Source organism: Halomonas sp. HNIBRBA4712 (assembly GCF_043558675.1).
Lineage (GTDB): Bacteria > Pseudomonadota > Gammaproteobacteria > Pseudomonadales > Halomonadaceae > Vreelandella.
Genome location: NZ_JBIFXR010000002.1, coordinates 227,119 through 282,955, shown reverse-complemented (window position 1 = coordinate 282,955; position 55,837 = coordinate 227,119). Strand labels below are relative to the sequence as shown.

52 protein-coding genes, 2 tRNA genes and 1 pseudogene (1 of these 55 cut by a window edge) are annotated in these 55,837 nt (G+C 61.8%); 9 read left to right on the top strand and 46 right to left on the bottom strand.

The window, feature by feature from the left end; genetic code table 11:
- Positions 1 to 534, bottom strand: partial view of a gamma-glutamylcyclotransferase family protein gene (locus tag ACGK9R_RS05700; RefSeq protein ID WP_394579106.1) — the 5' portion only. 51 nt of this gene lie to the left of the window's left edge; the window shows 534 of its 585 coding nt (coding positions 1-534); it begins with the start codon at positions 532 to 534; its stop codon lies beyond the left edge, outside the window.
- Between the two features lie 117 nt (positions 535 to 651).
- On the opposite strand from ACGK9R_RS05700, the gene smrA reads away from it, so the two are divergent.
- Positions 652 to 1,266: a DNA endonuclease SmrA gene (gene smrA, locus ACGK9R_RS05695; RefSeq protein WP_394579103.1), complete on the top strand. Its 615-nt coding sequence runs from the start codon at positions 652 to 654 to the stop codon at positions 1,264 to 1,266.
- 80 nt (positions 1,267 to 1,346) lie between these two features.
- Here smrA and ACGK9R_RS05690 read toward each other — a convergent pair whose 3' ends face one another.
- Entirely contained in the window at positions 1,347 to 1,883 is a 537-nt protein-coding gene (locus ACGK9R_RS05690; RefSeq protein ID WP_394579101.1) for a DUF934 domain-containing protein, read from the bottom strand.
- The gene (locus tag ACGK9R_RS05685) at positions 1,873 to 3,528 is read right to left on the bottom strand and encodes a nitrite/sulfite reductase (protein ID WP_394579098.1); all 1,656 of its coding nucleotides are present in this window, start codon (positions 3,526 to 3,528) and stop codon (positions 1,873 to 1,875) included. The genes ACGK9R_RS05690 and ACGK9R_RS05685 overlap by 11 nt, the downstream gene beginning before the upstream one ends.
- Before the next feature lie 400 nt (positions 3,529 to 3,928).
- Here ACGK9R_RS05685 and nfuA point away from each other — a divergent pair, with 400 nt between their 5' ends.
- Together nfuA and ACGK9R_RS05675 are read left to right on the top strand one after the other, a co-directional pair.
- On the top strand, positions 3,929 to 4,534 hold the full coding sequence (nfuA, locus tag ACGK9R_RS05680; protein ID WP_394579095.1) for a Fe-S biogenesis protein NfuA: 606 nt from the start codon (positions 3,929 to 3,931) through the stop codon (positions 4,532 to 4,534).
- Between the two features lie 281 nt (positions 4,535 to 4,815).
- Entirely contained in the window at positions 4,816 to 6,456 is a 1,641-nt protein-coding gene (locus ACGK9R_RS05675; RefSeq protein WP_394579092.1) for a BCCT family transporter, read from the top strand.
- A 35-nt stretch (positions 6,457 to 6,491) separates the two neighbouring features.
- Here the strand turns inward: ACGK9R_RS05675 and ACGK9R_RS05670 are convergent, their stop codons facing one another.
- The gene (locus ACGK9R_RS05670; RefSeq protein ID WP_394579090.1) at positions 6,492 to 7,553 is read right to left on the bottom strand and encodes a DNA-binding protein; all 1,062 of its coding nucleotides are present in this window, start codon (positions 7,551 to 7,553) and stop codon (positions 6,492 to 6,494) included.
- A gap of 217 nt (positions 7,554 to 7,770) precedes the next feature.
- On the opposite strand from ACGK9R_RS05670, the gene ACGK9R_RS05665 reads away from it, so the two are divergent.
- Both ACGK9R_RS05665 and ACGK9R_RS05660 read left to right on the top strand, forming a co-directional pair.
- The gene (locus tag ACGK9R_RS05665; RefSeq protein ID WP_394579088.1) at positions 7,771 to 8,931 is read left to right on the top strand and encodes a tyrosine-type recombinase/integrase; all 1,161 of its coding nucleotides are present in this window, start codon (positions 7,771 to 7,773) and stop codon (positions 8,929 to 8,931) included.
- Between the two features lie 45 nt (positions 8,932 to 8,976).
- Entirely contained in the window at positions 8,977 to 9,393 is a 417-nt protein-coding gene (locus ACGK9R_RS05660) for a SufE family protein (RefSeq protein ID WP_394579086.1), read from the top strand.
- Here the strand turns inward: ACGK9R_RS05660 and yidD are convergent.
- From yidD to ACGK9R_RS05585, 15 genes are all read right to left on the bottom strand, one after another.
- A complete protein-coding gene (gene yidD / locus ACGK9R_RS05655; RefSeq protein ID WP_394579084.1) occupies positions 9,390 to 9,734 on the bottom strand; it encodes a membrane protein insertion efficiency factor YidD in 345 nt (114 codons plus the stop codon). The two genes, ACGK9R_RS05660 and yidD, sit on opposite strands and share 4 nt — an antisense overlap.
- On the bottom strand, positions 9,735 to 10,202 hold the full coding sequence (gene hisI / locus ACGK9R_RS05650) for a phosphoribosyl-AMP cyclohydrolase (protein WP_394579082.1): 468 nt from the start codon (positions 10,200 to 10,202) through the stop codon (positions 9,735 to 9,737).
- A 74-nt stretch (positions 10,203 to 10,276) separates the two neighbouring features.
- Entirely contained in the window at positions 10,277 to 10,747 is a 471-nt protein-coding gene (locus tag ACGK9R_RS05645) for a transcriptional repressor (RefSeq protein ID WP_394579080.1), read from the bottom strand.
- A gap of 33 nt (positions 10,748 to 10,780) precedes the next feature.
- A complete protein-coding gene (locus tag ACGK9R_RS05640) occupies positions 10,781 to 11,779 on the bottom strand; it encodes an alpha-L-glutamate ligase-like protein (protein WP_394579077.1) in 999 nt (332 codons plus the stop codon).
- The gene (locus tag ACGK9R_RS05635) at positions 11,776 to 13,296 is read right to left on the bottom strand and encodes an inactive transglutaminase family protein (RefSeq protein ID WP_394579075.1); all 1,521 of its coding nucleotides are present in this window, start codon (positions 13,294 to 13,296) and stop codon (positions 11,776 to 11,778) included. The genes ACGK9R_RS05640 and ACGK9R_RS05635 overlap by 4 nt, the downstream gene beginning before the upstream one ends.
- A gap of 42 nt (positions 13,297 to 13,338) precedes the next feature.
- Positions 13,339 to 14,175 (bottom strand): ATP-dependent zinc protease, encoded by an 837-nt coding sequence (locus tag ACGK9R_RS05630; RefSeq protein WP_394579073.1) that lies wholly within the window; start codon positions 14,173 to 14,175, stop codon positions 13,339 to 13,341.
- A gap of 236 nt (positions 14,176 to 14,411) precedes the next feature.
- Entirely contained in the window at positions 14,412 to 14,807 is a 396-nt protein-coding gene (locus ACGK9R_RS05625; RefSeq protein WP_394579071.1) for an ectoine synthase, read from the bottom strand.
- Positions 14,808 to 14,881: 74 nt separating this feature from the next.
- Positions 14,882 to 16,153, bottom strand: a complete 1,272-nt coding sequence (gene ectB / locus ACGK9R_RS05620) for a diaminobutyrate--2-oxoglutarate transaminase (RefSeq protein WP_394579069.1) — start codon at positions 16,151 to 16,153, stop codon at positions 14,882 to 14,884.
- A 115-nt stretch (positions 16,154 to 16,268) separates the two neighbouring features.
- Positions 16,269 to 16,850 carry a diaminobutyrate acetyltransferase gene (gene ectA, locus ACGK9R_RS05615; protein ID WP_394579067.1) on the bottom strand — a complete coding sequence of 194 codons (582 nt, stop codon included), beginning with the start codon at positions 16,848 to 16,850 and terminating at the stop codon, positions 16,269 to 16,271.
- A gap of 259 nt (positions 16,851 to 17,109) precedes the next feature.
- Positions 17,110 to 18,492, bottom strand: a complete 1,383-nt coding sequence (gorA, locus tag ACGK9R_RS05610) for a glutathione-disulfide reductase (protein WP_394579065.1) — start codon at positions 18,490 to 18,492, stop codon at positions 17,110 to 17,112.
- A gap of 140 nt (positions 18,493 to 18,632) precedes the next feature.
- Positions 18,633 to 19,253: a peptide-methionine (S)-S-oxide reductase MsrA gene (gene msrA, locus ACGK9R_RS05605; protein WP_394579063.1), complete on the bottom strand. Its 621-nt coding sequence runs from the start codon at positions 19,251 to 19,253 to the stop codon at positions 18,633 to 18,635.
- Between the two features lie 9 nt (positions 19,254 to 19,262).
- The gene (locus ACGK9R_RS05600; protein ID WP_394579060.1) at positions 19,263 to 23,693 is read right to left on the bottom strand and encodes a translocation/assembly module TamB domain-containing protein; all 4,431 of its coding nucleotides are present in this window, start codon (positions 23,691 to 23,693) and stop codon (positions 19,263 to 19,265) included.
- 9 nt (positions 23,694 to 23,702) lie between these two features.
- A complete protein-coding gene (locus tag ACGK9R_RS05595) occupies positions 23,703 to 25,553 on the bottom strand; it encodes an autotransporter assembly complex family protein (protein WP_394579058.1) in 1,851 nt (616 codons plus the stop codon).
- Positions 25,554 to 25,610: 57 nt separating this feature from the next.
- Positions 25,611 to 26,432 (bottom strand): hypothetical protein, encoded by an 822-nt coding sequence (locus ACGK9R_RS05590; protein WP_394579056.1) that lies wholly within the window; start codon positions 26,430 to 26,432, stop codon positions 25,611 to 25,613.
- A gap of 9 nt (positions 26,433 to 26,441) precedes the next feature.
- Positions 26,442 to 27,731 (bottom strand): nucleotide sugar dehydrogenase, encoded by a 1,290-nt coding sequence (locus ACGK9R_RS05585; RefSeq protein WP_394579054.1) that lies wholly within the window; start codon positions 27,729 to 27,731, stop codon positions 26,442 to 26,444.
- 222 nt (positions 27,732 to 27,953) lie between these two features.
- Here ACGK9R_RS05585 and ubiG point away from each other — a divergent pair, with 222 nt between their 5' ends.
- Together ubiG and ACGK9R_RS05575 are read left to right on the top strand one after the other, a co-directional pair.
- Positions 27,954 to 28,697, top strand: coding sequence for a bifunctional 2-polyprenyl-6-hydroxyphenol methylase/3-demethylubiquinol 3-O-methyltransferase UbiG (gene ubiG, locus ACGK9R_RS05580; protein ID WP_394579052.1), 744 nt, complete (start codon positions 27,954 to 27,956; stop codon positions 28,695 to 28,697).
- A complete protein-coding gene (locus ACGK9R_RS05575) occupies positions 28,698 to 29,384 on the top strand; it encodes an HAD-IA family hydrolase (RefSeq protein ID WP_394579050.1) in 687 nt (228 codons plus the stop codon).
- Positions 29,385 to 29,414: 30 nt separating this feature from the next.
- On the opposite strand, the gene ACGK9R_RS05570 is transcribed toward ACGK9R_RS05575, so the two are convergent.
- The 13 genes from ACGK9R_RS05570 to ACGK9R_RS05510 all read right to left on the bottom strand — a co-directional run bounded on the left by ACGK9R_RS05570 (position 29,415) and on the right by ACGK9R_RS05510 (position 40,475).
- A complete protein-coding gene (locus tag ACGK9R_RS05570) occupies positions 29,415 to 30,176 on the bottom strand; it encodes a YciK family oxidoreductase (RefSeq protein ID WP_394579048.1) in 762 nt (253 codons plus the stop codon).
- Positions 30,177 to 30,197: 21 nt separating this feature from the next.
- Entirely contained in the window at positions 30,198 to 31,022 is an 825-nt protein-coding gene (ybgF, locus tag ACGK9R_RS05565; RefSeq protein WP_394579046.1) for a tol-pal system protein YbgF, read from the bottom strand.
- Between the two features lie 85 nt (positions 31,023 to 31,107).
- A complete protein-coding gene (gene pal / locus ACGK9R_RS05560) occupies positions 31,108 to 31,656 on the bottom strand; it encodes a peptidoglycan-associated lipoprotein Pal (RefSeq protein ID WP_394579043.1) in 549 nt (182 codons plus the stop codon).
- A gap of 63 nt (positions 31,657 to 31,719) precedes the next feature.
- Positions 31,720 to 33,006, bottom strand: coding sequence for a Tol-Pal system beta propeller repeat protein TolB (gene tolB, locus ACGK9R_RS05555; protein ID WP_394579041.1), 1,287 nt, complete (start codon positions 33,004 to 33,006; stop codon positions 31,720 to 31,722).
- On the bottom strand, positions 33,006 to 34,196 hold the full coding sequence (gene tolA / locus ACGK9R_RS05550) for a cell envelope integrity protein TolA (RefSeq protein WP_394579039.1): 1,191 nt from the start codon (positions 34,194 to 34,196) through the stop codon (positions 33,006 to 33,008). The genes tolB and tolA overlap by 1 nt, the downstream gene beginning before the upstream one ends.
- Before the next feature lie 6 nt (positions 34,197 to 34,202).
- Positions 34,203 to 34,646 (bottom strand): protein TolR, encoded by a 444-nt coding sequence (gene tolR, locus ACGK9R_RS05545; RefSeq protein ID WP_394579037.1) that lies wholly within the window; start codon positions 34,644 to 34,646, stop codon positions 34,203 to 34,205.
- A 12-nt stretch (positions 34,647 to 34,658) separates the two neighbouring features.
- Positions 34,659 to 35,339, bottom strand: a complete 681-nt coding sequence (tolQ, locus tag ACGK9R_RS05540) for a protein TolQ (protein ID WP_394579034.1) — start codon at positions 35,337 to 35,339, stop codon at positions 34,659 to 34,661.
- Between the two features lie 98 nt (positions 35,340 to 35,437).
- A complete protein-coding gene (gene ybgC, locus ACGK9R_RS05535; protein ID WP_394579032.1) occupies positions 35,438 to 35,848 on the bottom strand; it encodes a tol-pal system-associated acyl-CoA thioesterase in 411 nt (136 codons plus the stop codon).
- Positions 35,845 to 36,882, bottom strand: a complete 1,038-nt coding sequence (ruvB, locus tag ACGK9R_RS05530) for a Holliday junction branch migration DNA helicase RuvB (RefSeq protein WP_394579029.1) — start codon at positions 36,880 to 36,882, stop codon at positions 35,845 to 35,847. The genes ybgC and ruvB overlap by 4 nt, the downstream gene beginning before the upstream one ends.
- 44 nt (positions 36,883 to 36,926) lie before the next feature.
- Positions 36,927 to 37,535 (bottom strand): Holliday junction branch migration protein RuvA, encoded by a 609-nt coding sequence (ruvA, locus tag ACGK9R_RS05525; RefSeq protein WP_394579027.1) that lies wholly within the window; start codon positions 37,533 to 37,535, stop codon positions 36,927 to 36,929.
- A 129-nt stretch (positions 37,536 to 37,664) separates the two neighbouring features.
- Positions 37,665 to 38,216 (bottom strand): crossover junction endodeoxyribonuclease RuvC, encoded by a 552-nt coding sequence (ruvC, locus tag ACGK9R_RS05520; RefSeq protein WP_394579025.1) that lies wholly within the window; start codon positions 38,214 to 38,216, stop codon positions 37,665 to 37,667.
- A 72-nt stretch (positions 38,217 to 38,288) separates the two neighbouring features.
- Positions 38,289 to 40,067 (bottom strand): aspartate--tRNA ligase, encoded by a 1,779-nt coding sequence (gene aspS, locus ACGK9R_RS05515; RefSeq protein ID WP_394579023.1) that lies wholly within the window; start codon positions 40,065 to 40,067, stop codon positions 38,289 to 38,291.
- 63 nt (positions 40,068 to 40,130) lie between these two features.
- On the bottom strand, positions 40,131 to 40,475 hold the full coding sequence (locus tag ACGK9R_RS05510; RefSeq protein WP_394579021.1) for an FmdB family zinc ribbon protein: 345 nt from the start codon (positions 40,473 to 40,475) through the stop codon (positions 40,131 to 40,133).
- A 200-nt stretch (positions 40,476 to 40,675) separates the two neighbouring features.
- Here ACGK9R_RS05510 and ACGK9R_RS05505 point away from each other — a divergent pair, with 200 nt between their 5' ends.
- Positions 40,676 to 41,623: a D-2-hydroxyacid dehydrogenase gene (locus tag ACGK9R_RS05505; RefSeq protein WP_394579019.1), complete on the top strand. Its 948-nt coding sequence runs from the start codon at positions 40,676 to 40,678 to the stop codon at positions 41,621 to 41,623.
- Positions 41,624 to 41,655: 32 nt separating this feature from the next.
- Here ACGK9R_RS05505 and ACGK9R_RS05500 read toward each other — a convergent pair whose 3' ends face one another.
- The 9 genes and pseudogenes from ACGK9R_RS05500 to ACGK9R_RS05460 all read right to left on the bottom strand — a co-directional run bounded on the left by ACGK9R_RS05500 (position 41,656) and on the right by ACGK9R_RS05460 (position 50,640).
- Entirely contained in the window at positions 41,656 to 41,892 is a 237-nt protein-coding gene (locus tag ACGK9R_RS05500) for an acylphosphatase (RefSeq protein ID WP_394579732.1), read from the bottom strand.
- Between the two features lie 60 nt (positions 41,893 to 41,952).
- Positions 41,953 to 42,849, bottom strand: a pseudogene (locus ACGK9R_RS05495) (YihY/virulence factor BrkB family protein); the annotation flags it as partial.
- Positions 42,850 to 42,981: 132 nt separating this feature from the next.
- Positions 42,982 to 43,899, bottom strand: coding sequence for a LysR substrate-binding domain-containing protein (locus tag ACGK9R_RS05490; protein ID WP_394579017.1), 918 nt, complete (start codon positions 43,897 to 43,899; stop codon positions 42,982 to 42,984).
- Between the two features lie 32 nt (positions 43,900 to 43,931).
- Positions 43,932 to 45,350, bottom strand: a complete 1,419-nt coding sequence (cls, locus tag ACGK9R_RS05485) for a cardiolipin synthase (RefSeq protein WP_394579015.1) — start codon at positions 45,348 to 45,350, stop codon at positions 43,932 to 43,934.
- 102 nt (positions 45,351 to 45,452) lie between these two features.
- Complete coding sequence (locus ACGK9R_RS05480) at positions 45,453 to 46,958, bottom strand: fumarate hydratase (RefSeq protein WP_394579013.1); 1,506 nt, start codon at positions 46,956 to 46,958, stop codon at positions 45,453 to 45,455.
- 187 nt (positions 46,959 to 47,145) lie between these two features.
- On the bottom strand, positions 47,146 to 47,970 hold the full coding sequence (gene nei / locus ACGK9R_RS05475; protein WP_394579011.1) for an endonuclease VIII: 825 nt from the start codon (positions 47,968 to 47,970) through the stop codon (positions 47,146 to 47,148).
- A gap of 4 nt (positions 47,971 to 47,974) precedes the next feature.
- A complete protein-coding gene (gene uvrB, locus ACGK9R_RS05470; protein ID WP_394579009.1) occupies positions 47,975 to 49,999 on the bottom strand; it encodes an excinuclease ABC subunit UvrB in 2,025 nt (674 codons plus the stop codon).
- A 21-nt stretch (positions 50,000 to 50,020) separates the two neighbouring features.
- A complete protein-coding gene (locus ACGK9R_RS05465) occupies positions 50,021 to 50,443 on the bottom strand; it encodes an OsmC family protein (RefSeq protein ID WP_394579007.1) in 423 nt (140 codons plus the stop codon).
- Entirely contained in the window at positions 50,443 to 50,640 is a 198-nt protein-coding gene (locus ACGK9R_RS05460; protein WP_394579005.1) for a hypothetical protein, read from the bottom strand. The genes ACGK9R_RS05465 and ACGK9R_RS05460 overlap by 1 nt, the downstream gene beginning before the upstream one ends.
- A gap of 178 nt (positions 50,641 to 50,818) precedes the next feature.
- On the opposite strand from ACGK9R_RS05460, the gene ACGK9R_RS05455 reads away from it, so the two are divergent.
- Entirely contained in the window at positions 50,819 to 51,790 is a 972-nt protein-coding gene (locus ACGK9R_RS05455; protein WP_394579003.1) for a YgfZ/GcvT domain-containing protein, read from the top strand.
- 50 nt (positions 51,791 to 51,840) lie between these two features.
- Here the strand turns inward: ACGK9R_RS05455 and ACGK9R_RS05450 are convergent, their stop codons facing one another.
- The 5 genes from ACGK9R_RS05450 to ACGK9R_RS05430 form a co-directional block, all read right to left on the bottom strand.
- Positions 51,841 to 53,430 (bottom strand): peptide chain release factor 3, encoded by a 1,590-nt coding sequence (locus ACGK9R_RS05450; protein WP_394579000.1) that lies wholly within the window; start codon positions 53,428 to 53,430, stop codon positions 51,841 to 51,843.
- Between the two features lie 227 nt (positions 53,431 to 53,657).
- On the bottom strand, positions 53,658 to 53,867 hold the full coding sequence (locus ACGK9R_RS05445) for a putative motility protein (RefSeq protein ID WP_394578998.1): 210 nt from the start codon (positions 53,865 to 53,867) through the stop codon (positions 53,658 to 53,660).
- 72 nt (positions 53,868 to 53,939) lie between these two features.
- Positions 53,940 to 55,196: an NAD(P)/FAD-dependent oxidoreductase gene (locus ACGK9R_RS05440; RefSeq protein ID WP_394578996.1), complete on the bottom strand. Its 1,257-nt coding sequence runs from the start codon at positions 55,194 to 55,196 to the stop codon at positions 53,940 to 53,942.
- Between the two features lie 386 nt (positions 55,197 to 55,582).
- Positions 55,583 to 55,657: transfer RNA gene (locus ACGK9R_RS05435), tRNA-His, on the bottom strand.
- A 55-nt stretch (positions 55,658 to 55,712) separates the two neighbouring features.
- Positions 55,713 to 55,787: transfer RNA gene (locus ACGK9R_RS05430), tRNA-His, on the bottom strand.
- Positions 55,788 to 55,837: the final 50 nt, after the last annotated feature.

Sequence of the window (55,837 nt, the reverse complement as noted above, 5' to 3'; positions counted from 1 at the left end):
GTTGGCGGCCAGTCGATCAATGTCAGGCTGGGCTCGGGTGATCGATGTCGTCCGTGCCGTTTTTTCATATCCTATCAGAGCAGGCGCACCTGGCGTAGCCGTGCGTTGGCCTTCGCTTTCGGCAAGCCTTCGATACACCCAGGCACGTTCGCCGCTTTCGAGTACCTGCTCCTCGCGGCGGTAGCGAACGCCCAGGCGCTCGTAGCGATCGAGCTTTGAAAGCTCGTGCGGGGTAACGGTGAGTAAAAGCCCCGGCACCGTTTGCGCCGGGGCCGGTGAAAGATCCAGCCCATCGCGATGGAATCCCGCCAGAGTGTCGGCCCGAGGCTCGCCGTTTGAACCCATCACTACCCAGCGCACTGGGGCCAGGCGCAGCGTACCGTAGACGAAGACCTGGTGCGGGCGCTGTTCGATCGGCGCCAGGTGCGCCGGGCGTTCGTAGAACCAGGGGCTCAGCATGGTCAGCCAGAGCCACAGCGCCATACCCAGTAGCAGCGCCAGGAAAGCGATCGCTCCCCGTTTGATCCAGATCATGTTCTATCCTTGTAGTGAACGTCGTCCTGACGTCGGGGTAGGCCTTAAGCCCGGCGCCGCTTTGTGTCAGGATATAGGCGTCAGGACACCGGTTGCACCCACTCCGAGGAGCCCGCCATGAACCAGCCACTTCGTGATGACTTTCGTGAAGACTCGCGTGAGGAGATGGATTTTCGCGCTTTTGTCGGCGATGTTAAACCGCTGGCGAAGGGAAACAGGGCGGATGTCGGGAGCCAGCGCTCGCACCCCACCCAAGCGCAGCTTGCCCGGCGGGAAGGCGCCGAGGCCGCCATCGAGCAGAGCAACTTTCTGTCGGACGATTTCGTCGATTTATTGCCGCCCTTCGACCCGATCGAGTACCGCCGCGAGGGGATCCAGCAGGGCGTCGTCGATAAACTTCGCCACGGCGGCTATCCGGTGCAGGCGCAGCTTCACCTTTTGCGCCGCCCGCTCGCCGAGTGCCGCCGCCTGGTGTTTCCCTTCGTCCAGGACGCCTACGCCCACGACCTGCGCTCGATCATGATCGTCCACGGGCGCGGCCGCGAGCTTGAAAGCCCGGCCAACGTGCTGCGTTCCTATCTCGCCAAGTGGCTCGCCCAGTTCGACGAAGTGCAGGCGTTTGTGTCGGCGCAGCCCTCCGACGGCGGGCTGGGCGCCACCTGGGTGATGCTGCGCAAGAGCGAGCGCGCCAAGGCCAACAACCGCGAGCGCCAGCAAAAGCGCCGCGGCTAGATCGCACGTTTTTTTAAAGTGCAAATGAACGAAAGGGCAGCCCGCGGGCTGCCCTTTTCGATGCTCAGAAAGAGACCAAGCTACTCAGTGGTGGCCAGACGGCGCTCGAACAGCGCCGAGCGAACGTCGACATCGCTCTGGTAGCGGACGCTGAAGGCCTTGAGTGCGCGCAGGGCGACCTCCGGCTCCTGGTCGTCGCGCAGCGCCATGGCGTTGAAGCCGCAGCGCTCCATGTAGTTGAGCTGGTCGACCAGCACGTCACCCACCGCGCGTAGCTCGCCGGTAAAGCCATAGCGCTCGCGCAGTAGTCGCGCCAGGCTGTAGCCGCGCCCGTCGGTGAAGGCGGGAAAGTCGATCGCCACCGCCGGCACACTCAAAAGTTCCTGACCCAGCGCCGGGGTGAGCTCGGTATCGCTGAGCAACAGCGGTGCAAGCTCGGCGTCGTTCGAGTGCTCGCGCCACAGCGCCAGCGGCACGAACGCCGGGCGCTGCTCGGGAAGCGTCTCACTATCGTAGCTAACGCACCAGGCGTTCTGCTCGGCCAGCGCCCCTTCGAAAATCAGGTGGTCGACGTGGACCAGCGCCGGGGCTGCGTTGTCGGTATCGTTAGTGGGCATAGACGCGCTCCTTGAAGGGTTTCAGGCCGATGCGGCGATAGGTATCGAGAAAGCGCTCGTCCTCGTGGCGCTCGGCGACGTAGACTTCCAGCACTTTCTCGACCACGCCCGGCACGTCCTCGCGGAAAAACGACGGGCCCAGAATCTTGCCAAGCGAAGCGTCGTCGGTGGAGTTGCCGCCAATCGAGACCTGGTAATACTCTTCGCCCTTTTTATCGACGCCAAGAATACCGATGTGGCCGACGTGGTGGTGGCCGCAGGCGTTCATGCAGCCGGAAATGTTGAGATCGATCGGCCCCAGGTCATACAGGAAGTCGAGGTCCTCGAAGCGCTCCTGCAACGCCTGGGCGATCGGGATCGACACCGCGTTGGCCAGGCTGCAGTAGTCGCCGCCGGGGCAGCAGATGATGTCGTTGAGCGTGCCCACAGTGGGGTTGGCCATGCCGAGCGCTTCGAGCTCCTGCCAGAGTACTTCGATCTCGTCGACGGGCACGTCAGAAAGCACCAGGTTCTGCTCGTGGGTGACGCGGATTTCACCGAACCCGAAGCGGTCGGCGAGATCCGCTACCGCTTCCATCTGATCGGCGGTGACGTCGCCCGGGGCGTGCTCGCGGCGCTTGAGCGACAGCGTCACCGCCTTGTAGCCCGGCACCTTGTGGTCGGTGACGTTATTGGTGACAAAGCGCGCGAACGCTCGGTTCTCTTGGCGCAGCGCTTCGAACGCCTCGATCGCACCGCCAGCGACCGGGCGGCGCTCGGGCTCGGGGAAGTGACGCTTGGCGTCATCCACCGCGGCCTGGTTCAGCGTCTGCGGGCCATCCTTGAGGTGCGCCCACTCCTCTTCGACGCGGCGGCGATACTCCTCGACGCCCAGCGCCTTGACCAGAATCTTGATGCGCGCCTTGAACTTGTTGTCACGGCGGCCGAACTGGTTATAGACCCGAACGCAGGCCTCCAGGTAGGTCAGCAGGTGCTGCCAGGGCAGGTCCTCACGCACTGTTTCAGCGACCATCGGCGTGCGGCCAAGGCCACCGCCGGCGAGCACCTTGATGCGCAGCTCGCCTTCGTCGTTGCGCCACAGGCGCAGGCCGATATCGTGAACCTGGATCGCCGCGCGGTCCTGGCTTGCGCCGCTCACCGCGATCTTGAACTTGCGCGGCAGGTAGGCGAATTCCGGGTGCAGGGTGGACCACTGGCGGATCAGCTCGCACCACGGGCGCGGGTCTTCCACTTCGTCGTTCGCGATACCGGCGAACTGGTCGCTGGTGGTGTTACGAATACAGTTGCCGCTGGTCTGGATAGCGTGCATCTGCACCTTGGCAAGTTCGGCGAGGATGTCCGGCACGTCCTCGAGCGCCGGCCAGTTGAGCTGCAGGTTCTGGCGCGTGGTGAAGTGGCCATAGCCGCGGTCGTAGCGGCGTGTGATCTCTGCCAGCGCCCTGAGCTGATGACCGGCCAGCATGCCGTAAGGAATGGCGATGCGCAGCATCGGCGCATGGCGTTGAATATACAAGCCGTTTTGCAGGCGCAGCGGGCGAAACTCTTCTTCACCCAGTTTGCCGGCCTGGTAACGCCCCATCTGATCGCGGAACTGAGCGACCCGCTCATCGACGAGCGTTTGGTCGTGAATATCATAACGGTACATGTGCACGGTCCTGCATAGCGAAATGGTCACGTCGAGACGGACGGTAATTTACCGTCACCTTAACGCACATCGGCATATTCTATGAAAGAATATATAATTATCTTTTTATCGTTAAAAGCTATTTGATGGCCCCGGGCGTTTACCCAGCCGCCAGGAAATATCGGCGCGAAAACGCGCGTGCAAGGGCGGCTTACTATAGCAAACGCGCTACACCCCGACATCATCGGCAAGGCGGGAGTGTTGCAGTGACGTGGCGCGCCATTTGCTGCGTGCTCGGCGGCCGGGAACGAATAGTCTACTAAAATGGTCGGGATTGTGTCGGCGGACGGTTTTGCTTACCATAAGCCTCAAATGACATGTGAAGCGGCCGCGCCGCTACCACAGAAGGAGTAGACCGCTCATGACCACGACTATCGAAGCGCCCGGCATCGACATCACCGATAGCGCCCAGGGCTACCTCGCGGAGCTGCTGGAGAAGCAGAACGTAGAAGGTATCGCAGTGCGTATCTTCATCACCCAGCCCGGCACTCCCTACGCCGAGACGTGCCTTGCCTACTGCCGCCCAGGCGAGGAAGAGCCTACGGACGTGCTGCTCGAGCTCGATAAGATCAATGTTTATCTGGACAAGAACAGCCTGGCGTTTCTCGAAGAAGCGGTAGTCGATTTCAACGCCGACCGCATGGGTGGCCAGCTCACCATCAAGGCACCCAATGCCAAGATGCCCAAGGTCAATGCGGATAGTCCGCTTGAAGACCGCATCAACTATGTGCTCTACAGTGAGATCAACCCGGGCCTGGCCGCTCACGGTGGCGAGATCAAACTGATCGAATTGACCGAGCAGAAGGTCGCGGTTCTCGCCTTCGGCGGCGGCTGTCAGGGCTGCTCGGCGGTGGATCTCACGCTTAAGGACGGCGTCGAGAAAACGCTGATCGAGCGCATCCCTGAGCTTGTCGGCATTCGAGACGTGACCGATCACACCGATACTACTAACGCCTACTACCGTTAAGTATCGCTCTTGAAACACGGGTTTGTCCCTAAAAGCGCTCCGCCTCGGCGGGGCGCTTTTTTTTATACCCGTGAGCGGCGTTGTTTCTGTATCGCTCGTGAATTTATAGCGCCAGCGTCTTTATACAAGCAGGGGCTTAAACTCCGGATCAACGCGCGCTAGCCGTATAACATTTGTAAAGTGCATGTATATGGTCTATTTCATAAGGCTTGCGCTTATCCGCGCATCGTCATCATGGTGTCATATCAAAAAAGGGAGCAGCGGCTATCAAAACACCCTCCATGTTTTCCAATATTCATAAGCCGATCTTTTTCGGCTCTCTGGGGCTTTTGTTACTCGTTACATTGCCCTTGATTCTTTTCCCCGAAGTGGGTCGGATATGGGTCATGGCGGCCCAGGCGTTCGTCACCGACAATTTCGGCATGCTTTATCTGGGCATGGGCGTGGCCTCGCTTGGCTTCATGATTTATATCGTGTTCAGCGATATTGGCCAGATCAAGCTGGGCGATGTGGATGCCGAACCGGAGTTCTCGCTGTTCTCCTGGGGTGCGATGCTGTTTGCCGCCGGTATCGGTGGGGCGGTCGTATTCTGGGGCATGGTCGAATGGATGTACTACCTGCAGAGTCCGCCGTTTCATCTGGAGCCATTCTCCGAGGAGGCGACCGCCTGGGCAACCGCTTATGGCATGTTTCACTGGGGGCCGATCGCCTGGTCGATCTATCTCGTGCCGGCGCTGCCCATGGCCTACTTTCTCCACGTGCGCAAACACAAGGTGCTGCGCATCAGCGAAGCGATTCGCCCGGTACTGGGAGAAAAGCTGGCCCGCAGCTGGCTTGGCAATTTGATCAATATACTGTTCATCTTCGGCATGCTGGGCGGTGGCGCAACGTCGCTGGGTATACTGGTTCCCTTGATCAACGAAGGCTTGAGTAACCTGTTTAATTTCACGCCCAACGCGGCCAGTCAGATCGCTGTGCTGATCGGTACCACGGCACTGTTTGCGATCAGCGCCTGGCGGGGGCTCAAGGGCGGAATCGAGCTTCTTTCAGACATCAACATGTGGCTGGGGCTCGCTGTGCTCATGTTCGTGCTGATCATGGGGCCGACCGCCTTCATTCTGGATACCGGACTCAATGCCATCGGCCTGATGCTGAGCAATCTTTTGCGTATGGCAACCTGGACGGAGCCATTTGGCAACCTGGGTGGGTTCGAGGACAGCGGCTTCCCCGGCGCCTGGACGATCTTCTACTGGGCCTGGTGGCTGGTGTTCGCCCCCACGGTCGGGCTTTTCATCGCCCGCATTTCCAAGGGCCGCCGGATCAAGACCATGGTGGCCGGCTCGATGTTTTTCGGCACCCTGGGCTGCGCGCTGTTTTTCATCATCCTGGGTAACTACGGGCTTTACCTGCAGCTCAGCGGTACGCTGGACGTTATCGCGATCATGAACGAAACCTCCGCCAACGCGGCTTTCTACGCGGTATTGAGCCAGCTTCCCCTGACCTGGCTGGTGACCCTTGCCGTGGTGATTCTGCTCTCCATATTTACCGCGACCACCTTCGACTCCATCGCCTACATTCTCTCCTCGGCGGCGGAGAAGAATCTTGAAGAGGAGCCGGGCCGCTTTCACCGGCTTTTCTGGGCGTTCACGCTGTCGCTTCTGCCCATGTCTCTACTGTTTCTGGGCGGACTTGAAACGCTGCAGACCGCGAGTATCGTCAGCGGCGTGCCGCTTTTGCTGATTGCGGTGCTCTTGATGATGTCGATGGTGCGCGCAGCCAAATACGATCTGCGCTTTCAGCCGGACTACTCGGAGCCTGAAATCAATATCGAGGAGTTCCCGGAGAACGACCCCTGGACCGAGCAAGGGTCCTGGGAATTGCCCGACGATACCGAGGGCGAGGGGCCAAAGCCTCAAACCTGAGGGTTCGAGTCGAGGTAAGACACGAAGCCATCCCGCTAGCGGGATGGCTTTTTAGTGGATTCTTTATAACGCGCGGCTTCGAGCGTTTGAGGAAGCTCCTCGAGCTGGCGGTGAAGTGCCAAAACTTGCTCATTGAGCGACTGCTGCCAGGCGCTGGCCTCGTCAGCCTCTGTACGAGTTTCAACAAGACGCTGTTCGGCTTTCTCTCGCTCGCGCATCAGCGTTGCGTTTAGCGCCTCCAGCGATTGATTCTGCTTTTCAAGGTGGCTTATCTGCTGTTCGAGATGGCTAAACCGCTCCCGGGCGCTCTGCTCGTCCCGGTTTTTTTGCTGCAGCGCCTGAGTCTGGCTCGCCAGCGACTCCTCGAGCGTGCGCTGCTTCTGCTCCATCTGGTTCACGCGCTTCTGATGAGCCTTGTCCTCCTGAGCTCGCTCTTGCCTGAGCGTATCCAGCAGTGTCATGAGTTTGCCTTCAGCGGCTTCGTTGCGCTCCTCTTCCTGGCTTAGCCGCTGCTCCCAGCCGGATTGAAGCGCCTGACGCTCCTGCTGGCCGTTCTCTTCAAGCGCGTAATAACGCGTTTCCAGCGCTTCGAAGGCGCGCTGGGCACGCTCGGTTTGCTGCTCGGCGCGGGTGGCTTGTTCGACCAACTGCGCCTGGTTCGATTCGAGCGTGGCAAGCTCTCGACTCAGCGCTTCCAGCCGCGCTTCGGTGTGGCGCAAATGCTCCGCCAGCGCTTTTTCGCGCTGCTCGGCGTCGAGTGCGTTCTGGTCGGCACTTTCAGCGGCTTCCCTCGCCTCGAGCACCTGACGGTTGGCATCTTCTCGATAGTGGGCCAGCGCTTCGTTGGCGGCCTCCTGGGCTTGGGCCCAAAGCGAGCTGGCGGCGCTCACCACTACCTCCGGTACCCCCTTGGGCGGCGGCACGTCGCGGTTTTGCTCGCGCTCGCTACGCCACTGGCGAAAGTGTTCGCTGATGGTAGTGAAACTGCCGGTGCCCAGCACCTCGCGGATGCGCTGAACGCTGGGGGTGTCGCCCTGACTCAGCAGCGTGTCGATCGCCTGCTGAACGTCGCCATACTGAATGCCGCTACGCGCCATGGTGCCAATTCCAGTGCTAAAGAAAGCGCCATTCTGCGCGAATGGTAAGGCAAATACAATAATTACGTAAAACGTAATATGTAATTTTATTTATGAATAAATGTATAAATTCAAGATTACACGTATTATCTTGAGTTTTAATGGGTGTAGCGGCAAACTCTTCGTGAATCGTGAATCGTGAATCGTGAATCGTGAATCGTGAGTCGTGGGGCGTGTAATGGTCGATAGTTCGATTGATATTGTTCTAGTAGATGAAATATCGAGGGTTTTTGAGAGCGCCGATGTTTCGAGGGGCGGGGTGCGTATCGCTGCTGAAAGCGATGTCGAGGCGGTGGCGCAGTGGCTTTCCGAGTATCGGGCGAGCCCGCAGACCTTCAAGGCGTATCGGCGTGAAGGAGAGCGGCTGCTGTTGTGGCTTGCCAGTGTTGGCGGTCGCCTGGACGAGCTCGACCGTGAGGCGCTGCGCGCGTTCGAGGCGTTTCTCGAAGACCCGCAGCCGCCGGCGCGCTGGGTGGGGCCAAGCGCTCCACGTACGAGTCCCGACTGGCGGCCGTTTCGGGCGGGGCTTTCGCCGTCGAGCCGGCGTCAGAGCCTGGTGATTCTACAGGGGCTTTATGGTTGGCTGGTCGAGGCGGGGTGGGTCGCCCATAACCCGTTTCGACTGATGCGCGACAAGTCACGTCGGCTCAATAACCAGAGCGTCGGCATCGAGCGTTACCTGGAGGTCGATCTTTGGCAGTGGCTCTGGGGGTGGCTGAATCGCGAGGTGGAGGAGGGCGCAAACGCCCGGCAGCGCTTCGAATGGGCGCGGCGGCGATTCATTTTCAGCTTTGCCTATTTGCTGGCCCCGCGTATCAGTGAAATGGCCGGGGCCGTCATGGGCGATTTCGTTCGCCGGGAAGGGCGCTGGTGGTGGGAGGTTACTGGTAAGGGTGACAAACGGGCGCGCATCCCGCTGCCCGAGGACATGCGCCAAGCGCTCATGGAGTGGCGCCAGGCATTGGGGCTTTCGCCGTCGCCGGAGTTTGACGAGACGGCGCCGGTTCTTCGCGCTCTCGGCGGCGTGCGCGGTATCAGCGACAACCAGCTCTACCGGTTGATCAAGAAGACGTTCTCTGAGGCCGCCAACGCGCTGGAGGCGCAGCACGGCGATCCCGGTTATGTCGAGGCCTTGAGGCGCGCGACCCCGCACTGGCTGCGCCACACATCGATCACTCACCAGGCGCAGTCGGGGATTGGTTTGAGTTATCTCGCCGAGAGCGCGCGCCACGCGCGGCTCGAAACCACCAGCCGCTACCTGCACACCGAGCAGAACGAGTGGCACGCCGAGCAGCAGCGCCACCGTCTTGGCGGTTTACCCACAAAAGCGCGCGATTGAACGTTATAATGGCGACCAATTTCGCCATTGATTCAAGGAGAGACCATGAGCACGCCCGGCCCCGAGCTTGCCCAGCAGGAACTGATCGACGAGTTCGAGATGTTCGATAACTGGATGGACCGCTACCAGTACATCATCGATCTTGGCAAACAGCTTCCCGCGTTTCCCGCCGAGTGGCAGACCGAGGAGTACAAGATTCAGGGGTGTCAGTCCAACGTCTGGATGAACCATGAAATGAAGGGTGACAAACTGGTCTTCAAGGCGACCTCGGACGCGGCGATCGTTTCCGGGTTGATCGGTGTCCTGCTACGGATCTACAGCGAGCGCACCCCGGCCGAGATCAGCGCCACGGAGCCGCACTTCTTGCAGGATCTGGGTCTCGATAAGCACCTGTCGCCCACGCGCAGTAACGGCTTACACGCGATGCTCGAACGGATCTATCAGGTCGCTAGAGCCTCCTAGTGTGAGTCGCGCTCGGCCTTGTGATCACCGCAGTCGCAGGAGCGCGCTTCGCGTTGCTGATCCTCTAGAAGCAGCTGCTCGCTGCGTCCGCCAGGTACCGGGTCCATGCCGCCGCTGCTTCCCGGGTGGCACTTGAGTATGCGCTTGAACGCCATCCAGCCGCCTCTTAGCGGGCCGTGGACCTGGATGGCCTCGACGGCATAGCTCGAGCAGCTGGGCCAGAAACGACAGCGCGGGCCGAGCAGGGGGCTCACGGTATACTGGTACACCTTGACCAACGCGATCAGCACGGCGCCCAGCGCTTTTCCAAGCAGCCCGCTAGCGGTGCCTGGAGGCTTCATTCAGCCCTTCTTATACAGCGTAGCCGGGTCGATCAGCGGCTCGCTGTTCATGGCGGCTTGTTCGCCGTCGAGGGTGATGTAAAAGCAGCTGCGGCGCCCGGTATGGCAGGCGGGGCCGGTCTGGTCGACTTTCACCAGCACCGTGTCACCGTCGCAGTCGAGCGCGGCGCTTACCAGCGCCTGCTGCTGGCCGGAGGTTTCCCCCTTGCGCCAGAGCTTGCCCCGCGAGCGCGAGTAGTAGCAAACGCGCCGGGTCGACAGCGTCTCTTCCAGAGCCTCGCGGCTCATCCACGCCATCATCAGCACTTCGCCGCTATCGTACTGCTGAGCGATCGCCGGAATCAGGCCGTCGGCGTTGAATTTGGCCGCGTCCAGAAGGGTAGAGGTAGAGGGCAGCGCCTCGTCGCATCCGGCGGTTTCGATCGCCTTGAAAAGTGTGCTGGAAGATTGCTGGTCGAAACGGGACATGACGTAACTCGTTTGATGAAAGCGTTATGTTGAAAGCGTGGTCGTTGGCTTGAAGCCTACAAAGGCAGATCGGTTCAATGATGCGCTGTCTGAGCGCTCTCTTGATCGGCGGAGGGTCTACACGAAGCGCAGGTGCCCAAAAGCTCGATGGTTTGTCGCTCGACGCGAAACCCTTTTTGCTGAGCGAGATCGGCCAGTTCGTTGCTGACCGCATCCAGATGCAGCTCCTCGACGTGGCCGCAGTTGCGGCAGATCAGAAGCTGAAAGCCGTGGCTATGTTCGGGGCAGGCGCAGGCGATATAAGCGTTTTGCGACTCGATCCGGTGAACGAAGCCTTCGGTGATCAGAAATTCCAGTGCGCGATAGACCGTGGGTGGCCGCGCGGCGGCGTGTTCGCTGGAAAGCTGGTCGAGCAGGTCGTAGGCCTTGAGGCCGCCGCCGTTATCGGCAATCATTTCGAGCACGCGTTTGCGAATGGGCGTGAAACGCACTCCGCGCGTGAGGCACTGGGTTTCCGCTTGCTGTAGTAGCGTACTGGTTTTCATAAAAAACGCCCCGATCAACGTGATACGAGTAGTTTACGCGCTCGACGCTTCCGTGTCAGGGGAAGTGACGAGCTCGCTCTGACGCGCGAAGTGGTGCTGGGCAAAGGCAACGCGCTCCTTGGCGCCGACCCCTTCGGGCTGGCGTTCGATCAGATCCAGCCGCCGGCGTAGCCCTTCGCCATTGGTCATTTGAATGGCAAGCCCCGGCCGGGCGTTGAGCTCCAGAAGCATCGGGCCGTGTACGCGGTCAAGGACCATGTCGGTACCCAGATATCCGAGTCCGGTCATTTCAAAGCAGCCCGCCGCCAGGTTCAACAGCGTATCCCACTGCGGCACGACCAGGCTCGCCAGGTCGTGGCCGGTGTCCGGGTGGCTGTAGCAGGGGCGGTCGAACTGAACGCCTCTGAGCGCCGCTCCGGTGGCAATATTGAGCCCCACGCCGACCGCGCCCTGATGCAGGTTGGCCTTGCCATCAGAGGCGGCGGTGGAGAGGCGCATCATCGCCATCACCGGATAACCCTTGAAGACAATAACGCGTATGTCCGGCACCCCTTCGTAGGTGTAGGCCATTAGGCTCTCGTCGAAGTTGATCAGCGTCTCGATCACCGCCACGTCCGGTGAGCCACCCAATGAGTAGAGTCCGGAGAGAATGTTCGAGACGTGGCGTTCGATATCGACAAGCGTGAGGTGGGCGCCGCTGGGTTTGACGAAGACGTTATCCTCGACCTTCTCGATGACGAGAATCCCCTTGCCGCCGCTGCCCTTGGCCGGTTTGATCACGAAACCGCCGTGGCCGGTGAGCATCGCGCCGATGTGCTTGACCCCGAACTGAGTGCTCACCGTACCAATCAGCGCAGGGCTCGTGATGCCGTAGCGTTGGGCCAATAGCTTGGTCTTGAGCTTGTCATCCACCAGCGGATAGAGCTTTCGCGAGTTGTAGCGGCCGATATAGCGAATGTTGCGCCGGTTCATGCCGATGATGCCCTTGTCGCTTAGCCTGGAAGGCCAGGTCCAATCCTTGAACCAGCTCATGAGGGTTTCTCGTCTTCGGTAATCGGCTTGAAGCGGCGTAGCTCGAGCAGGCGGTAGCCGGTGTAGTTACCCAGCAGCAGGATAAAGGCCATCAGAATCAGCTGCACGCCGAGGAAGTTGAAGGTGATGTGGCGAATCCAGGGGTTATCCATGGCCAGGTACGCCAGCACCGCGGTAACCAGACTGCCGCCGCCTTGAACCAGCACCTCCTTCGGGCCTTCCTCTTCCCACAGAATCGACATCCGCTCGATGGTCCAGGCCAGAATGATCATCGGGAAGAAGGTCACGGTGAGCCCGGCGGAGAGCCCCATGCGATAGGCGAGCACGGTAAACGCCGCGATAATCGCAATCACCGTGATGATCACCGCCGACACCCTGGCCACCAGCAGCAAGTTCAAATGTGAAAGATAGTTACGAATCACCAGGCCCATCGCCACGATCAGCAGAAAGCCGATCAAACCGGTCAGCAGCGTGGTCTGGATGAAGGCCAGCGCGATCAGTACCGGCATGAAGGTGCCCGAGGTTTTCACCCCGATGAACACGCGCAGCAGCACCACGATGAGCGCGCCGATGGGAATCAGCAGGATGGTCTGGAACAGCGCCTGCTCCTCGAGCGGCAGACTGTGAATCGAGAAGTTCAGCAGCGTGCTGTCCGAACGGTGATTGCGCACCGCCGCCGAGGCCGGCTGGTTATGAGTGAGCATCGAGAAGCTCACCTGGGAATTGGTGCCGCCCTGGACCTCGAGTACCGCGCGACCGCCGGTTTCCCATAGCATCAGGTTGTCCGGGCGGCCGCGCTCGCCAGTGGTCGGGTTGAAAATCGCCCACTGCTCGCCCGGCTCGTCGAAGACCTGAATCCAGCTGGTCAACGATTGGCGACGGCGCGCGTCCTCGAGCATCAGCCCGCTGATCTCCCGCGCCTGGACGCCGGCCTGGTTCAAAAGCCGCACCACCAACGCCGATGGCTCCTCCTGGGTCAACAGCAGACGTGCGTTCTCGGCCTGGCGCTCACCGTTGATATCCAGAATAAGCTCGCGGGCGAAAGTGGCATTATCAGCGCTACGGGCCCAGGCACGTTCGATGAGCTGCTCGGCGGCAGTGTCGTAAGGTGCTTCCCAGGAGCTGGTCGAGAGCCCGGGTGGGGTTTGCGCCGGCGCGCGGGCATCCGGCGATACCAGCATCTGCACCGAGTAGTAGAGCTGTTGGCTGCCGGCGGCGTCGCGAATGGTCCACTGCGCCTGGCGCCCGAGCTCGTCGGCGCTGTAGGCAAGCCCGTAGCCGGACGAGGCGGTATTTTCGGTCAATACCCGGTAGCCCGCCTGATCCGATGGCAGCGCCAGATCGACCTGAACCGGGCCGTTCTGGGCGTTGAAGGTGATGACCGCTTCGATCTCCCAGACCTGGCGCTGCTCGCCGGGAGTCCAGGGGATTTCGAACTGGACGTGGCGGTGAACGCTCGCGGCAATGCCCGCGAGCAGCAAAAAGCCGACAATCAAATAAAACGCCAAGCGTGACATGAAGGTTGATTCCTTTCAGCGTAAAGCGATAGGGCAGAGCGGTTACTCTTCCGTCTCGTCCTGATCTTCAGCGACTTCATCGTCAGCGGCCTGGTCGGCAGGCTCGCCCCCGGGGAATTCGGGTCGATCGTGAATATAGGTTTGGGCCACGTCGATCGTGGCGATATCCATCATGAAACGCCGGCCCAAAAGTACCGGGAAATCGAGATGGGTACGGTCGTTGAGCGTAAAGTCGACGTTTTCACGAATCGGACCAAGGGTCATCAGAAGCGTAATCACCGGCCGCGTCTCTTCGCCGGAGGCCTGGACGATGCGCACGCGGCGCTGAACCGGCGCTTCGATCCACTCATCGCGCACGTTCTCGACTACGACGTCCTCATCGTTGAGCGCCAGCTTGAAGCGCACCCAGTTTTCACCGTCACGCTCGAAGCGCGTGATATCCGAGGCGGAAAGCGACGACGTGCTCGCGCCGGAGTCGATACGCGCCTTGAGGTACGTACCGATCGCCGGAAAGCCGACCCATTCACTGCGCCCCAACAGCGTCTTGTCGCTTTGCGGCTCTGAAACCTCGCACTCTTCGCGCAGGATGATCGGCTCTTCGCCGCGCGCCTCGATATCCGCCACGTCGCGCTGAAGCACGCGCAGCAGGCTGCCGACTTCGTGCATGTTCGACAAAAGCGTCTGGTGTTGACTCTGCTGACGACTTTCGAGCGCGCGGAAATCACACTGCTGGGTCAGCGAAGCCTCGAGCTCTTGAATGCGCGTGTCGAACTCGGCCTGGCCAAGCGGCTCAGGGGCGTTCGAAGGTGGCGGGTTTGCGGCGCAGCCCGCCAATAGCAGGGGTAAACCCGCCACCAGCCAGGGTATGGATGAGCGCATAAAAGGAAAAGCTCCTGGTCGATCGAGAGGTGGGATAATATGAATAAGTGAACCCGATTGTCCAATGCGCACGCGAGATTCCAGCCGTTTCTGCCGTCGCAATTTATGCAATTTAACATAATATATATTATGCGAACTATTGATATGAGTATTGGCGGCCGCCACACATAAACACACATAAAAAAGGCAGCCCGCCCTGGGCTGCCTTTTATTGAGCATCGCTTTCGCGCTTGCGCTTACTCGTCCGCCGGCGCGTAAGAGCCGTCTTCACGGTGTACTTCGTTGCCGGTCAAGGCCGGTGTAAAGACACAGGCGACGGTCATGCCTTTCTCCTTGCCGCGCAGCAGATGCTCATCGTGCTGGTCGAGCATGTAGATGTCACCCGCCTTGATCGGCCAGATCTTGCCGTCGGCGATGGTTTCCACTTCGCCTTCGCCTTCGTAGCAGAACACGGCTTCGTAGTGGTTCTTGTAGTGAATGTGGGTCTCGGTGCCCGGAAAGATACGAGTGATGTGAAACGAGAAACCGGCCTTGTCGCTGGCCAGCACCAAGCGTGTGCTGTCCCAGTTGCCGTTTTCGGCTTTGACCAGGCGGTCAGTCTTGCGCGCTTCTTCCAGATTACGAACGATCATCGGTGTGCTCCTGATTCTTTACAGGCGGCCCATCCGGGCCGCCAAGGGGTGATTATCGTGGGTTACGTCGCGTATTAGCGGCCGCTAATCACAGCGTCGACGCTTTTTTCCAGAATATCCAGGCCTTCGATCAAATCTTCGTCGGAAATCGTCAGGGGGCACAGGCATTTGACGACTTCGCCGGCCTGGCCGCTGGTCTCGATGATCAGGCCGTGTTCGAACGCCTTGCCGGTGATCGCATCGGCAATGTCGCCATCGACCACATCGATGCCGCGCATCAGGCCCCGGCCGCGCTCGGTGGCGGGCATGCCGTTATCCGAAAGCCGCTTGGCCAGCGTCTGGAAGCGCTCCTCGACGATACGTGCCTTGCGCTGCACATCGCGCTCGAAGGTGTCGTTGGACCAGTACTTTTTGAGTGCCGCAGTGGCGGTCACCATGGCCAGGTTGAAACCGCGGAAGGTGCCGTTGTATTGACCCGGCTTCCACTGGTCGAGCTCCGGGCGCATCAGCACGTGGGCAAACGGCAAACCAAAGCCCGACAGCGACTTGGAATTGGTCACCATGTCCGGCTTGATACCGGCGTGCTCGAAGCTGAAGAACTTGCCGGTACGCCCGCAGCCTGCCTGGATGTCGTCGATGATCAAGAGCAGATCGTGCTCGCGGCAGATGCTTTCCAGACGCTTGAGCCACTCGATGCTTGCAACGTTGATGCCGCCCTCGCCCTGTACGGTTTCGACGATGACCGCGGCGGGAATGTCGAGACCGCCGGACTTGTCGCCGAGCAGCTTCTCGAAGTAATCCAGCGTATCGGCGTGTTCGCCCATGTAGCCGTCATAGGGCAAGAAGCTCGCGCCCTGGGTCGGGATGCCGCCGGTGGCTTCGCGGAATTTGCGGTTACCGGTAGTGGCCAGCGCGCCCATGGTGACGCCGTGAAAACCGTTGGTGAAGGTAACGATGTTGTGGCGACCCTTGGCCACCCGTGCCAGACGAATCGCTGCCTCGACGGCGTTGGTGCCGGTCGGGCCCGGCAGGTGCACCTTGTAGTCGAGCCCGCGCGGTTTGAAGATCAGCTCGTTGAGCGTATCGAAGTAGTCGCGCTTTGCCTTGGTCCACATGTCGAGACCGTGCACCACGCCGTCAGAGGCGAGGTAGTCGATCATCGCTTCTTTCAGATGGGCGTTGTTGTGGCCGTAATTGAGCGTGCCGGCGCCGGCGAGAAAATCGATGTACTCGCGCCCTTCTTCATCGGTCAGGCGCGCGTTCTGCGCCTTGGTGAATACCACGGGGAACGAACGCGAATAGGTACGAACGTTGGATTCCATGCGTTCAAAGGTTTGGGTCTGCATCGTGATCTCCCTTTCGAAAATATCCTGCTAAAAAAAGCGTGACTCACGACCTTGAGACGAAACGTTGACTTTTCAAGGCATGAATTCTGGAGCTGGTGCGATCAGGGCTACGCGATCAGCCGATATGATCGGTTTGAAACGGGCCAATACGCACTAGGTTTTCCGGGTCGTGCTCGCCGCCGAGCTGCTCGGTGGAGAAGTACTCGCGGCTATTGAGCGGCGCCTGCCAGCGCGCCGCCAGCCGGCGAAACAGCCCCCAGGAGGCCAGGTTATCCGGCGTGATGGTGGTTTCCATGTGATGAACAGAGGCCAGCTCTTCTCGCGACATGATCGCCTCGATCAACCGCCGGGCAAGGCCGGTGCCGCGCGCTTTTTCGCCCACCGCCACCTGCCATAGAAAAAACGTGTCCGGGGCGTTGTCTTTCACGTAGCCCGAGACGAAACCGACGATTTCGCCCTCTTCATTGGTAGCAACTGCGCAGGTATCGCGAAACTGGGTCGCCAATAACAGATAGGCGTAGGCGGAATTGACGTCGAGCGGCGGGCAGGCTTTCACCAGTTCGAAAATGCCCCAGCCGTCGTCGGCGTTGGGCTTTCTGATGTAAAGCGGAGTTTGCTCATTACCCACGACGGCGTCGGCGACGGTGGGCCTTGCAAGGTCGAACGAAGGAGTAAAAGGTGTTAACGGCATACTCATGGTTGTACTTCGCTGTAGCGAATTCGTAAAAGATCATAACAGCTGACGCGAGCTTTCTCAAATTCCATATTATATTCAACTCACTTTTTGATAATTTTTGATTATAAGCAGCGAGCAGGTACGCCTCGGAGTGCCACTCGCCACCCCGACCGCTAAAAGTTTAGTAGAGCTTTGGCGAATGTGTAGAGCTTTGGTGACGTGGTACAAAAAAGGCGAGCTTTCGCTCGCCTTGAACAGTCACCGCCTGGGCGGCAACGAGTCAATTGCGCGTGGGTTGGCGCATGGTGACAAGCTCTTCGGAGCCGGTGGGATGAACGCCCAGGGTACGGTCGAAATCTGCCTTGGTGAGCCCGGCGCGTACGGCGATACCGACGTTCTGAATCAACTCGCCCGCCTCTTCACCGACGATGTGGGCGCCGACCACCACGTCGGTGGCGTCGTCCACCACCAGCTTCATCAGCATGCGTTCGTCGCTGCCGGAAAGCGTATGCTTCATGGGTTTGAAGTCGGTGCGGTAAACGCGAATTTTCTCCAGCCGTTCGCGAGCGGCTTCTTCGGTCATGCCCACGGTGCCGATACTCGGATGGCAGAACACCGCGGTAGGTACGCGCTCGTAATCCAGCGGCTCCGGCGTGGTGTCGCCAAAGTGATGCTCGACGATCTGCATCGCCTCGGCGATCGCCGCCGGGGTCAGCTCGGGGCTGTCGATCAGATCCCCCAGCGCGAGAATCGAGGGCACACTGGTTTCGAAGCGCTCGTTGACGTCGATCTTGCCCTGGTCGTTGAGCGTGAGGCCGACATTGTCGAGCCCCAAACCCTCGACGTTGGCCTGGCGCCCGGTCGCCACCAGCACGGTATCGACGGTCAGCGTCTCGCCGGTGGTCAGCGTCACCGCCAGGCCGTCTTCGCTTTTATCGATACGCTCGATATTGGCCTCGAAATGCAGCTGAACGCCCTTCTTGCCCATTTCGTCGCGGGTGAACGCGCGCACCTCGTCATCGAAGCCGCGCAAGAACAGCTCCTTGCGGTAAATCAGGTGGGTTTCACTGCCCAGGCCGTTGAAGATACTGGCGAACTCGACGGCGATATAGCCGCCGCCGAGCACCAGAAAACGCTTGGGAAAGACGTCCAGATCGAACACCTCGTTGGAGGTGACCGCCAGATCACTGCCGGGAAAATCCGGCACCCAGGGCCAGCCGCCGGTGGCGAGCAGGATCTTTTGCGCGCTCAATTGCGTGTCGCCCTTGGCCGAGGTCAGCGACACCGTATGGGCATCCACCACTCTGGCGCGGGCGTTATACAGCGTAACGCCGGCATTTTCGAGCAGGCGCTGGTAAATACCGTTGAGACGCTTGATCTCGCCGGACTTGTTATCCCGCAGGGTCGGCCAGTCGAAGGTCGGCGTTTCGGGCAGGTGCCAGCCGTAGCCCACGGCGTCGTCGAAGCTGTCGCGAAAATGGGAGGCGTAGGCATAGAGTTTCTTGGGCACGCAGCCCACGTTGACGCAGGTACCGCCCAGGTAGCGGTCTTCGGCGATCGCAACCCGAGCGCCCTGAGCGGCGGCCATGCGCGCCGCGCGTACGCCGCCGGAGCCGGCACCGATGACCAACAGGTCGTAATCAAAATCAGCATGCGCCGACATAAACACTCCTTGCAGCTTGAAGTCGTTTCATAAAACGTAAACCGCTCGCTCGAGTGCGGCTCGAGCGAGCGGGTAGACAGATCAGTCAGTCAGCGCAGATTCGCGTAAAACGCGGGTGGCTGCGCGTGAATCAATAAAGCTTAGCCAATCGCGCAGGTCACGCCAGTCCCTTTCAACCCGCAGTAGCCGCCCGGGTTCTTGTCCAGGTACTGCTGATGGTAACCCTCGGCGTAATAGAAAGTGTCCAGCGGGCCGATTTCGGTCGTAATACGCCCCTTGTCCTTTTCTTTAAGCGCGCGCTGGAACGCTTCGGCGCTCCGCTCTGCCTCCTCGAGCTGGGCCTCTGTAGTGGTAAAGATCGCCGAGCGGTACTGACTGCCGATATCGTTGCCCTGGCGGTTGCCCTGGGTCGGGTCGTGCTCTTCCCAGAAAATGCGCAAAAGCTTGGCAAACGGGACCTGGTCGGGATCAAAAATCACACGCACCACCTCAGTGTGACCGGTGCGCCCGGTGCAGGTTTCGTCATAGGTCGGGTTGGGCGTTTCGCCGCCGGCGTAGCCCGCCGCGGTCATATGAACGCCCGGTACTTGCCAGAAAAGCCGCTCGACCCCCCAAAAGCAGCCCATACCGAAGACGACCTCTTCCATACCGTCCGGGAACGGCCCCTTGAGCGAGCGGCCGTTGACGGTGTGCGTTTCACTCGTTTCGATCGGCTTATCGCGGCCTGGCAGCGAGCCCGATGTCTTGGAAAATAGTGTCATGGCCACCTCTTACTGTTGTTGCCGTGGAAGTATCGTCGTTGAACCCGGACGCGAGAAGGTGTAGATCAGATCCACCGCCTGGCTTGTGCCGGTCACCACCTGGACGAATAAATTACGCCAAAGCGTGTAGCGTAAGGTTAGTTCCGCTATCGGCGAGAAAATTCCCACGCCGTAGCTGATGCGCAAATCATCGGTGAGCTGGCCGGTCAGCGCGACCTGGCTTTCGTCACCGGCACCGGTGGTGTCCAGGGTCAGGTCGCTGATGCCGAAGGCCTCACCGATCGAGCCGACCGCCCCGCCGGTGCGCCCGAGCGACATGCCGATCAATGCCGTGGTCAAGGCGCTATCGAGCCCGCCGGAGCCCTCCGGGCCGCGCCCGCGCAGTAGATACGAAAGCGCGCTGTTTTCCGGCATCGCCGGCTCCGAGAAGATCGCCACGTTAGGCTCTTCGGCGGTGCCGGTGACCCGCAGGCCGGCGATCACATCGTCCTGGGTGATGTCCGGGTTGCGGATGGCTTCGAAATCGAGCACCGGCTGGCCCGGCGGGCCGCTGAACAGCAGCTGGCCGCGGCGAATCAGCAGATCCTGACCAAAGGCCTGGAAACGCCCATCGACCAGGTTCACCTCGCCAAAGAGCTGCAGCACCCCGCTCTCCTGACGTACCTCGAGGTCCCCCGCCAGGTTCGACTCGAGCCCGTAGGCGGAAAGCTTCATATCGTCACCAAGGCTCACGGTGATGAAGAGATCGATCGCCATGCCGCCGGCGGCGAGCTCGTCGGCAGCGCTCGGGCCTTCACCGTTGGCCGCGCGCAGCTGCGCCTGGCGTTCGGCTTCGCGGTCCTCGCGCTCGGTGATGATGATCTCGTCGCCGCTTGGGGTAATTGCCGAAGGCGGCAGCTGGCCGATCTCGAGCCGCGCCCAGGGCACGTCGACATTGCCGCGAATCTGCAGAAGCTCCGGGTTGATGCGGATGCGGATATCCGGAGCCGCTTCCAGCCGGCCGAACTGGGGCAGTACCACCAGCAGCGGCTCCTGCACCGCGTTGAGATCGATACCCACGCGCCAGGGCTCGTTTTCGGGCCAGTAGGCGTCGCCGGTGATATTGAGCCGGCCGCGCTCGGCGGCGAGAAAGCCGTCGATGCTGCCCTGGCCGCCGTCGAAGCGCAGTGCCAGTTCGCCATCCTGCACGTCGATTGGAATATCCGGGCCGCGGGCGCGCACGCCGCGAAGCGCAAGCGTGCCTTGCAGGTCCGGCTGGGCGGTGGTGCCGCCGATCGACACCGTGCCGTTGAGCGCGCCTTCGAGCTGGTCGAGCTGGGCCACCATCGGCAGGTAAGGCTCGAGTTCGATATTGCTGGCGCGCAGCTCGCCGTTCAAGAGCCCCTGGCCGATCGGGTCGTTGACGGTCAAGTCGAGCGACATCTGCCCCGCTTCGGAAAGCGACAGCACGACGTTGGCGTTGGCGCTCGCCTGGTTGGCGTCGACCTGAGCGTCCAGGTCGATCACCGGCAGGCGTACCGGCTGGCCGTACTCGTTGATCGCGGTGATCGCAAGCTGGCTCAGGAGCTGGACGTCGGCCTGCCAGCGGGCGCCGCCCTGACTCCAGGCAAGACCGAGATCCGCGGTGGTGTCGCCGTTGAAGCTCCACTCCTCGGGCAGAAACGGCTCGAGCATCTCCATGGGCACTTCGCGCAGGGTCAGCGTCGCGCTGCCCTGCTCCGCCGAGGCGTTGACGGTGTCCGTCGAGCAGACCACGCCGCCTTCGATCCGGCGCAGGCAGAACGGCGACAGCCGCGCCTGACCGTTGGCCAGGTTGTAGCGCAGATCCAGCGGGCTCTCCAAACGAATATTGCCGGCTTCCGAGTCGACCTCAAGCGGCGTGACGTTGGCCTGGTAGAGCTGGTTGGGTTGATCGAAGCGCCCGCTCAGCGCAAGCGCGGCGCGCTGGATTTGGTTTCCATCACCGCCCTGCACGTCGAGTGACAGCGTATGTTGGGAAAGCCGCCCATCGAGGGTCAGATCCAGACTCTCCAGGCTCTGCCCGCCGGCGACGATGCGCGCCAGGCCCAGGTCGACGTCCAGGCGCGGGTCGTCGATGCCGGCGATATCGGCGCTGAGCGTCAGTCGCTCGACGGCGTTGTCGGCAAAGCGCAGCTCGCGGCCTTCGAGCGCGGCGTTGATTTGCGGCTGCTCGATGCTGCCCCGGGCGCGTATGTCGCCGGTCAGGCGTCCGGCGAGCTCGGGGTGAATCGTCTGCAGCTGTTCAAGCGCAATGTCGGCATCCAGCGACAGCGCCTGCTGGCTTGCCCGGCCCTGAGCAGTCAGGCGGTTGTTGCCCTGGGCAAAGCGCAGCCGATCGATATCGACTTCCAAATCGGTGTTGGCACGAAGCGCAGCCTCGAGCGTCAGCGGGTAGTCGCGCAGCTCGCCGTCGATCGAAAGCGCGGGCAGATCGATCAGCCAGCGCTCGCCCTGCTGCAGCACGCCGAGCTCGATATCACCGTTGAGCGAGCCGTCCAGATCCTGGACGAAGTGGGAAGGGTCGAAGGTGTCAAGCCGAATACGGGTGTTCAAGGCAATGCCATCGGCCCAGCTGACCTGCCCCTGACTCGAGAGACGGCTTTCGTTGAGGGTGAGCGCAAGTGAGGACCAGCGAAACGCGCCGGTATCGCCGCTGCCTTCGACGTCGAGGGCGATCTGCGGCACCTCGGGGCCTTCGGCGTCGACGCTCAAATCGAGCGTGTAAGCCGTGGTATCGCCGCTGGCGCGAAGGTCCAGATTCTCGACCACCCAGGGGGGCGTTTCGGCGTTTTCCGGGCTAATCAGCGGCCACTGGAGCCGCTCGCTTTGCAGTCGCGCGGTGAACGGAGTGTTCGGCTCGTCGATATCGGCGCGAGCCTCGAGGCGAGTGTTCTCCACGCCGTCGGCGTCGAGCACCACGGTGAACGCTTCGAGGCTGCCGTTGGCGCGCAGGTCCAGGTTCTGAACCACGAAGGGCTCGGCCTCGGCCTGGGCTTCTTCGGGTACGTTGAGCGGCCATTGGAAGCGCTCGCTCTGTAGCCGGATATCGAAGGGGTAGCTCGGATCATCGAGCTCGACCTGGCCATCCAGGCGCGTATTCTCGACGCCTTCGGCATTGAGCACCACCGAAAACGCCTCGAGGCTGCCGCTGGCGCGCAGGTCCAGATCCTCGACCGTGATCGGGTCGCTTTCGCTTCCTTCGGGAGGCGTCAGCGGCCACTGGAGCTGATCGGTCTGAAGGCGCACGTCGAACGGGAATAGCGGGTCGAGTACGTCGACCTGGGCGTCGAGCATGACGTCCACCAGCCCATCGGTTTCGAGCTCACCGCTAAGCTCGGCAAGCGAGCCGGACAGCGCAAGCGTGAGCGTATTGCCGGAAAGCTCGGGAAAACGCTCCGGCAGGTAGAGCGTGGTATCGAGGCGAAGGTCGAGCGGGTAGCTGTCGGCGAGGCGTACGCTTCCGGCAAGCTCGACCTCGGCGTCCGGGGTGAGCACGTAGAAGGTGTCGATCTCGATGTCGCTTTCGATCGCCGAGCCCGCCAGCGTCAAGCGCTCGACCTGGTAATCGAAGGCGCCCTCTAAAGCGAAGTCGTTGACCTCGAACTCGTCGACGATCACGTCGATGGGCAGGCGAATCTCGGGAAGCTCGGTGCGGCCCTGTTCGGTCACCAGCACTCCGCCCTCGTCGTCATCGGCGGGTGCCGGCTCGGCAGGCGCGTGAACCGCGAGCGCACCGTCGATACCGGTGGCGTCAAGCGGCGTATCGAGCCCCTGAGTCAGGCGTACGCCGGGTGAGCCCGGCAGAAACACCCGCGGCTGGTCGAGGGCGGTTGGCGCCAGGTGAACGCGCTCGCCTTCGGCCACGGCGGCGGTGGTCAGCGAGGCAAGCGCAATGCGCGTACCGTCGCCCAGGGTGATCGCGCTATCGCGCAACACCAGCTCGCGAATCTCGACCGGGAACGGCAGCGAGATGCGCAGCGGCTCGCTGTTTTCCGGGGGCGGCTCTGGCTCGTTCTTGCTGGCGCTCAGGCGGATATCGGCGCCCTCGGCGCGCAGCGTGTCCAGACACAGCCGGCCCGAAAGCAGGCAGTCGTCCGCCCAGCGAAGCTCGAGCTCGTCGATGACGACGCGGGTGCCGGCCACGTTCAGGCGAAACCCCTGCAGGGTGAATTCGTCGAGCAGGCCGCCGGATTGCGCTTCATAGCTCAAATAGCCGCGCTTCTGTGCCTGGGAGAGCAGCTGCTCGGTGCCCCAGGGAGAGAGTGCGGTACCCAGTAACAGCGCGACCAGGCCAAACAGCCATAGCGGCACCAGAATCAACAGCCGGATCACACTCCAGACCCCCAGGCCCACGCGTGCCCGTGAAGAGAGCGGCCGCTTGATCTTTTTACGCGGCGATTTCTTTGCAACGTCTGCCAAAATTCGCTCCTAGAACTCGGGGCCGATAGAGAAGTGTAACCGCCAGTCGTTGTCGTCATCGTCGAAGGGGTGGGCGATGTCGAAGCGAATCGGGCCGACCGGCGAGATCCAGCGCACGCCGAGGCCCGCGCCGGTTTTCAGATCCTGCGCGCTCCAGTTGTCGAAGGCGTTGCCGTTATCGACGAAGGCTGCGCCCCACCAATCGCCGGTGACCCGGCGCTGGTACTCGAGCGTCGAGGTCAGCATCTGCTGGCCGCCGCGCAAAAGCCCTTCGTCATTGCGCGGCGAAAGGCTTTCGAAGGAGTAGCCGCGAACGCTGCGATCGCCGCCGGTGAAAAAGCGCAGCGACGGCGGAATCTTGTCGAAATCGTCGGTCTCGATGGCGCCGGCACTCAGCCGCGCCAGAAAGCGGTTGCTATCGCCCAGGGTGCGAATCCACTCGGTGTCGCCGGTCACGCGTAGAAACGTCGCATCGGACCCCCACAGCGTGTCGGAGTACTCGAGTGAGAGCTGCTGACGGTCGCCCCATAGCGGAAAGCGCGTGGGCCGAGTGCGCGAGCGCGACCACTGAATGCCCGGATAGTAGAGCCACACCTCGTCCGAGAGCCCGCCCTGGGTGAAGTCCTCGTAGGTGGTGCGCACGTAGAGCGTCTGCACCCAGCGGTTCTCGAACTCCCAGCGCCGCGCAAACTCCACGGTGCCCTCGAGGGACTGGGTGTCGTTGTCGTCGCGGTTACGGATGCCGTACTGCAGCCGGTAGCTGTCGCGAATCGGGTCCTCGAGCGGAATGTTGTAAACCCCGGTGAAGCGCTGATCCGGCGCCGAGAGATAAAGATCGTGATTCAAGCTGTGGCCGAGGCTGTTGATCCAGGGCTGCTGCCAGCCAAAACGCAGCCGTGGCCCTACATCGGTGGCGTAGCCGATACCGGTTTCGAACTGGTGGCGGTCGGCGGGCTCGACGGTGACGTCGATCGGCAGGCGGTTGTCGGCCGGCTGACTTACGCTCAGCGCACTGGCGAAGGCGGCGCTCGAAAGTCTCGGGCGCTGGGGCTGCGAGGCGGTGGCAGAGTCGTACCAGGCCGCCCCGCCGCCGGACGGCGCGATCACCAGCTCCTGGGCGGTTTGCAGGCGCGGGCGTACCGTGACCGAGCGAAACCAGCGCGTTTCACCCAAACGCTGGTTGTAGCGGGCGATCGACTCGGCAAGGTAGGGGTCGCCGGTGTCGAAATCGCGTATCTGTAGAAGCCGCTCCGGTTCGATATGGCTACCGATGATACGTGTGGGGCCGAACTGGTAGCGCGGGCCGCTATCGAAATCCAGGTAGAGGCTGGCGCTTTCGCGATACGGGCGCACTTCCATGCGCCGGTCGCGAAAGGCCCAGTCGAAGTAGCCGCGCTCGATGGCAAGGCCGGAAAACTCCGAGGTGAGCGCATCCCAGGGCGCGTGCAGGAGCACGTCGCCCTCTTCCAGCGGGAAGGCGTCGAGGGCATCCTGAAACGGCGGGTCGTCTTGCGCGTCGCCTTCGATATTGATCGACAGCGTGTCGATGCGCACCTGGGGGCCAGGCGCGATACGCACCCGAATCGGCGTACCGGTGGTGATCTCGATGTCGGGCTCGTAGTAGCCGAACACGCGCATCGCTTCCTGGGTGCGTTGGCGCACCTCGCCTTCCAGGCGAAGGTCGGTATAGCGCTCTTCATCGATGTTTTGCAGGTAGGCGTCGATGTTCTCTTCGACCGGCTCGGTGACACCGCTAATGACGGCTTCCACTGCCCACAGCGGCGGGCTCAAGAAAAAAAGCGGCGTAGCCAGATAGAGCGCTCTCGGGAGCGCCGTCAACCGCTGTCGATATCGTTGCATACAATATTATTCCTAACCTGGACCGACGACGCGGCGCGACGGGGTATTCCTGTTTGATTATCGCAGCATTTCCATCTGAGCGCTAAAGGCAAGCTGTGCCTGGCGCACCTGGCGCACATCGCTTTCAAGTGCGCTCAAGCGCTCGCGCAGGTTGGCAACGGCGCTTTCGAAGGTTTGCGGGTCGATACCGGGCTCGTCCGCCTGAGTGGTGTCGGCCAGGGTCTCGAAACGCTGGTCGATCTCTTGCTGCCACTGGGTAAGCTGGGCATCGATAGCAGTACGCTCGCGCTCGAGCTGCTCTTCAAGCGTGGCGATGCGATCGGTGCTGCTCTGGTCAAGATAGGCCACCTCTTCCAGAAGATTCTGGCGCCCGGAGGCGCCGGCCTGCTCCAGTGCGCCCAGTGAGCTCTGCACCGCCTGTAGCCGGCGTTCGTTGAGTTCCATCGCCTCACGCTGAGCATCCAGCGTCGATCGAAGCTCGTTAAGCTGCTCGGTGGAGGCCAACTCCTCACCGTCGGTCAGCACGCCAAAGAGCTCCTGGCGGGTATCGTTCAAGCGTACCGCGAGCTGCTCCTGTTCCTGAAACAGCGTGGTCATCTGAGCCTGCATGTAGCTGATCGAATCGATGGCGTCGGCATCCCCGGAATCCAGCCGCGCGTGCAGGTTGGAAAGCTCACCGCTCACCCGGCGAACCTCGTCCAGAAGGCGTTCGCGCTCGTACCAGAGCCCTGCGGCCAAAGCGCCGAGCAGCGCAATCACCAGCAGCAGCATGAGCCATAGAGGCCAGAGGCGTGGGCCGCGACGCGGGCGCAGGTGATGGCCACTCAGGCTTTGGCCCGCGTCGGGCACGATACGCTGAGACGGGGGAGCATCAGACATGAAGATTCCTCAATCAGTCGTTGGATCGGCGCGGCGACCAATGCCTCTATAGCGTAGGCCACAGCTGGCGACAAAGGCAGGATCGAATATGTTGCGCCCGTCCAGAATCAGTTTGGCCTTGAGCAGCGAGGCCAGGCGAGACCACTCCGGGTTCCAGTAGGTCTTCCACTCGGTGACCAGCATCAGCGCATCCGCCCCTTCGCAGGCCTGATAGGGGTCGTCGTGATAGAGCGTCAGATCACGGCGCTCACCCAGAAGCGTAGCGAGTGCGGGGGTGGCCGCCGGGTCGTGCAGTTTGACGTTCACGCCCTGAGCCCAGAGCGCTTCGAGCAGGGTCAACACCGGCGCCTGGTCGATGCGCGCGGTGCCGGGCTTGAACGCCGCGCCCCAGATCGCCACGGTCTTGCCGGCGAGCTCGCCTTCGAAGAAGGTCCAGAGCTTGCGAAAGAGAGTCTCTTTTTTCTGCTCGTTGATGTCCATGACCTGCTCGAGCAGCGCCGAATAGCGCCCGCTTTGCGACTGCACGTCGGCCAGGCGCATCAAATCACGGGAAAAGTTGGGGCCACCGAAGCCGCAGCCCGGGTAGAGATACTCAAAGCCGATGCGGGTGTCTGCGCCCATGCCCTGGCGCACGTGCTCGACGTCCACGCCGAGGGTGTCGGCGAGGCCGGCGATCTCGTTCATGTAGCTGATGCGGGTGGCCAGCATACCGTTGATCGCGAGCTTGGTGAGTTCGGCGGCGCGCCTGGGCATCGGCTGGAATACGTCGTGGCGGCGGTTGAAGGCGCGCAAAAGCTCGCGAATGATCTGCTCGCCCTTGGCGTCGTCGCAGCCCAGAAGCCAGCGGGTCGGGCGGGTGAACGCCGCCCAGGCGCGGCCTTCTTCCAGCGTATCCGGCAGCGCGACGCTGCTGTGCTGCTCGCCCATCAGGGCGTTCAACCGCTCGGTGTCGCCAACGGGAAAGGTGGAGTTGTTGACCAGCACCACCGGCGCCTGGGAGAAGCGCGGCGCACCCAGAAGCGTTTCGGCGTCCAGGCGCTGGCTTGGCGATAGTGCAAGCCACACCACGTCCATGGGCGCGGCGTCATCGAGTGACTCGACGATGCGCAGCGTACCCTGCTCCAGCGCCTGGTCGATGTGCGCCATGAGCTCGGGTTCTCGGCGCAGCCAGTCGAGCTTTGAAAGCGCTGCCCAGGGGGTTTGGGCATGCAATAGCCAGTCGACCCGATGGCCCACGAAGGCGAGTGCGGCGGCGGCGGTGGCGGCGCTTAACTCACTGCCGTGAAGAAGTACGCGCATCAACCACGCTCCCTGCGCAATTGCCGGATTATCAGGGCCTTTTTGATCATGGGGCGATCCTTTTCATGCGCTGTGCGTGTGGAGTGGTTAGAATGCAATAATACAAAACCCGGGGGTGGATGCCACCTTGTAGCTCAATGTAACAGCTCAATGACACCCACGCGGTGCATGGGTAACGAGGCGCCGGGTAACATCGCGCTTACAGGATTAGGGAGAGAGACCATGCAAGCGACACCTCAGGATAGCACTGCAAAGCGCTATGAAGGCAACGTCGATCACGCTGAAGTGGCGAAATTTGAAGCACTTGCAAACCAGTGGTGGGACGATGAAGGCGAGTTCAAGCCGCTTCATGAGATCAATCCGCTGCGCCTGGATTTCATCGATGCGCGGGCGGGGCTGGCGGGCAAGAAGGTGCTCGACGTGGGCTGCGGAGGCGGCATTCTCAGCGAATCGATGGCGCGCCGCGGCGCTCGCGTGACCGGCATCGACCTTGGCGAGGCGCCGCTGGGCGTGGCCCGAGTTCACGCCGAGCAGCATAGCGTCGAGGTGAGCTATAAAAACGTCAGCGTCGAAACCCTGGCCGAGGAGTCGCCCGGCGAGTTCGACGTGGTGACCTGCATGGAGATGCTCGAGCACGTGCCGGACCCGGCATCAATCATTCGCGCCTGCAGCGAGCTGGTACGCCCCGGCGGCTACGTGTTCTTCTCGACCATCAACCGTACGCCGAAGTCCTACGCCTTTGCGATCATCGGCGCGGAGTACGTGCTGAAGCTTCTACCGCGCGGCACCCACGACTACGCCAAATTCATCCGCCCCTCGGAAATGGCCGGCTGGGCGCGTCACTCGGGGCTCGAGGTTCGTGAACAGACCGGCCTGACCTACAACCCGATTACGCGGCGCTACAGGCTCGTGGCCGACGACGTTTCGGTCAACTACATGATGTACTGCCGCCGGGTGGGCCACTGAATGCTCGACTCGACCGCAACCTCGCTCGACGTGCCGCCACCCAGGGCGATTCTGTTCGATCTAGACGGCACGCTGGTGGATACTGCGCCGGATCTGGCCAACGCCACCAATGCGCTACGCCGCCTGCATGGTCAGAACCCCCTGCCCTTCGAGCAAATTCGCCGCCAGGTCTCCAACGGCGGAAGCGCGCTGGTCACTCTGGCCACGGGCCTTGAAAGCGATGCCGAGGGACACTTGGAGGCCCGCCAGTACCTGCTCGATGCCTACGAGCAGGCGGTCGCCACACACAGTCAGGTGTTCAAACCGCTCGACGAGTGGCTGGTAAATTGGCACGCCGAGGAGAAACTCTGGGGTATCGTGACCAACAAGCCGCGCCGCTACACCGAGCCGCTCTTGAAGGCGCTCTCGCTCGAGCCCGGGGCGCTTTTGTGCGCCGACGATTTAAGCGTTAAAAAGCCCGAACCGGAGCCGCTGTGGGAAGCGGCCCGACGGCTTGCGATCGACCCAAGCGAGTGCTGGTACGTGGGCGATCACCGACGCGACATCGAGGCGGCGAAGGCGGCCGGAATGACCGCCATCGCGGTGGGCTATGGCTACATCAGCGAGCAGGACGACTACCGCACCTGGCCCGCCGATCTCTTGTTCGACACCTGCCAGGCGCTGGTCGAGCGGCTGGCGACGTTCTAACGCACTGTTCTAACGCACTTCTGGAGGCGCTCAGACCCTGGGCGGCTGGGCGTCGATCTTCTGCCCCGTGACGCCGCGGCTATCCGGGCCCATCAGCCACAGATAGGTCGGCATGATCTGCTCCGGGGTGCGAAGCGTGGTGGGGTCTTCTTCCGGATAGGCGCCGGCGCGCATATCGGTGCGGGTCGCGCCGGGGTTGAGCGTGTTCACCCGCAGGTTCTCGTGCTCTTTGAACTCGTCGGCCAACACTTCCATGAAACCTTCGGTGGCGAACTTCGATACGCTGTAGGCGCCCCACTGCGCCCTTCCCTTGCGCCCGACACTCGATGAAGTAAAGATCAGCGACGCATCCTCGGCGTTTTCCAAAAGCGGCAGAAGCGACTGGGTCATCCAGATCGGACCGTTGATATTGACCTGCATTACCTGCTCCCAGAGCGCCGGGTCGTACTCCTCGAAGGGCATTAGCGTGCCCAGCAGCCCGGCATTGTGCAGCACGCCGTCGAGACGGCCGAATTCACGGTCGAGCCGGCGGGCCATATCGTCGTAATCCTCGAGCAGTGCGCCCTCCAGGTTGAGCGGAAAGATTGCCGGCTGGGGGCCGCCGCGTGCTTCGATCTCGTCATACACGCGCTCGAGCTTTTCAATCGTTCGGCCCAACAGAATGACCGTGGCGCCGTGACGGGCGTACTCAAGCGCCGCCACGCGACCGATGCCGTCGCCCGCGCCGGTCACCAGAATCACCCGGTCCTCGAGCAAATCGGGCCGGGCTTGATAGTCGATCTTGCAGGTCATGCATAACCTCGAGGAAAAGAATCAGCTAGCGGACTGGCGAAGAAAATCGTTGGCAAGGCCGGCGGCGCTGCTTTGCGGGAAGTCGTCGCGCACCTGCTCGAGGAGCTCGCGGCTGCGTTCGCTTTCCCCCTGGCGCGCCTTGACCAGGCCCAGTTTATAAAGCGCATCGGGCACCTTGGCGCTGCCGTCGAAATCGTTGATGACGCGGCTGAACGCTTCGTCCGAGGCGGAAAGCTCGTTCTCGGCAGCGTAGAGCTCGCCCAGCCAGTAGTAGCCGTTAGCGGTCAGGCTGGTATCCGGATGATTGGAGACGAAGTCGTTGAAGGCATCGATCGCCTCGGAGAAGCGGCGTGCCTGAACGTGAGCGAACGCGGCCTGGTAATCCGATTGGGCGTCTTCACTGACGTTGCTGGCCGCGGCGCGCGAGCTTTCGCGGCTCGGCTCGCTCACCTGGGCCACCTCTTCGGCGGCCTCGGGTTCGACTTGCGGGGTCGGCGCTGGCGCCTGGGCCGGCGCGCTTTGAAGGTTCATCAGCCGATCTTCGATATCCAGATACTGCTGCTGAGACTGGCGCTTGAGCTGCTCCATTTGATGGCGAAGCTCTTCGATCTGGCCGCGCAGACGCTGGATTTCCTGCTGATGCTCTTCGACCTGGTTGAACAGCACCAGATTGCCGCCGGAAGCTTCCTGGCGCTGGGTCTGCTGATAGAACCCACCGGAGCCGGAAGAGATATCCTGAACCAGCGGCTGCTGGGCGAGCGCGGTAAAGGGCAATACGGACAGCGGGAGCGCAATGGCTCCCGCACCGCACAGCCTCCCAAGGAAACGTTTGAGACTGTGATTCATGTTGACTCCCAAATACGCCTCGGAGCAGTGCTGCCCCGAGGCGCTTGATAGCTAGACGTCCAACGGTCGCCGGTTGGCAGCTGGATTAGTAGCTGAACACCACGCGGCGGTTCTGTGAGTAGGCGCTGTCGCTTTGGCCGCTGGCCGCAGGACGCTCTTCGCCGTAGCTCACCACGCTCATCTGAGACGGCGAAACGCCCTGAATGTTCAGGAAGCGTTGAACCGCGCGGGCACGACGCTCGCCGAGTGCCATGTTGTATTCACGGGTGCCGCGCTCGTCGGTGTGCCCCTGCAGGGTCACACGGGCGTTGGGGTTGGCTTGAAGATAGCGCGCGTGCCCCATTACGACGGACTCGTACTCGCTCTTGATGGTGTCGCGGTCGTAGTCGAAGTAAATGGTGCGCACTTCCGGAATGCGCGAGTCGGCCTGCTGGCCGGCGCCGGAGCCCGAGGTGCTGCCGTACTGGCCGGTACCGCTGGTGCCCATGCCGGTACCCGTACCGGTACCGGAAGTGCTGCCGCTTTGGCTACCGTAGGCGTCACCGTCCTGAGTGCCGCCGGTGCTTGAACAGCCAGCGACTGCCAGAACGGACAACGCGACTGCTAAAGAGCGAGCCAATGGCTTGAGTTGCATAGTCAGACTCCTTGCCTGAAAACAGAATTGACTGTTGTTCAACGTTTTCTGTTGTTCAACTTTTTAATTTAAAAAGGGAGACCACGCGGGATCGCGTACTTCGCCCTGTGCTGCCGGCAGTCTGAATGACGAGCGGCCATCCGCCGAAACGGCACTCAAAAAGCCACTTCCACCCTGTTGGGTAGCGAAGATTACCATGGTCCCGTTCGGCGCAACACTGGGAGATTCGTCCCGCGTTGATTCGCTCAGAACCACTAAACGCCCGCCGTCAACGTCCTGACGCGCCACCTGATAGCCGCGGTCCGAGCGGTGGATCAAAAAGATCTGATCGCCGTCCGGCGCGTAGCGTCCGCGTGCGTTGTAGTTGCCGGTATAGGTCATGCGGTTGGCGTTACCGCCGCTGGCCGACATCTGATAGATCTGCGGGCCGCCGCTGCGGTCCGAGGTGAACAGGATGTTGCGGCCATCCGGCGACCAGGCGGGCTCGGTGTCGATGCTGTTGCTCTGGGTCAACCGGTTGAGCGAGCGGCTGCCGATATCGAGCACGTAAATATCGGGCTGGCCATCCTTGGAGAGCGACATTGCAAGGCGCCGGCCGTCCGGCGACCAGGCTGGCGCGCCGTTGATGCCTTCAAAAGAGGTCGCTTGAACACGCTGACCGGTCGAAACGTCCTGAATATAGATCGCCGGGCGTTCGGTTTCAAAGGAAACGTAGGCAAGCTTACGCCCATCCGGCGACCAGGCCGGCGACATGATCGGCTGATCCGAGGTCAGCACCTGCTGGCTACGCGCGCCGTCGGCATCCGCCACGTAAAGGCCGAACTGCATGTTATCGCCAAGGCCTTGGGCGGTGACGTAAGCGATTTTGGTCGAGAACGCACCGCGAATGTCGGTGATCGCTTCGAACACCTGGTCGCTGATGTAGTGGGCGGCGCCGCGCAGGTCGTTGCCGCTGACATTGACGGTTTCACCGATCATGCGCGACTGGCCGCTGATGTCCATCAGATCGAACTGGAGCTGGTAGCCGCTGCCGGTTTGCTGGGCGCGGCCCACCACCAGGTAGCGTGTATCCAGCGAGCGCCAGGTGCCGAACTGCACGTCGCTTGCCTGGCTTGGGCGTTCGAACATCGCGCTGCGCGCCAGGGGGGCGAACATACCGCTACGCTCGAGATCGTCCTGGACGATCTGGGCGACGTCCTCGGGGAAGCCTTCCCCTCCTTCGAACGGCACGACGCCAATTGGAAGCGCCTGATCGCTGCCCCGGGTGATTTCGATAGACAGGTTGGCGCTTGCGACGCTGCTGATCATCAGCAGCACGCAAAATAGCCAGGCTTTGCTCAAGGTATGCATCAACGTACCCCCGTTGGAGAGAAGTTAAAGTTTATCGGTTGCGATCGTATAACGCGCTGCTGCTCCGGCGTTAGCTGCAAGAGCTCACTGAACGGCGCCGCTTGTTCGACCGCTTGAACGGCGGATTGATCGAACGCGGCGTTGCCGCTCGACGTAACTATATTAGTCAATAGAACTTCTCCCGAGGGCCCAAGGCGCACACTTATTATCGCGCGCAGGTTGTCCGAGCCGCCGGGGATGATCCAGGCCTGCTCGACGGCTCGCTGCACCAGGTTGCTGAAGTTGTTTGCCGCCTGCTGTGCCTGCTGAGCATTGGCGGCTGCGGCCGCGGCCTCGCCTTCGAGCTGGCGCTGCATGGCGGCTTCCGCCTCGCGCTGACGCTGCGCTTCGGCTTCCCGCTCGCGCTGTGCCTGGGCTTCGCGTTCGCGCTGTTCTTCGGCTTCGCGCTCGCGGCGTGCCGCTTCCTCGCGTTCGCGCTGGCGTGCGGCCTCTGCCTCTGCCTCCGCTTCTCGCTGGCGCTCGGCTTCAGCTTCGGCCTGACGCTGGCGCTCAGCCTCTGCCTGGCGGCGAGCCTCCTCTTCGCGCTGACGCTCGGCTTCGGCTTCGCGCTCCTGGCGAGCCTGCTCTTCGCGTAGCCGTTGCTGTTCGGCCTCTGCCTCGGCGCGGGCCTGCTCCTCGGCGGCGCGCTCCTCGGCCAGGCGCTGTGCCTCCTCTTCACGGGCACGAGCCTGAGCTTCCCGCTCCTGGGCAAGCTGCTCGGCCTCTTGGGCGCGGCGCGCCGCTTCGGCCTCGGCTTGCTCCAGCGCGCGGGCGCGCTCTGCCGCTGCGTCGGCTTCGGCCTGGCTTGGCTGCGGGTCCGGCTCCGGCTGGGGTTCAGGTACGGGTTCGGGCGCAGGCTCCGGTGCGGGCTCCGGCTCGGGCTCTGCCTCCGTCTCGGGGGGAGCGTCCTGAGCTTCGGCCGCGGCGCTTTGCAGTGCCGCCTGCTGCTCGATCGACTGCTGCGCCTGGTCGGTAAAGGTTTCGGTGCTGACCAGCGTTGCCTGCACGATCGAGGTGGTGTCGGGCTCCTCGGTGGTGCTTGGTAGGCTGATCAGGCTAAAGGCAATGATGGCCAGGTGAACCGCTACGGCCAGCACCACAGGCCAGGTGTAGCCAACGTCCTGGGGGTCGCGAAACGCGTCGTGGGCCATAAAGCGTTACCCTTGAGCGTCCTGGGGCGGCTCGGAGAGAAGCCCCACGTTGGCGACACCGGCGCGCTGCAGCGTACTCATCAGCACCACGATCTGCCCGTACTGCACGTTGCGGTCGCCGCGTACCATCACCGGGGTGTCCGGTACGCGCTGGAGAATCGCGATCACCCGCTCGGACATTTCGTCGAGAGTGACGGCGTTGGTATCCTCGCCAAGCGTGACGTAGTAGGTGCCTTCGTTGTCCACCGAGATGATGATCGGGTCGATGTTTTCCTGGGTCTCGATCGGCTCGGAGCTGACCTGGGGCAGGTCGACCTGCACGCCCTGGGTCAACATGGGCGTAGTGATCATGAAGATGACCAGCAGTACCAGCATGACGTCGATGAAGGGGACGACGTTGATCTCGCCCATCGGCTTTTTCTTGCCGCCGCGATTGAATGGCCCGTGCATGACGAAACTCCCTTAGCCCGCGCTTTTATTGCTATCGCGACCCTGCAGATTGCGATGCAAAATAGCGTGAAACTCTTCGGCGAAGTCTTCGTACTTGCCCAAAAGCCGGCCGACATCGTTGGAGAGGCGGTTGTAGAAAATCACCGCCGGAATGGCGGCGAAAAGCCCCATGGCCGTGGCGATCAGGGCTTCTGCAATCCAGGGCGCGACGGTGGCAAGGGTGGCCTGTTGGGAGAACGACAGCGCCTGAAACGAGCCCATGATGCCCCATACCGTGCCGAAGAGACCAATATAGGGGCTTGCCGAAGCGACGGTGGCGAGAAAGGTCAAGTGCTGGGTCAGCCGATCCTCTTCCCGCGACCAGGCTACCCGCATACTGCGTTGTACGCCTTCGAGCACGGTATCGGCGTTGCGGGTCTTGGGCATCAGGCGGTTGAATTCACGAAAGCCGGATTGAAAGATGTGCTCGGCGCCGTGGCGCGGGTCGTCGGCGGGAATATCGCGGTAAAGCTCGTTCAGGTCGACCCCGGACCAGAACGACTCCTCGAATTCGCTGTACTCGTTCTTGGCGCGACGCAGGGCGATACTGCGCTGGAAAATCACCACCCACGAGAGGATCGACCCCACCACAAGTAGCAGCATGACCAGCTGTACCACGGTGCTGGCACTCATTATCAGGTGGGGTATGGACATGGTGTTATCGTTCACAGTTGCCCTCATTGATCTGTCGGCGCCCGCGCGCCCAAATGGTCGGTCGAAAGGATCTTCGGGATCCGTTTACGTCTTGGCGTTCAAACGCCCGGTTTCAGCGTTGCAAGCGCTGCAGGCCAGGCCTTGGGTCGAAGCGTTTGCCGGTCAAGGCAGGCTATCTCGACTGTGGCACGGCAAAGGAGTTCCTCGCCGCGCCACACGCACTGCTCGAAGGTCAGCCGGCAGCGGCCTTGATCGGTGACGCGCGCGTCCACGCGCAGCGCATCGTCGAGCTTTGCCGGTTTGCTGTAGTGACAAGCCAAGCGGTATACCACTAGCTGCGTGCCGGCGTCCAGCAACGTTTGCTGATCCTGGCCAAGCGATCTTAGCCACTCGCTGCGTGCGCGCTCCATGAACTTCAAGTAGTTAACGTAGTAAACGATGCCGCCGGCGTCGGTATCCTCGATGTAGACGCGCACCGGCATCTGAAACGGCGCGGGCGACTGAGTCATGGGCGGCGCTCCCCGGCGGTGTCCACGCTCTGCTCGTGGGGCACGCGGTCGAAGTGCAGCCAGGCCTGGCGGGTCACCATGCGCCCGCGCGGCGTGCGCATCATCAGCCCCTGCTGGATCAGGTAGGGCTCAATCACGTCTTCGATGGTGTCGCGCTCCTCACCGATCGCTGCCGAGAGCGAATCCACCCCCACCGGGCCGCCGTCGAACTTGTCGATCATGGCGAGCAGCAAACGCCGGTCCATGTGATCGAGCCCGTGATGATCCACGTTTAGCATATTGAGCGCGGCGTCCGCCAACGCGGCGTTAACGACGCCGTTGCCCTTGATCTCGGCGTAATCGCGTACCCGGCGCAAGAGCCGGTTGGCGATACGCGGCGTGCCGCGTGAACGCCGCGCGACCTCGATGGCGCCGGCGTGGTCGGTGTCGACGTTCAAGAGCCTGGCCGAGCGGGAGACGATCTCGGTGAGCTCTTCGAGGTTATAGAACTCCAAACGTTGAACGATACCGAAGCGGTCGCGCAGCGGCGAGGTCAGAAGCCCCGCCCGGGTGGTGGCGCCGACCAGGGTGAAGCGCGGCAAATCGAGCTTGATCGAGCGCGCCGCCGGCCCCTCGCCGATCATGATGTCGAGCTGGAAATCCTCCATCGCCGGGTAGAGCACCTCCTCGACCACCGGCGAAAGGCGGTGAATCTCGTCGATGAAGAGCACGTCGCCGGGCTCGAGGTTGGTCAGCATCGCGGCGAGATCGCCGGCGCGCTCGAGCACCGGGCCGGAGGTGGATTTGAGCCCGACACCCATTTCGGTGGCGATGATGTTGGCAAGCGTGGTCTTGCCAAGCCCCGGCGGGCCGAACACCAGGGTGTGATCGAGGCTCTCTTCGCGCAGGCGCGCCGCGCCGATGAAGATTTCGAGCTGCTCGCGCACCCGCGGCTGGCCGATGTAGTCGTGAAGCTTTTTGGGGCGAATGGCGTGGTCGAAACGCACCTCGCCCTGTTCCGGGGCGGCGGCGATCAGCCGGTCGTGTTCTAGCATAGGGTCTCGTTCGCGGCAGGCAAAGTGAGTCGTAAGGCGCGCATTCAGCTACCCATGCGCCGGGTCAACGCCGCCTTGATCAGCGCTTCGGTGGGCTGGTTAGGGTCCAGGTCGGCGAGCATTTTGCTCGACTCGGTGAGCTTGTAACCCAGACTCACCAGCGCCGCCTCGGCATCAGCGAGATGATCGCGCGGTGCAGGCTCACCGTTGGCGCCTTCCAGCGGCAGCGGCGCATGACGGCCCTGCTCCCATTCGGGGAAACGATCGCGCATTTCGATGATCAGCCGCTCGGCGGTTTTCTTGCCAACGCCTGGAAGTTTCGTTAACGCCTTGCTGTCGTCGTCGCGTACGCAGCGCATGAAGGCATCCTCATCCATGCCGGAGAGAATCGCCAGCGCAAGCTTCGGCCCCACGCCGTTGACCTTGATCAGCGCGCGAAACAGCGCCCGTTCGTGCTCGCGGGCAAAGCCATAGAGCAGGTGGGCGTCGTCGCGAATCGTCAGATGGGTATACAGTGATACGCGCTCGCCCGGGACGGGCAGGGCGACGAGCGTGGTCATCGAGGCTTCCAGTTCGTAGCCAACGCCGTGCACGTCGACCACCACCCAGGGCGGGTGTTTCTCAAGCAGTGCGCCGCTTAAACGACCAATCATGGACTACCTCGTGCCAATCGAAAGAGTGTTGCCCGGGCTAAAAAGCCGGCGCTTAAAACAGGGCCTTACTATAAGGCGACTCTGTACTTATGACCAGTAGTGGCGTGGCGCCCTCCATTATGATTCACGTTAAAGCCGCCAGCGCCCGCTCGAGCGCCGCCCGGCGCCGCGCGAAGGTGTGGCCAAAAGCCCCTGCCCCGTGTAGGCATGGCTCAAGGCGATCGCCAGCGCGTCCGCCGCGTCGGCCTGGGGCGTAGCGGAAAGATTCAGAATCGCGGTCACCATGTGCTGAACCTGGGCCTTGTCTGCCCCGCCCTGGCCGGTCACTGCCTGCTTGATCTGGCGGGCGGCGTACTCGGCGATGCCAAGGCCGTGGTTGGCCATGCATACGAGCGCCACACCCCTGGCCTGGCCAAGCTTCAGCGCCGAATCGGCGTTCTTGGCCATGAACACCCGCTCCACGGAGACCTCCGTTGGCCGGTGAAGCCCGACCACCTCGGCAAGCCCGGCGTAGATCTGCGCCAGGCGCTGCTCGAGCGCGCCGTCGGCGGTGCGAATACAGCCGCTGGCCACGTACCGGGGTTTGGCGTTGACCAGCTCGATCACGCCGTAGCCGGTAATACGCGAGCCCGGGTCGATGCCCAGAATACGCCGTGGCGCGGCGGCGGGCCCTTCATCCATGGTGACTCTCCAAATAAAAACACCGACGCAAGCGCCGGTGTTTAAGCGTATCAGAGCGGTCAGTCGCGCCGGTTATTCGGCGCTCTCTGCCCTGGCCTTTTGACGCAGGCGGATGTTGAGCTCCTTGAGCTGCTCGGCGCTCACCTCGCCCGGGGCGTCGGTCATCAGACACGCCGCGCTCTGGGTTTTCGGGAAGGCGATCACTTCGCGAATGGTTTTCGCGCCGGCCATCAGCATCACCAGACGGTCGAGGCCGAAGGCCAGGCCGCCGTGGGGCGGCGCGCCGTACTGGAGTGCGTCGAGCAAAAAGCCGAATTTCTCCTGGGCTTCCTCTTCGCCGATGCCGAGAATCTCGAACACGCTACGCTGCATGGTCTGATCGTGGATACGGATCGAGCCGCCGCCGAGTTCGGTGCCGTTGAGCACCATGTCGTAGGCCCGCGAAAGCGCTTTCGCCGGGTCAGCCTTGAGCTCCTCAGGCGAACAAGAGGGCGCAGTGAACGGGTGGTGCAGCGGGCTCAAACGGCCGCTACCGTCGGTTTCGAACATCGGGAAGTCGACCACCCACAGCGGCGACCACTGCTGAGTATAGAGCTCGAGATCAGCGCCCAGCTTGACGCGCAGCGCACCGATCGCCTCGTTGACGATCTGGGTCTTGTCCGCGCCGAAGAAAATGATATCGCCATCCTCGGCACCCACGCGATCGAGAAGCTCCTCGACCACGTTCTCCATGAACTTGACGATCGGCGACTGCAGGCCTTCGAGGCCCTTGGCGCGCTCGTTGACCTTGATCCAGGCCAGGCCCTTGGCGCCGTAGATACCGACGAATTTGGTGTACTCGTCGATCTCCTTGCGCGAAAGGCTCGCACCGCCTTTTACCTTCAATGCGGCGACGCGGCCGTCATCGGCGTTGGCCGGACCGGAGAAGACCTTGAAGTCGACCTGCTTCATCAGATCGTCGACGTCGGTCAGCTCGAGCGGGATACGCAGATCCGGCTTATCGGAGCCGAAGCGGTCCATGGCTTCCTGCCAGGTCATGCGCGGGAAGTCGGGAAGATCGACATCGAGCACTTCCTTGAAGAGCTTCTGGATCATGGATTCGGTGATACCCATGATATCGCTCTCCTCCACAAAAGAGGCCTCGATATCGATCTGGGTGAATTCCGGCTGGCGGTCGGCGCGCAGGTCCTCGTCGCGGAAGCACTTGGCGATCTGGTAGTAGCGATCGAACCCGGCGACCATCAGAAGCTGCTTGAACAGCTGCGGCGACTGGGGCAGCGCGAAGAACTCGCCGGCGTGGGTGCGGCTCGGCACCAGGTAGTCGCGGGCACCTTCCGGCGTTGCCCGGGTGAGGACCGGCGTTTCGATATCGAGAAAGCCCTCGTTTTCGAGAAACGCGCGCACGCTGTGAGAGATACGAGAGCGTAGACGCAGCTTCTCGATCATGTCCGGGCGACGCAGGTCGATGTAGCGGTGCTTGAGGCGCACTTCCTCGCCGACCTTGCCGTGCTCGTCGAGCTGGAACGGCGGCGTGGCGGCGGTGTTGAGGACCTCGACCTCCTTGGCCAGAATCTCGATCATGCCGGTGGGCATGTTGGGGTTCTGGGTACCTTCCGGGCGCAGGCGAACGCGGCCGGTGATGCGCAGCACGTACTCATTACGGGCACGGTCGGCGGTGGCGAACGCATCCTGGGTATCCGGGTCGACGACGAACTGCGCGATGCCGTCGCGGTCGCGCATATCGAGGAAAATCACCCCACCGTGGTCACGGCGACGGTGGACCCATCCGCAAACGGTCACCGTTTGATCTACCAGAGTTTCGTTGAGCTGGCCGCAATAATGGCTGCGCATGTTTCATCCTGTTGTGTTACGTGGCAATCGTGGTGTCGCGGGTGTGCGCCGTCATTGGCGCGGCTACGCCGCGGCACCATTGTCTTTTGAAGAACCGGCTTTTGAAGAACCGGCTTTTGAAGAACCGCTCGAGGCGCCCTCTTTCGAGGAGCCGCTGTTGGGCGCGCCGCTGTCGCTCTTGCCGCTCGAGGCGTTCTGGCTATCCGCGGCCAGGTTTTTCTTGCCGCCGGTCTTGAAATCGGTTTCGTACCAGCCGCCGCCGGCCAGGCGGAAACCCGCCGCCGAGACCAGCCTTGTCAGCTCATCCTGCTCGCAGGCCGGGCAGTGGGTCAGCGGCGCGGCGCTGATCTTCTGTAACTTTTCCATGCGATGGCCGCAGGCCTTGCACTCGTACTCATAGATGGGCATGTTGATGGCTCCTGAAAAGCTCGAACTGGACAGGACGTTGAAAACCCTGGAAACATTTACCCTGATAACCCGGGCCGTGACAATATATGGCCCAGGCTTATGAATTCCAAGACAGCGGCGCTTAGCCGCCCATTATACCCTTTTGTGCCCCCTGCCGAGCAAGGTTTGGCGGGTTCGGGCGCGCAGATGGAGAGACTGCAATGGCCAACGCGGTAATGCTCGATGCACAAAGCATGGGACCGGACATCGATTTCAGCGCGATTCGAGGCGCCGTGACCCACCTCGAGGTGTTCGATCAAAGCTCACCGGAGCAGGCGCTACAGCGCCTTGACGGTGCCGAGATCGCGCTGGTCAACAAGGTGAAGCTTGGCCGCGAGGTGCTCTCATCGCTGCCGTCGCTCAAACTGATCTGCGTGATGGCCACCGGACTCAACAACATCGACCTCGACGCCGCCCGCGAGCACGGCATTGCGGTGAAAAACGTCACCGCCTACGGCACCGCGAGCGTTTCCCAGCATACCTTGATGCTGATGCTCACATTGGCCGCGCGCCTGCCGCGCTATCAGCAGGATGTCGCCCAGGGCGCCTGGCAAAAGAGCGCGTTTTTCTGCCTGCAGGCGTATCCAACGCTCGAGCTTGCCGGCAAGAATCTCGTCATGGTCGGCCAGGGCGAGCTCGGCTCCGAGGTGGCGCGGCTGGCAAGCGCGTTCGGTATGAACGTCATTTTCGCCGCCCGCCCGGGCAACGAAGCCCATGACGAGCGCCCCGGCCTCGACGAACTGCTGCCCGAAGCCGACATCATCAGCCTGCACTGCCCGCTCAACGAGCAGACCCGCCACCTGATCAACCGGGAACGGCTTACCAGGGCCAAATCGAGCCTGCTGCTGGTCAACTGCGCCCGGGGCGGGATCATCGACGAGAACGCCGCGTTAGAGGCGCTGCGCCAGGGGCAGATCGGCGGGCTGGCGGTGGATGTACTGCCGGAGGAGCCGCCCAGAGAGGGCCACGCGCTGCTCGATGCGCTGGCGGCTCAGGAGGCGCTGAATCTGATCGTGACGCCGCACAACGCCTGGATCACACCCGAGGCGCGCCAGAACATCGTTCGCCTCACCGCCGAGAACATCACCGCCTTTGAAAAGAGCGCCTGAGGCGCTCTCATTGAGCAAGCAACGCCACGGCCTCAGGCCGTGGTAAAACTCTCAGGTACGTGATCGTTATCGACCGGCTCGAAGCTCACATCGGTGACCTGGGCGTGCTCCGGCCCCTCGCGCAGCCATTCGCCGAGCGACTCGACGGCCTCCGGCTTACCACACATCAGTACCTCGACCCGGCCATCGGCGAGGTTTTTAGCGTAGCCGCTGATTCCGGCGGCAAGTGCTTTTTCCCGCGTGGCGCTGCGAAAGTTGACGCCCTGCACCTTGCCACTGACGAACGCGCGAACGCTTTGGGTATTCACATCGGCCTCCTTGTATTCCTGAATCAGCTCGTGCTTGACCCGCACTGCGCTGTTGCGCGGGCTAATCGCCCTGCCCCGGCGCATCAACAGCGAACGCGTGAACGCCGCGCCAAACAGCAGAATGAGTGAGCTGTAGTAAACCCATAGCAGCACCATGACCACCGAGCCCGCCGCGCCGTAGGTCGAGGCCGTGGCGGTATAAGCAAGATAAATGGCGATCAGGTTACGCCCAATGGTGAACAGGATAGCCGTCACTAGCCCGCCAATGAACACGTCTCGCCAGCGCAGCACCACGTCCGGTAGCACCTTGAAAATGGTCGCGAACAAAAGCGTGACCATGCCAAGTGAGACCAGCGACTCCAGCGTGCGGGTGAAAAAGCTGATGTAGGGAACGATGTAGTTGGCCGCCTGCAGCATGCCGCGAACCACCACGCCCAACACCAGCGATACCAGCAGAATAAAGCCGATCGCGAGTACCACGGTCAGCGATAAAAGCCGCGTCTTGATGAAGATGAAGAGACTGTTGGAAGTCGGTTTGGCGGTCACGTCCCAGATGGTATTGAGCGAGAACTGCATCTGGGCGAAGACCGTGGTCGCGCCTACCAGCAGAGCGCCAAAGCCCAGAAGTGTGGGCAGAAGCCCGGATTCGGCGATGCGCGACTGAGCGACGGCTTGCTCGATGGCCGAGGCGGCATCGACGCCGAGCGTGCCCTGCAGCTGAGCGACGATCTGGCCCTGAGCGGCGTCTTCGCCCAGTACGATGCCGATCACGGTGACCGCAATGATAATCGTGGGAGCAAGTGAGAAAAGCGTATAGAACGCAAGCGAGCCGGCGTAGCTGAAGGCGTTACGCTCGAGCCAGAGTGCGACGGCGTCCTGCACTACTTTCCACCAAAAGAGTAGCGTTCGTTTCAGCATCTTGAATCCCTTGCAAAATACTTTATAGGAGTGCGCTTTATAGTGAGCGCTTATGTGAACCCACAGCATACCCAACTATAGCTTGGCACGCAGTAAAGGACGCCTTTCTTACCAATCAAGCGTCGCGTCGCTTCACGCCTGAAGAAAATCCCGGGGCAGCTTCATCATCTGACGCCACAGCCGCTCGACGCCGGGCTTGTGCACCAGCGAGCAGCGATAAAGGCGAATCTCGAGCGGAATGTCCAGGCTTTCATCGCCGGCGCGTACCAGCCGCCCACATTTGAGCTCTTCGCGGATACAAAAATCAGGAATCCAGGCAAGCCCCACGCCCTGTAGCACCATTCCCTTCAAGCCCTCGGCCATGGCGGTTTCGTAAACCGTGCGCAGCTTGAGCCGGCGTGAGTCGTTTTTCAGCACCATGTGTACACTCTTGCCCAGAAACGCGCCCTGGCTGTAGGTCAGATAGGGAACCGGGTCTTTTTGGTCGAGGGTATAGAGCGGCTTGCCGTCGCTACCGGCAAGCGACACCGGCAGCATCTTGACGTTGCCGATCGAAAAGGAGGGAAACACCTTGGTATCGAGCTGCATGGTGGCGAAGGGATCGTAATAGGCGAGCATCAAGTCGCAGTTGCCCTCGCGAAGCACGTGGATTGCCTCGCCCACATTCATCGCCATCAGCCGTGTGGGCAGCTCCCCTACCCCTTTTTGCAGGCGCGATATCCAGGGGGGATAAAAGCTCAGCGCAAGCGAGTGCGCCGCGACGATATCCAATGCCTCGTTGGCGATCGACAGGCCGCGCAGGTGATTCAGCGACTCGTTGAGCTGATCGACCAGATTGCGCGCCGTCACCAGAAAGAGCTGGCCTTCCGCAGTCAGGCCGATCGGCGTGGTCGAACGGTCGACCAGGGTGGTGTCCAGTGCTTGCTCCAACGCGCGAATGCGCCGGCTGAAAGCCGGCTGGGTGACGTGACGCTGTCGCGCCGAGGCCGAAAAACTTCGCGTATTGGCGAGAGCCACAAAGTCCTCCAGCCACTTGGTTTCCAGATTCACCCGAACTCCTTACATCGACGCGATGAATACGGTTACTGAATGGGCGCGGTCAAATACGCCGCCCGAGAGACCACCTTCTTCCACAGCGGCCGACTGTTGATTTCGTCGATGCTTACCCGACGACAGCGTGAAAAATCCTCCAGCAGCATCGCTTCGACATCGGCGGCAAAGGATGCCGACGGCACGTAGGTGGTGATTTCGAAATTCAGCCGAAACGAACGATTGTCCAGATTAACCGTGCCAACCGTGGCGGCTTCATCATCAATCAGCATAACCTTTTGATGTAAGAATCCAGGGAGATAACGGTATATTTTTATCCCCGCTCGAAGCATATCGGGTAGAAACGAAAATGCCGATAAAAACACCAGTAGATGATCCGGGCGCTCGGGAATCATGACGCGCACATCGACGCCTCGCATGGCGGCCAAACGCAGCGCATCCTGCACGCCCTGGTCAGGCACGAAATAAGGGCTGGTGACCCAGAGCCGGTCGTTGGCGCTATGGATCAACTGCTGAATCAACAGGCTTGCGGTGTCGTGCTTGTCTGCCGGGCCGGAGGGCACGATCACCACCTGATGGTCCATCTGGGCGTGGTTCTCCGCGTGCCAGTTCAGCGAGATCACCTCACCCGTCGCCCAGTGCCAGTCCTCCCAGAATGCCTCCTGCAGGCCCAGCACCCCCGGCCCCTTGAGCGCCAGGTGGGTGTCGCGCCAGGGCCCGTGGCGCGGATGCTCGCCCAGGTACTCGATGCCCACGTTGAAGCCCCCTACCCAGCCCTTCTTGCCATCGACCACCATGATCTTGCGATGGTTGCGAAAGTTGAGCTGAAAACGGTGCTTGAAGCCGCGGGAAGAGCCAAAGGGGCTGACCTCCACTCCTTCGCGCTCGAGTTCCTTGAAGTAGCTATCGCGAAGTTTGCGGCTGCCAAGCTCATCATAAAGAAAGTAGATACGCACGCCCCGCCGGGCGGCCGCCACCAGGCGCGCCTTTAGCTCCTTGCCCAGCCGGTCGTCGCGGATGATGAAAAACTGCAGCAGTAGGTAGTCGCAGGCCTCGTCGATGCCTCGAAACAGATGTTCGAAGGTGGCCTGGCCGTCGATCAGAAGCTCGGCGTGATTGCCCTTGGTCAACGGCATCATCGCCAGCTGCTCCACGGCCTGGATATCCGGCGTGGCCGGCAGCGAGATATGCGGCTTCATATTATTACGGTAGCGGCGCAGCACGCGTCGAAGCACGTTGTCCCGAGCACCCCGCGCGGTCACATAACCGTAGAAGCGCGGGCGACCAAACAGCCAGTAGGCGGGCAGTGCCACGTAGGGAAACGTCAACAGGGACATGATCCAGGCAACGGCCCCCTGGGAGGTGCGGCTCGACATCAGCGCCATGACGGCGGAGATCATCCCCATCAGGTGAATGAGCATAATGCCCGTACCGATCAGCCACGAGGTCATCTAACGCTCCCTGCCATCCATGAGCCCCTCAAACGCTTATGTGAAAAAGCCCCGCAATACGGGGCTTTGAACGTACAGTGTGCCCTTCCGGGCCGCTTTAGTTTACGCGGTTTCGGCAATGATTGCCTTCCATTTAGCCGGTCCGGTCTGATGAACCGAGGCGCCCTGGGTATCGACCGCCACGGTGACCGGCATGTCCTCGACCTCGAACTCGTAGATCGCTTCCATCCCTAAGTCCTCGAAGCCGACGACGCGAGACTTCTTGATCGCCTGAGCGACGAGATACGCCGAGCCGCCCACCGCCATCAGATAAACCGCCTGGTTGTCCCGGATTGCCTCGATGGCCGCTTCGCCGCGCTCGGCCTTGCCGACCATGCCGAGAAGCCCGGTCTCTTCGAGCATGGTGCGAGTGAACTTGTCCATGCGCGTGGCGGTCGTCGGACCTGCCGGACCCACCACCTCGTCACCAATCGGGTCGACCGGGCCAACGTAGTAGATGAAGCGCCCTTTCATATCTACTGGAAGCGGTTCGCCCTTGGCAATCATGTCGGTCATGCGCTTGTGGGCGGCGTCGCGGCCGGTCAGGAGCTTACCGTTGAGCAGCAAGGTATCGCCGGGCTGCCAGGTCTTGACCTCTTCCGGGGTGACGCTGTCGAGATCGACACGCTTGACGTTGCCGCCTACTTCGCGGGTGATTTCCGGCCAATCCTCGAGTTTGGGTGCAGGCAGCGCCACGGGGCCGGAGCCGTCCAGGGTGAAGTGAGCGTGACGGGTAGCGGCGCAGTTGGGGATGATCGCCACCGGTTTGTTGGCCGCATGGGTCGGGTAATCCTTTACCTTGATATCGAGCACCGTGGTCAGGCCACCGAGGCCCTGAGCGCCGATGCCGGTCTTGTTGATCTTGTCGAACAGCTCCAGGCGCAGCTCTTCGGCCCGGTTTTGTGCTCCTCGCGCCTGCAGCTCTTGAATGTCGATCGGGTCGAGCAGCGCTTCCTTGGCGATCTCCATCGCTTTCTCGGCGGTACCGCCGATGCCGATACCCAGCATGCCCGGCGGGCACCAGCCGGCGCCCATTTTGGGCAGCTGCTCGAGCACCCAGTCGACCACGCTATCGGAGGGGTTGAGCATGGCGAACTTGGACTTCGCCTCGCTGCCACCGCCCTTTGCCGCCACGTGGATATCGACCTTGTCGCCGGGAACAAGCTTGTGGTGGATGATAGCGGGGGTATTGTCCTTGGTGTTCTGACGCTTGCCGTCCGGGTCGGCGAGCACCGAGGCGCGCAACACGTTGTCCGGCAGCAGGTAGGCGCGGCGTACGCCTTCGTTGACCATGTCGTCCAGGCTCATGTCCGCTTCCCAGGTCACGTTCATACCAACGTGAACGAACACGGTGACGATCCCGGTATCCTGACAGATCGGCCGGTGCCCGGTGGCGCACATCCGTGAGTTGATCAGGATCTGGGCGATGGCATCCTTCGCCGCCGGATTCTCTTCCCGCTCATAGGCGCCAGCCATGGCGTCGATGAAGTCTTTTGGATGGTAATAGGAGATGTACTGAAGGGCATCGGCGACGCTTTGAATAACGTCATCCTGCTTGATCACGGTCATGAACAACGGGCTCCTGAAGGGACGATTCAAGCGGCTATTTATCAAGGGATTTTCCAATCCATAAGCCGTCTCGATGAGCGCATTATACCCGATCGTGAAATGCCCGGCAGCCCTCCCCTCTGGTTTCAAATACGCATTAAGGTTAATTGCTATTATTAGCTAAACAAAATAACGGTATAATATATGGTCAAGGTACCGGCTGGCAGCCTGGGCACCAATACAGCCGCCGTGATCCGACCATTTGTCGCTCGATGACGTCGCCACAGCGATGACAGGAGAGCCCCGCGCGCTCGAAGACGCTGAACCGCCACTGGCGGCGTGTTTCACCGGCGGCCCTGGCCTGTTCGATCCACGCTTCGCGGTTGGTCACTCCCGCCTGGCGGTAAGCCTGCCAGGTGGTGTCGAGGATGAGTTGCGAAAGCCTCTCTCGCTGCTCAGCGGTCAAGTCGACCGGGCGCCTGGCGGGATGCAGCTCGGCGAAGAAAAGGATTTCCGAGCGCAGGTAGTTACCAAGCCCCGCTACCAGCGCCTGGTCGAGCAGCAGCGCGCCCAGGCTTCGCCGGTAGAAGCGCTTGTCTTCGAGTCTTTCGACGACCGTGGCGGTCGATACCTGCTGGCTGAGAAGATCCGGCCCAAGCTTTGCCAGAAAAGGGTGCTCCTCGAGCGCGTCCTGGTCGAGCAGCGCGATATCGGAGGCGCTGTAGAGACTCGCCGCCCTGCCCTCGGTGACCAAACGCACCCGCAGCGAGCGATTCGTTTGCGGCGGGTTATGGGCGGCGTGCAGCTTCCAGACGCCGTAGAGCTGATTATGAGAGTAGAGCGCGCGCCCGTTGGCGAAGCGAATAAGCATCGCTTTGCCCCGGGTTTCCACGGCGTTGATGCGAACATCGAGTAAGGAGTCCGCCTGGGCCTGAAGCGCTTCGAAGGCGAACCAGGCGTGCTCGACTACCCGCCCACCGATCTGTTTTTCGATACGATCCGCTGCGCGGCGAATTTCGGGTCCTTCCGGCATCTAACTACCCCAGCACCAGCTGTTTCTCTTTCATCTGGTTGAGCTGGTCACGCAGGCGCGCCGCCTCTTCGAACTCCAGATTCTGCGCCGCTTCGAACATCGCGTCCTCGAGCTTGCCAACGGCATCGGCCAGCTGCTGCTGGTCCATGCTGGCGATATCGTAATCCGGGGTGGCGCTTTTCTTGCGGTCACTGCCGCGCCGGCCGTTGGTCTTCTTCGCGCCGGGGGCCTGAGCGGCCTCGAGAATGTCCGCCACCGAGCGCGTCACGGTGGTCGGCGTGATGCCGTGCTCTTCGTTGTGGGCCATCTGCTTGGCGCGGCGGCGCTCGGTTTCGTCGATTGCGCGGCGCATGGAATCCGTTACCCGGTCGCCGTAGAGAATCGCCTTGCCGTGGGCGTTACGCGCGGCGCGGCCGATGGTCTGGATCAACGAACGCTCGGCGCGCAGGAAGCCTTCCTTGTCCGCATCGAGAATCGCCACCAGCGAGACCTCGGGAATGTCGAGGCCCTCGCGCAGCAGGTTGATGCCCACCAGCACGTCGAACTTGCCCAAACGCAGATCACGAATGATCTCGACCCGTTCGACGGTGTCGATGTCCGAGTGCAGGTAGCGCACGCGTACGTCGTGATCGTCGAGATACTCGGTGAGATCTTCGGCCATACGCTTGGTCAGCGTCGTCACCAGCACCCGTTCACCGACCGCCGTGCGCTTGTGCACTTCCGACAGAAGATCGTCGACCTGAGTACTCGCCGGGCGCACTTCGATTTCCGGGTCGAGAAGCCCGGTGGGTCGTACCACCTGCTCGACCACCTGCCCCGCGTGTTCGGCTTCGTAGTTGCCGGGCGTGGCGGAGACGAAAATCGTCTGCGGGCTGATCGATTCCCACTCCTCGAATTTCATCGGCCGGTTATCCAGCGCCGAGGGCAGGCGAAAGCCGTACTCGACCAGCGTCTCCTTGCGCGAGCGGTCGCCCTTGTACATACCGCCGACCTGGGGGACGCTGACGTGGGACTCGTCGATGAACAGCAGTGCATCGTCCGGCAAATAATCGAAAAAGGTTGGCGGCGCCTGGCCCGGTTCACGCCCGGAAAGGTAGCGCGAGTAGTTCTCGATGCCGTTGCAGTAGCCGAGCTCCAGCATCATCTCGATATCGTAGAGCGTGCGCTGCTCCAGACGCTGCGCCTCCACCAGCCGCTCGTGCTTTCTCAGCCACTCCAGGCGCTCCTTGAGCTCGCCCTTGATCGACTCGATCGCCTCCAGAATCGTCTCCCGCGGCGTGACGTAGTGGGATTTCGGGTAGATGGTCATGCGAGGCACCTGGCCGCGCACGTCGCCGGTGAGCGGATCGAACAGGCGTATGGAGTCGATCTCGTCGTCGAACAGCTCGACCCGCACCGCTTCCTCGTCGGAGTCCGCCGGGAAGATATCGATCACGTCGCCGCGCACTCGGTAGGTGCCGCGGCGAAAGTCCGTGTCATTGCGGGTGTACTGAAGCTCCGCCAGCCGGCGCAGGAACTTGCGCTGATCGATCAGCTCGCCGCGGGTGAAGTGCAGACGCATCTTCAGGTACTGATCCGGGTCACCCAGACCGTAGATCGCCGATACCGATACCACGATCAATGCGTCGCGGCGCTCCAGCAGGGCTTTTGTGGCGGAAAGGCGCATCTGCTCGATGTGATCGTTGATCGAAGCATCCTTCTCGATGAAGGTGTCCGACGACGGCACGTAGGCTTCGGGCTGGTAGTAGTCGTAGTAGGAGACGAAGTACTCGACCGCGTTGTCCGGAAAGAACGCCTTGAACTCGCCGTAGAGCTGGGCGGCCAGGGTCTTGTTCGGCGCCATGACGATGGTCGGGCGCTGAAGCTCCTGGACGATATTGGCCATGGTGAAGGTCTTGCCGGAACCGGTCACCCCGAGCAGCGTCTGGTGGGCAAGGCCCGACTCGAGCCCGCTGATCAGGCTCTTGATGGCGGTGGGCTGATCGCCCGCAGGCTCGAATTTCGAGGTTAGCCGAAACGCTTTGCTCATCGTTGCTCCGAATGTGGGACGTTACTGGGCGGCGTCGGCGCTTGGCCGGGTATTGATCGTTACCGTCGCCTCTGTCATCAAGCGCTGGATGGGGCAGCGGCCGCTGATCTCCAAAAGCCGCTCGCGCTGCTCGTCGCTTAGCGGACCATCAAAAGCCAGATGTACCTCGAGGCTATACTCGCCTTCGCGCTCCTTACGGTCATCGCGAGCGACGGTGACGCTGATAGCCTCGAGCGGCCACTGTTTGCGCTTGGCGTACATCTGCACGGTGATCGCCTTGCAGCTCGCCAGCGCCATGTCGAAGTAGTCGTGGGGGTCCGGGTCGTGCCCCTCGCCGCCCAGCACTTTCGGCGCGTCGGCGTAAAGCGCTTCGACGCTTTCTACCTCGATACGCTGGCGAAACGCGCTGTTGCGTTCGCTGATCAGTGTAATGGGAGTGCGCATCAAGAGACCTCGATCTTGAGTTTTAGATCCTTGACCGCCTTGACCAGGGTTTGATGGCTAGCGCGCCCTTCCACCTCGGCGCCGTGCCGGCCGACCTCGGCGCTCTCGACCCCGTCGAGCATCATCAGCGCAGTGGTGATCTTGTTGACTTCGTCGGCACTTTGAACACCCTTGAAGCTCAGCGATTGAGTAGCCATGACCGATCCTTTACTGACGTCAGGCAGCCAGTGCCGCCCGAGATAAATTATGCAAAACTGATACAGACCGAGAAGTCTAGCACGGCGCTGGCCGCTTGCAATTGCAACCTGCCGCCCGCACTCAAGGGCAATAGTGTTACGCTAGAACGAACGCATTACCCTCGCTTTTGGAGCTAGTATGGCAACCGATCACGACCTTTCTTTCGAAGGCGAACTGCGCCTCGATCACCTGAGTGCGCTGGATATCAAGGGCGAGCACGCCGAGAAATTCCTTCAGGGCCAGACCAGCGCCCAGGTGAGCCTGGCCAACGCTACCTTTGCCCCGCTCACCTGCTTTTGCACCCCCAAGGGGCGCGTCATCGCCAACGGCCAGCTGATGAAGGTCGCCGAGCAGCACTATCGCCTGCTGCTGAGCACCACGCTTGCCGAGAAGCTCGCAGGACACTTGAAGAAGTTCGCGGTTTTCTACCAGGTCACGCTCGAGGTGAGAGACGATATTGCGCTGGTCGGCGCCGGGCCTGCACGCGCCGCCGAGCTTACACAAGCCGCCGGGCTCACGCTTCCCGAAAACGCCTACCTTCAGGCCAACGGTAATGATGCGCTGGCTTTGCGCCTGCCCGGTGAGCCGCGCTACCTGTTCTGCCTGCCCAGTGAGACGAACGAGCTCGCCGCCCCGAGTCAGGCGCTCGAAAACGCCTGGCGGCTGGCGGACATCAAAAGCGGCGTGGCAATACTCGACGAAGCTCAGGAGGATCACTTTTTGCCGCAGATGATCAACTGGGAGGCGCTTGGTGGCATCAGCTTCAAGAAAGGCTGCTACACCGGCCAGGAAGTGGTGGCCCGGGCGCACTTTCGCGGCCAGGTCAAGAAGCGCCTGGTACGCGCCAGCGCAAGCGCCAGCGCGCTGCCAGCGGCGGGAGATTCGCTGTGCGATGAGAACGGCAAGAGCCTGGGCGAAGTGGTCATGAGCGCTTTCAGCGGCGAGGGTCAGCTCGAGCTTCTAGCGGTGGTCGCCACCAAAGCCATCGACACGCCGCTGGCGCTTTACCTGGGTGAGGCGCCGGTAACGCTCGAGACGCTTCCCTACCCGGTCGAGCGGCTCGACCCGGAGCAGCTAAGCGCGCAGCTCGCTTCCCAGGTATCAGCCTGAACGAATGACGCCCGCGGCGGCGGGCGTCGGTTGAAAGCTGAAAAAGCGGGTCAGTGTTCTCGCGTGGGCTGGAAACGGACGTCCGGCCAGCGCTCCTGGGTCATCTGCAGATTCACCCGGGTCGGCGCGATGTAGGTAAGATAGCCGCCGCCGTCGATGGCAAGATTGCCGCTCGCCTTGCGCTTGAACTCCTCGAGCATTTTGGCGTCGTCGCAGTAGACCCAGCGCGCGGTCTGCACGTTCACCCCTTCGTAGATGCAGTCGACCTTGTACTCTTCCTTCAGCCGGTGGGCGACCACGTCGAACTGCAGCGTGCCTACCGCGCCGAGGATCAGGTCGTTGTTGTCCATCGGCATGAAGACCTGGGTCGCGCCCTCTTCCGAGAGCTGCTGCAAGCCCTTCTGCAGCGCTTTCATCTTGAGCGGGTCCTTCAGGCGCACGCGCTTGAACAGCTCCGGGGCGAAGTGGGGAATGCCGGTGAAGCGCATGTCCTCGCCCACGGTGAAGGTATCGCCGATCTGTACCGTGCCGTGGTTGTGCAGGCCGATGATGTCACCGGGCCAGGCTTCCTCGACCTGGGAGCGGTCCGAGGCCATGAAGGTGAGGGCGTCGGCGATCTTGACGTCCTTCTTGATCCGCACGTGGCGCATCTTCATGTTCTTCTCGTACTTGCCGGAGCAAACGCGCAAAAAAGCGATACGGTCGCGGTGGTTCGGGTCCATGTTCGCCTGGATCTTGAACACGAAACCGGAGAAGCGCTCGTCATCGGCGGTGACTTCGCGGGCGTCGGTTTCCCGCGGCTGGGGTGCCGGGGCGTACTCGACGAAACCGTCGAGCATTTCGCGCACGCCAAAGTTGCCCATGGCGGTGCCGAAGTAGACCGGCGTCAGCTCGCCGCGGCGATACGCCTCGAGATCGAAAGCGTGAGAGGCGCCGCGCACCAGCTCGATCTCCATGCGCAGCTCCTCGGCCTCGTCCTCGCCGAGTAGCGCATCCACTTCCGGGTTATCGAGCCCTTCGATGCGTTTGTCGTCCGGAATCCGGCTGCCCTGGCCCTGGGTGTAGAGATGGATTACATCGTTGTAAAGGTGATACACCCCCTTGAAGTGACGCCCCATGCCAATCGGCCAGGTCATCGGCGCGCACTGGATATTGAGCACCGTCTCGACCTCGTCCATTACCTCGATGGGGTCGCGAATGTCGCGATCCATCTTGTTGACGAAGGTCAGAATCGGCGTGGTACGCAGCCGGCATACCTCCATCAGCTTGATGGTACGGTCCTCGACGCCCTTGGCGCCATCGATCACCATCAAGGCAGAGTCTACCGCGGTCAGAGTGCGGTAGGTGTCCTCGGAGAAGTCCTCGTGGCCGGGGGTATCGAGCAGGTTGACGATGCGCCCGCCGTAGGGGAACTGCATCACCGAGGTGGTCACCGAGATGCCGCGCTCCTGCTCCATCTTCATCCAGTCGGAGGTAGCGTGGCGGTCGTTGCGCTTGCTCTTGACCGAGCCCGCCATCTGGATGGCGTTCCCGAACAGCAGCATCTTTTCGGTAATGGTGGTCTTGCCCGCATCCGGGTGCGAAATGATCGCGAAGGTGCGGCGCAGCTCGGCTTCGCGGGTCAACTGAGTCTCTTTCATCATGCCTCTATGCAATTGCTACCCTGCGCCGGTGCCTGGATCAAAAAAGCGCCAGCCGAGTAATTCGGAATGGCCGGGATTGTAACGTTCTGGTCAAGGCTCTGCCACGCTCCTTTGAAAAGCGCGCCGCTTTTACCCGGCGCACAATAAAAAGAGCCGCCTGATGGCGACTCTTTAGAGAGACTATTTAGAAAAACTGGCTCGAGAGCTCAATGACGCCGACTCGGTCAGGCGTAGGTATTGACCTTTGTGCCAAGCGTGCCTTCGCTGGCGAGATCCGGCTGGGCGCCGGTATCGGCGCTAGCCAGTACTTCGGTCACCTGCTGAGCCTGCATGTCGAGCGCTTGGCGAAATAGCTCCATCTGCGCCTGTTGCGGGGTTTGCGCCTGGTTCATGTAGAGCGCGTTACTAACGGCACTGCTGGCTGCGATATCCATCGTTTCACCTCGATTAAAATCGTCATACGCTCAAGATTAGCAACATCCCCCAGGACGCGCCAGCGAGCGATATCAGCGTTTACCCTGAAAGCGGCCAGCGCTGAAAGGCGCCATGTCGATCGCGGTGGGCTTGCCCTCCATCATATCGGCCAGAAGCCTGCCGGTTGCCGGGCCCAGGGTAAAGCCCTGGTGGCCGTGACCGAAGGCGAACCAGAGCCCCGGATGACGCGGCGCCGGGCCGATGACCGGCTTCATGTCGGGAAGACACGGCCGGGCGCCTTTCCAGGCCGCGTTTTCGCGGCGCTCGGCGAGCGGGAAGACACTGCGGGCGACTTTTTCCGCCGCTTCCAGCTGATGCTCGTCGGCGGGTGACTCTAGCCGGTCGAGCTCGGCGCCGGTGGTCAGGCGCACGCCCGCGTTCATCGGCGCGAGCAGATAGCCGACTTCGGCGTCCATCAGCCAGTTATGCAGCGTTTTGCCCGGTTTGCTTGCGTAGTGCATGTGATAGCCGCGCTTGACGAACGTGGGTATGGCGTAGCCAAGTCTGGAGGCCCACTCCCCCGCCCAGGGGCCAAGCGCCAGCACCACGTCGTCCACTTCAAGTTTTTCTGTATCGGTGACGACCTCGAAGCCCTGCTCGCGCGGCTCGACGCTCTGTATGGTAGCTTCCACGATACGCCCACCGAGCGCGGTAAAGGCGTCGGCATAAGCGGCAACCAGCGCGCCAGGGTCGGCGACGGTCCAGGGGTCGAGCCAGTGAATGGCGCCGATGATTTCCGCGCCAATATCCGGCTCCTTGTTTACCAGCGCGGCGCGATCCAGCACCTCGAACTGCACATCGAAACGCTCGCGCGCCTCTTTTGCCTGTTCGATGCGCTTATCGAGCTTTGCCTGGGTGCGGTAGATCTCCAGCCAGCCTTCACGGCGCACCAGGTGGCCGGCATTGGCTGCCTCGATCATCTCGCCGTGGGCGTCGAGGCACAGGCCGATGATGGACGCGTACTCGGGCACGATCTTTTCGTAGCGCCTGGCCGACGAGTTGTGCCAATAGCTTAGAAGTGGCGAGAAGGCGTTGAGCATCCCCCCGGTGCGGTAGCGAATATCCACCCGTTTGTTGGGCAGGACACTCAGGATGGTCTTCATGTCGCGCGGAAAGGGGTAAGGGCGCACCGCCTCGCGCTGGATGATGCCGGCATTACCGTAGGAGGTTTCGCGCCCCGGCGCGCGACGGTCGATCAGACTCACTCGATGGCCCCTCTGCTTCAGGTGCCAGGCGATACTCACCCCGACCATGCCCGCTCCCAGTATCGCCACATGCCGCTGCGCCATCGTTTTTCTCCCGTCGTTGTCATGATGAAAACCCCGTTAAAAAATAACATTAGCGAGGTCGCGACTGCACAGTCATAACCACTTTAATTGGAGCGTTTGCCAGGTGAAATTAACGGATTGACGATAAAGAACCGATGTTTTTCGCGCAAAGACTCGGAGCAGTACAAAACCAGCGGGTAATGGCTACAAAGCTGCTGCCTGAAGAACGCCCGAACACAAGCGTAGCAGTCCGGAAAAGAAGAATTCGGGAGAAAATGAGTGTGGCAAAGAGCAGCGCAGGAGAAAACGACGTAAAAACCACAAGCCAGGAGCGCTTGGAGCAGTCAAGATAAAACGGAAATAGAGGAGATAAAACGAGGAGACACGGAATCAGCGCGAAAGGTTAATGGGGTGGATGATGGGGATCGAACCCACGACCACCGGAGCCACAATCCGGGGCTCTACCACTGAGCTACATCCACCATAACCTTGCTGATAACGCTTTTTACTGACACCTGAGAACGCTTGCCTCGTCAATGGGGTGGATGATGGGGATCGAACCCACGACCACCGGAGCCACAATCCGGGGCTCTACCACTGAGCTACATCCACCATTGACACCCGGGCAAAACGCCTTGCCTGCTACACACCACGGCCAGCGA

Bases quoted from the DNA above. Each gene is read 5' to 3' on its own strand.
- smrA (WP_394579103.1), top strand. From the start codon at position 652: ATGAACCAGCCACTTCGTGATGACTTTCGTGAAGACTCGCGTGAGGAG.
- ACGK9R_RS05690 (WP_394579101.1), bottom strand. From the start codon at position 1,883: ATGCCCACTAACGATACCGACAACGCAGCCCCGGCGCTGGTCCACGTC.
- ACGK9R_RS05685 (WP_394579098.1), bottom strand. From the start codon at position 3,528: ATGTACCGTTATGATATTCACGACCAAACGCTCGTCGATGAGCGGGTC.
- nfuA (WP_394579095.1), top strand. From the start codon at position 3,929: ATGACCACGACTATCGAAGCGCCCGGCATCGACATCACCGATAGCGCC.
- ACGK9R_RS05675 (WP_394579092.1), top strand. From the start codon at position 4,816: ATGTTTTCCAATATTCATAAGCCGATCTTTTTCGGCTCTCTGGGGCTT.
- ACGK9R_RS05670 (WP_394579090.1), bottom strand. From the start codon at position 7,553: ATGGCGCGTAGCGGCATTCAGTATGGCGACGTTCAGCAGGCGATCGAC.
- ACGK9R_RS05665 (WP_394579088.1), top strand. From the start codon at position 7,771: ATGGTCGATAGTTCGATTGATATTGTTCTAGTAGATGAAATATCGAGG.
- ACGK9R_RS05660 (WP_394579086.1), top strand. From the start codon at position 8,977: ATGAGCACGCCCGGCCCCGAGCTTGCCCAGCAGGAACTGATCGACGAG.
- yidD (WP_394579084.1), bottom strand. From the start codon at position 9,734: ATGAAGCCTCCAGGCACCGCTAGCGGGCTGCTTGGAAAAGCGCTGGGC.
- hisI (WP_394579082.1), bottom strand. From the start codon at position 10,202: ATGTCCCGTTTCGACCAGCAATCTTCCAGCACACTTTTCAAGGCGATC.
- ACGK9R_RS05645 (WP_394579080.1), bottom strand. From the start codon at position 10,747: ATGAAAACCAGTACGCTACTACAGCAAGCGGAAACCCAGTGCCTCACG.
- ACGK9R_RS05640 (WP_394579077.1), bottom strand. From the start codon at position 11,779: ATGAGCTGGTTCAAGGATTGGACCTGGCCTTCCAGGCTAAGCGACAAG.
- ACGK9R_RS05635 (WP_394579075.1), bottom strand. From the start codon at position 13,296: ATGTCACGCTTGGCGTTTTATTTGATTGTCGGCTTTTTGCTGCTCGCG.
- ACGK9R_RS05630 (WP_394579073.1), bottom strand. From the start codon at position 14,175: ATGCGCTCATCCATACCCTGGCTGGTGGCGGGTTTACCCCTGCTATTG.
- ACGK9R_RS05625 (WP_394579071.1), bottom strand. From the start codon at position 14,807: ATGATCGTTCGTAATCTGGAAGAAGCGCGCAAGACTGACCGCCTGGTC.
- ectB (WP_394579069.1), bottom strand. From the start codon at position 16,153: ATGCAGACCCAAACCTTTGAACGCATGGAATCCAACGTTCGTACCTAT.
- ectA (WP_394579067.1), bottom strand. From the start codon at position 16,850: ATGAGTATGCCGTTAACACCTTTTACTCCTTCGTTCGACCTTGCAAGG.
- gorA (WP_394579065.1), bottom strand. From the start codon at position 18,492: ATGTCGGCGCATGCTGATTTTGATTACGACCTGTTGGTCATCGGTGCC.
- msrA (WP_394579063.1), bottom strand. From the start codon at position 19,253: ATGACACTATTTTCCAAGACATCGGGCTCGCTGCCAGGCCGCGATAAG.
- ACGK9R_RS05595 (WP_394579058.1), bottom strand. From the start codon at position 25,553: ATGCAACGATATCGACAGCGGTTGACGGCGCTCCCGAGAGCGCTCTAT.
- ACGK9R_RS05590 (WP_394579056.1), bottom strand. From the start codon at position 26,432: ATGTCTGATGCTCCCCCGTCTCAGCGTATCGTGCCCGACGCGGGCCAA.
- ACGK9R_RS05585 (WP_394579054.1), bottom strand. From the start codon at position 27,731: ATGCGCGTACTTCTTCACGGCAGTGAGTTAAGCGCCGCCACCGCCGCC.
- ubiG (WP_394579052.1), top strand. From the start codon at position 27,954: ATGCAAGCGACACCTCAGGATAGCACTGCAAAGCGCTATGAAGGCAAC.
- ACGK9R_RS05575 (WP_394579050.1), top strand. From the start codon at position 28,698: ATGCTCGACTCGACCGCAACCTCGCTCGACGTGCCGCCACCCAGGGCG.
- ACGK9R_RS05570 (WP_394579048.1), bottom strand. From the start codon at position 30,176: ATGACCTGCAAGATCGACTATCAAGCCCGGCCCGATTTGCTCGAGGAC.
- ybgF (WP_394579046.1), bottom strand. From the start codon at position 31,022: ATGAATCACAGTCTCAAACGTTTCCTTGGGAGGCTGTGCGGTGCGGGA.
- pal (WP_394579043.1), bottom strand. From the start codon at position 31,656: ATGCAACTCAAGCCATTGGCTCGCTCTTTAGCAGTCGCGTTGTCCGTT.
- tolB (WP_394579041.1), bottom strand. From the start codon at position 33,006: ATGCATACCTTGAGCAAAGCCTGGCTATTTTGCGTGCTGCTGATGATC.
- tolA (WP_394579039.1), bottom strand. From the start codon at position 34,196: ATGGCCCACGACGCGTTTCGCGACCCCCAGGACGTTGGCTACACCTGG.
- tolR (WP_394579037.1), bottom strand. From the start codon at position 34,646: ATGCACGGGCCATTCAATCGCGGCGGCAAGAAAAAGCCGATGGGCGAG.
- tolQ (WP_394579034.1), bottom strand. From the start codon at position 35,339: ATGTCCATACCCCACCTGATAATGAGTGCCAGCACCGTGGTACAGCTG.
- ybgC (WP_394579032.1), bottom strand. From the start codon at position 35,848: ATGACTCAGTCGCCCGCGCCGTTTCAGATGCCGGTGCGCGTCTACATC.
- ruvB (WP_394579029.1), bottom strand. From the start codon at position 36,882: ATGCTAGAACACGACCGGCTGATCGCCGCCGCCCCGGAACAGGGCGAG.
- ruvA (WP_394579027.1), bottom strand. From the start codon at position 37,535: ATGATTGGTCGTTTAAGCGGCGCACTGCTTGAGAAACACCCGCCCTGG.
- ruvC (WP_394579025.1), bottom strand. From the start codon at position 38,216: ATGGATGAAGGGCCCGCCGCCGCGCCACGGCGTATTCTGGGCATCGAC.
- aspS (WP_394579023.1), bottom strand. From the start codon at position 40,067: ATGCGCAGCCATTATTGCGGCCAGCTCAACGAAACTCTGGTAGATCAA.
- ACGK9R_RS05510 (WP_394579021.1), bottom strand. From the start codon at position 40,475: ATGCCCATCTATGAGTACGAGTGCAAGGCCTGCGGCCATCGCATGGAA.
- ACGK9R_RS05505 (WP_394579019.1), top strand. From the start codon at position 40,676: ATGGCCAACGCGGTAATGCTCGATGCACAAAGCATGGGACCGGACATC.
- cls (WP_394579015.1), bottom strand. From the start codon at position 45,350: ATGACCTCGTGGCTGATCGGTACGGGCATTATGCTCATTCACCTGATG.
- ACGK9R_RS05480 (WP_394579013.1), bottom strand. From the start codon at position 46,958: ATGACCGTGATCAAGCAGGATGACGTTATTCAAAGCGTCGCCGATGCC.
- nei (WP_394579011.1), bottom strand. From the start codon at position 47,970: ATGCCGGAAGGACCCGAAATTCGCCGCGCAGCGGATCGTATCGAAAAA.
- uvrB (WP_394579009.1), bottom strand. From the start codon at position 49,999: ATGAGCAAAGCGTTTCGGCTAACCTCGAAATTCGAGCCTGCGGGCGAT.
- ACGK9R_RS05465 (WP_394579007.1), bottom strand. From the start codon at position 50,443: ATGCGCACTCCCATTACACTGATCAGCGAACGCAACAGCGCGTTTCGC.
- ACGK9R_RS05460 (WP_394579005.1), bottom strand. From the start codon at position 50,640: ATGGCTACTCAATCGCTGAGCTTCAAGGGTGTTCAAAGTGCCGACGAA.
- ACGK9R_RS05455 (WP_394579003.1), top strand. From the start codon at position 50,819: ATGGCAACCGATCACGACCTTTCTTTCGAAGGCGAACTGCGCCTCGAT.
- ACGK9R_RS05450 (WP_394579000.1), bottom strand. From the start codon at position 53,430: ATGAAAGAGACTCAGTTGACCCGCGAAGCCGAGCTGCGCCGCACCTTC.
- ACGK9R_RS05445 (WP_394578998.1), bottom strand. From the start codon at position 53,867: ATGGATATCGCAGCCAGCAGTGCCGTTAGTAACGCGCTCTACATGAAC.
- ACGK9R_RS05440 (WP_394578996.1), bottom strand. From the start codon at position 55,196: ATGGCGCAGCGGCATGTGGCGATACTGGGAGCGGGCATGGTCGGGGTG.